General features: G+C 65.6%; 60 protein-coding genes (1 of these 60 running past the window's edge). 12 read left to right on the top strand and 48 right to left on the bottom strand.

Annotated features, from left to right (window positions below):
• The 12 genes from K8V11_RS05595 to mftA all read right to left on the bottom strand — a co-directional run.
• Window positions 1-605 carry the 5' portion of a LiaF domain-containing protein gene (locus tag K8V11_RS05595; protein ID WP_303911523.1) on the bottom strand. Its footprint begins 19 nt before the window's first position, so the window shows 605 of its 624 coding nt (coding positions 1-605); the start codon lies at window positions 603-605; the stop codon falls past the left edge of the window.
• A 47-nt stretch (window positions 606-652) separates the two neighbouring features.
• Window positions 653-1774, bottom strand: a complete 1122-nt coding sequence (locus K8V11_RS05590) for a Zn-dependent alcohol dehydrogenase (RefSeq protein WP_303911521.1) — start codon at window positions 1772-1774, stop codon at window positions 653-655.
• Between the two features lie 251 nt (window positions 1775-2025).
• The gene (gene trxA / locus K8V11_RS05585; RefSeq protein ID WP_303911519.1) at window positions 2026-2409 is read right to left on the bottom strand and encodes a thioredoxin; all 384 of its coding nucleotides are present in this window, start codon (window positions 2407-2409) and stop codon (window positions 2026-2028) included.
• 303 nt (window positions 2410-2712) lie between these two features.
• Window positions 2713-3651, bottom strand: coding sequence for an alpha/beta fold hydrolase (locus K8V11_RS05580; protein WP_303911517.1), 939 nt, complete (start codon window positions 3649-3651; stop codon window positions 2713-2715).
• Between the two features lie 67 nt (window positions 3652-3718).
• Window positions 3719-5074, bottom strand: a complete 1356-nt coding sequence (locus K8V11_RS05575; RefSeq protein ID WP_303911515.1) for a GMC oxidoreductase — start codon at window positions 5072-5074, stop codon at window positions 3719-3721.
• Window positions 5074-6591, bottom strand: coding sequence for a mycofactocin biosynthesis glycosyltransferase MftF (gene mftF / locus K8V11_RS05570; RefSeq protein ID WP_303911513.1), 1518 nt, complete (start codon window positions 6589-6591; stop codon window positions 5074-5076). The genes K8V11_RS05575 and mftF overlap by 1 nt, the downstream gene beginning before the upstream one ends.
• A gap of 63 nt (window positions 6592-6654) precedes the next feature.
• The gene (mftE, locus tag K8V11_RS05565; RefSeq protein WP_303911511.1) at window positions 6655-7368 is read right to left on the bottom strand and encodes a mycofactocin biosynthesis peptidyl-dipeptidase MftE; all 714 of its coding nucleotides are present in this window, start codon (window positions 7366-7368) and stop codon (window positions 6655-6657) included.
• Window positions 7369-7370: 2 nt separating this feature from the next.
• A complete protein-coding gene (locus tag K8V11_RS05560; RefSeq protein WP_303911510.1) occupies window positions 7371-8186 on the bottom strand; it encodes a mycofactocin-coupled SDR family oxidoreductase in 816 nt (271 codons plus the stop codon).
• Window positions 8187-8244: 58 nt separating this feature from the next.
• Window positions 8245-9468 carry a pre-mycofactocin synthase MftD gene (mftD, locus tag K8V11_RS05555; RefSeq protein WP_303911509.1) on the bottom strand — a complete coding sequence of 408 codons (1224 nt, stop codon included), beginning with the start codon at window positions 9466-9468 and terminating at the stop codon, window positions 8245-8247.
• Between the two features lie 48 nt (window positions 9469-9516).
• Window positions 9517-10743 carry a mycofactocin radical SAM maturase gene (gene mftC, locus K8V11_RS05550; RefSeq protein WP_303911507.1) on the bottom strand — a complete coding sequence of 409 codons (1227 nt, stop codon included), beginning with the start codon at window positions 10741-10743 and terminating at the stop codon, window positions 9517-9519.
• Between the two features lie 58 nt (window positions 10744-10801).
• A complete protein-coding gene (gene mftB, locus K8V11_RS05545; protein WP_303911506.1) occupies window positions 10802-11131 on the bottom strand; it encodes a mycofactocin biosynthesis chaperone MftB in 330 nt (109 codons plus the stop codon).
• A gap of 2 nt (window positions 11132-11133) precedes the next feature.
• Window positions 11134-11244 (bottom strand): mycofactocin precursor MftA, encoded by a 111-nt coding sequence (gene mftA / locus K8V11_RS05540; RefSeq protein ID WP_303911504.1) that lies wholly within the window; start codon window positions 11242-11244, stop codon window positions 11134-11136.
• Between the two features lie 196 nt (window positions 11245-11440).
• On the opposite strand from mftA, the gene mftR reads away from it, so the two are divergent.
• Complete coding sequence (gene mftR / locus K8V11_RS05535) at window positions 11441-12079, top strand: mycofactocin system transcriptional regulator (protein ID WP_303911503.1); 639 nt, start codon at window positions 11441-11443, stop codon at window positions 12077-12079.
• Between the two features lie 60 nt (window positions 12080-12139).
• On the top strand, window positions 12140-12700 hold the full coding sequence (locus K8V11_RS05530; protein ID WP_303911500.1) for a dihydrofolate reductase family protein: 561 nt from the start codon (window positions 12140-12142) through the stop codon (window positions 12698-12700).
• Here the strand turns inward: K8V11_RS05530 and K8V11_RS05525 are convergent.
• The 12 genes from K8V11_RS05525 to K8V11_RS05470 all read right to left on the bottom strand — a co-directional run bounded on the left by K8V11_RS05525 (window position 12682) and on the right by K8V11_RS05470 (window position 22874).
• The gene (locus K8V11_RS05525; protein ID WP_303911498.1) at window positions 12682-14073 is read right to left on the bottom strand and encodes a serine hydrolase; all 1392 of its coding nucleotides are present in this window, start codon (window positions 14071-14073) and stop codon (window positions 12682-12684) included. The genes K8V11_RS05530 and K8V11_RS05525 overlap by 19 nt on opposite strands.
• A gap of 74 nt (window positions 14074-14147) precedes the next feature.
• Entirely contained in the window at window positions 14148-14591 is a 444-nt protein-coding gene (locus K8V11_RS05520; RefSeq protein WP_303911496.1) for a VOC family protein, read from the bottom strand.
• A gap of 14 nt (window positions 14592-14605) precedes the next feature.
• Window positions 14606-14989, bottom strand: coding sequence for a DUF1992 domain-containing protein (locus K8V11_RS05515; RefSeq protein WP_303911494.1), 384 nt, complete (start codon window positions 14987-14989; stop codon window positions 14606-14608).
• A gap of 100 nt (window positions 14990-15089) precedes the next feature.
• On the bottom strand, window positions 15090-15515 hold the full coding sequence (locus K8V11_RS05510; protein WP_303911492.1) for a GNAT family N-acetyltransferase: 426 nt from the start codon (window positions 15513-15515) through the stop codon (window positions 15090-15092).
• 11 nt (window positions 15516-15526) lie between these two features.
• A complete protein-coding gene (locus K8V11_RS05505) occupies window positions 15527-16378 on the bottom strand; it encodes an ABC transporter permease (RefSeq protein WP_303911490.1) in 852 nt (283 codons plus the stop codon).
• The gene (locus K8V11_RS05500; protein WP_303911488.1) at window positions 16375-17385 is read right to left on the bottom strand and encodes an ATP-binding cassette domain-containing protein; all 1011 of its coding nucleotides are present in this window, start codon (window positions 17383-17385) and stop codon (window positions 16375-16377) included. The genes K8V11_RS05505 and K8V11_RS05500 overlap by 4 nt, the downstream gene beginning before the upstream one ends.
• A gap of 67 nt (window positions 17386-17452) precedes the next feature.
• Window positions 17453-17860, bottom strand: coding sequence for a 4-carboxymuconolactone decarboxylase (gene pcaC / locus K8V11_RS05495; protein WP_303911486.1), 408 nt, complete (start codon window positions 17858-17860; stop codon window positions 17453-17455).
• 69 nt (window positions 17861-17929) lie between these two features.
• Complete coding sequence (locus K8V11_RS05490; RefSeq protein WP_303911484.1) at window positions 17930-19021, bottom strand: lyase family protein; 1092 nt, start codon at window positions 19019-19021, stop codon at window positions 17930-17932.
• Window position 19022: 1 nt separating this feature from the next.
• Entirely contained in the window at window positions 19023-19619 is a 597-nt protein-coding gene (gene pcaG, locus K8V11_RS05485; RefSeq protein ID WP_303911482.1) for a protocatechuate 3,4-dioxygenase subunit alpha, read from the bottom strand.
• Between the two features lie 12 nt (window positions 19620-19631).
• On the bottom strand, window positions 19632-20426 hold the full coding sequence (gene pcaH / locus K8V11_RS05480) for a protocatechuate 3,4-dioxygenase subunit beta (protein ID WP_303911480.1): 795 nt from the start codon (window positions 20424-20426) through the stop codon (window positions 19632-19634).
• Entirely contained in the window at window positions 20423-21610 is a 1188-nt protein-coding gene (locus K8V11_RS05475) for a 4-hydroxybenzoate 3-monooxygenase (RefSeq protein ID WP_303911476.1), read from the bottom strand. The genes pcaH and K8V11_RS05475 overlap by 4 nt, the downstream gene beginning before the upstream one ends.
• Window positions 21603-22874 carry an aromatic acid/H+ symport family MFS transporter gene (locus K8V11_RS05470; protein ID WP_303911474.1) on the bottom strand — a complete coding sequence of 424 codons (1272 nt, stop codon included), beginning with the start codon at window positions 22872-22874 and terminating at the stop codon, window positions 21603-21605. The genes K8V11_RS05475 and K8V11_RS05470 overlap by 8 nt, the downstream gene beginning before the upstream one ends.
• A 190-nt stretch (window positions 22875-23064) precedes the next feature.
• On the opposite strand from K8V11_RS05470, the gene K8V11_RS05465 reads away from it, so the two are divergent.
• Entirely contained in the window at window positions 23065-23985 is a 921-nt protein-coding gene (locus tag K8V11_RS05465; protein WP_303911472.1) for a LysR family transcriptional regulator, read from the top strand.
• On the opposite strand, the gene cobF is transcribed toward K8V11_RS05465, so the two are convergent.
• A complete protein-coding gene (gene cobF, locus K8V11_RS05460) occupies window positions 23982-24740 on the bottom strand; it encodes a precorrin-6A synthase (deacetylating) (protein ID WP_303911470.1) in 759 nt (252 codons plus the stop codon). The genes K8V11_RS05465 and cobF overlap by 4 nt on opposite strands.
• A 118-nt stretch (window positions 24741-24858) precedes the next feature.
• On the opposite strand from cobF, the gene K8V11_RS05455 reads away from it, so the two are divergent.
• Complete coding sequence (locus K8V11_RS05455) at window positions 24859-25689, top strand: CoA ester lyase (protein ID WP_067475963.1); 831 nt, start codon at window positions 24859-24861, stop codon at window positions 25687-25689.
• Between the two features lie 99 nt (window positions 25690-25788).
• The gene (locus K8V11_RS05450) at window positions 25789-26184 is read left to right on the top strand and encodes a hypothetical protein (RefSeq protein WP_303911466.1); all 396 of its coding nucleotides are present in this window, start codon (window positions 25789-25791) and stop codon (window positions 26182-26184) included.
• A gap of 3 nt (window positions 26185-26187) precedes the next feature.
• Here the strand turns inward: K8V11_RS05450 and K8V11_RS05445 are convergent, their stop codons facing one another.
• From K8V11_RS05445 to eccCb, 4 genes are all read right to left on the bottom strand, one after another.
• On the bottom strand, window positions 26188-26472 hold the full coding sequence (locus tag K8V11_RS05445) for a WXG100 family type VII secretion target (protein ID WP_303911464.1): 285 nt from the start codon (window positions 26470-26472) through the stop codon (window positions 26188-26190).
• A gap of 20 nt (window positions 26473-26492) precedes the next feature.
• On the bottom strand, window positions 26493-26840 hold the full coding sequence (locus K8V11_RS05440; protein WP_303911462.1) for a WXG100 family type VII secretion target: 348 nt from the start codon (window positions 26838-26840) through the stop codon (window positions 26493-26495).
• 109 nt (window positions 26841-26949) lie between these two features.
• Entirely contained in the window at window positions 26950-27723 is a 774-nt protein-coding gene (locus K8V11_RS05435; RefSeq protein WP_303911460.1) for a hypothetical protein, read from the bottom strand.
• A 103-nt stretch (window positions 27724-27826) separates the two neighbouring features.
• Window positions 27827-31867 carry a type VII secretion protein EccCb gene (eccCb, locus tag K8V11_RS05430; RefSeq protein WP_303911458.1) on the bottom strand — a complete coding sequence of 1347 codons (4041 nt, stop codon included), beginning with the start codon at window positions 31865-31867 and terminating at the stop codon, window positions 27827-27829.
• Between the two features lie 211 nt (window positions 31868-32078).
• Here eccCb and eccD point away from each other — a divergent pair, with 211 nt between their 5' ends.
• Complete coding sequence (gene eccD, locus K8V11_RS05425) at window positions 32079-33611, top strand: type VII secretion integral membrane protein EccD (protein WP_303911456.1); 1533 nt, start codon at window positions 32079-32081, stop codon at window positions 33609-33611.
• A gap of 190 nt (window positions 33612-33801) precedes the next feature.
• A complete protein-coding gene (gene mycP / locus K8V11_RS05420) occupies window positions 33802-35001 on the top strand; it encodes a type VII secretion-associated serine protease mycosin (RefSeq protein WP_303911454.1) in 1200 nt (399 codons plus the stop codon).
• Here the strand turns inward: mycP and eccB are convergent.
• A complete protein-coding gene (gene eccB / locus K8V11_RS05415) occupies window positions 34957-36375 on the bottom strand; it encodes a type VII secretion protein EccB (RefSeq protein WP_303911451.1) in 1419 nt (472 codons plus the stop codon). The genes mycP and eccB overlap by 45 nt on opposite strands.
• A gap of 117 nt (window positions 36376-36492) precedes the next feature.
• On the opposite strand from eccB, the gene K8V11_RS05410 reads away from it, so the two are divergent.
• On the top strand, window positions 36493-37911 hold the full coding sequence (locus K8V11_RS05410) for a hypothetical protein (RefSeq protein WP_303911449.1): 1419 nt from the start codon (window positions 36493-36495) through the stop codon (window positions 37909-37911).
• Between the two features lie 12 nt (window positions 37912-37923).
• Here K8V11_RS05410 and K8V11_RS05405 read toward each other — a convergent pair whose 3' ends face one another.
• The 3 genes from K8V11_RS05405 to K8V11_RS05395 all read right to left on the bottom strand — a co-directional run bounded on the left by K8V11_RS05405 (window position 37924) and on the right by K8V11_RS05395 (window position 40793).
• On the bottom strand, window positions 37924-39009 hold the full coding sequence (locus K8V11_RS05405; protein ID WP_303911447.1) for a DUF695 domain-containing protein: 1086 nt from the start codon (window positions 39007-39009) through the stop codon (window positions 37924-37926).
• 225 nt (window positions 39010-39234) lie between these two features.
• Complete coding sequence (gene truA / locus K8V11_RS05400; protein WP_303911443.1) at window positions 39235-40143, bottom strand: tRNA pseudouridine(38-40) synthase TruA; 909 nt, start codon at window positions 40141-40143, stop codon at window positions 39235-39237.
• 104 nt (window positions 40144-40247) lie between these two features.
• On the bottom strand, window positions 40248-40793 hold the full coding sequence (locus K8V11_RS05395) for a hypothetical protein (protein WP_303911441.1): 546 nt from the start codon (window positions 40791-40793) through the stop codon (window positions 40248-40250).
• 506 nt (window positions 40794-41299) lie between these two features.
• On the opposite strand from K8V11_RS05395, the gene K8V11_RS05390 reads away from it, so the two are divergent.
• From K8V11_RS05390 to K8V11_RS05380, 3 genes are read left to right on the top strand one after another with little or no spacing between them, the layout of a single operon-like run.
• Entirely contained in the window at window positions 41300-42604 is a 1305-nt protein-coding gene (locus K8V11_RS05390; protein ID WP_303911440.1) for a sodium:proton exchanger, read from the top strand.
• Window positions 42585-43241: a metal-dependent transcriptional regulator gene (locus K8V11_RS05385; protein WP_303911438.1), complete on the top strand. Its 657-nt coding sequence runs from the start codon at window positions 42585-42587 to the stop codon at window positions 43239-43241. Before K8V11_RS05390 ends, K8V11_RS05385 begins: the two co-directional genes overlap by 20 nt.
• 32 nt (window positions 43242-43273) lie before the next feature.
• Window positions 43274-44269 carry a serine hydrolase gene (locus K8V11_RS05380; protein ID WP_303911436.1) on the top strand — a complete coding sequence of 332 codons (996 nt, stop codon included), beginning with the start codon at window positions 43274-43276 and terminating at the stop codon, window positions 44267-44269.
• 94 nt (window positions 44270-44363) lie between these two features.
• On the opposite strand, the gene rplQ is transcribed toward K8V11_RS05380, so the two are convergent.
• From rplQ to rpsH, 15 genes are all read right to left on the bottom strand, one after another.
• Window positions 44364-44903, bottom strand: a complete 540-nt coding sequence (rplQ, locus tag K8V11_RS05375) for a 50S ribosomal protein L17 (protein WP_303911434.1) — start codon at window positions 44901-44903, stop codon at window positions 44364-44366.
• An 85-nt stretch (window positions 44904-44988) separates the two neighbouring features.
• Window positions 44989-46023 carry a DNA-directed RNA polymerase subunit alpha gene (locus tag K8V11_RS05370; protein ID WP_303911432.1) on the bottom strand — a complete coding sequence of 345 codons (1035 nt, stop codon included), beginning with the start codon at window positions 46021-46023 and terminating at the stop codon, window positions 44989-44991.
• A gap of 112 nt (window positions 46024-46135) precedes the next feature.
• Window positions 46136-46741, bottom strand: coding sequence for a 30S ribosomal protein S4 (gene rpsD, locus K8V11_RS05365; protein WP_303911430.1), 606 nt, complete (start codon window positions 46739-46741; stop codon window positions 46136-46138).
• 23 nt (window positions 46742-46764) lie between these two features.
• Window positions 46765-47172: a 30S ribosomal protein S11 gene (gene rpsK, locus K8V11_RS05360; protein WP_067475913.1), complete on the bottom strand. Its 408-nt coding sequence runs from the start codon at window positions 47170-47172 to the stop codon at window positions 46765-46767.
• Window positions 47172-47540 (bottom strand): 30S ribosomal protein S13, encoded by a 369-nt coding sequence (gene rpsM / locus K8V11_RS05355; RefSeq protein WP_303911426.1) that lies wholly within the window; start codon window positions 47538-47540, stop codon window positions 47172-47174. The genes rpsK and rpsM overlap by 1 nt, the downstream gene beginning before the upstream one ends.
• 172 nt (window positions 47541-47712) lie before the next feature.
• Complete coding sequence (gene infA / locus K8V11_RS05350) at window positions 47713-47934, bottom strand: translation initiation factor IF-1 (RefSeq protein ID WP_003886926.1); 222 nt, start codon at window positions 47932-47934, stop codon at window positions 47713-47715.
• A 239-nt stretch (window positions 47935-48173) separates the two neighbouring features.
• Window positions 48174-48968 (bottom strand): type I methionyl aminopeptidase, encoded by a 795-nt coding sequence (gene map / locus K8V11_RS05345; RefSeq protein ID WP_303911424.1) that lies wholly within the window; start codon window positions 48966-48968, stop codon window positions 48174-48176.
• Between the two features lie 35 nt (window positions 48969-49003).
• Window positions 49004-49549 (bottom strand): adenylate kinase, encoded by a 546-nt coding sequence (locus K8V11_RS05340; protein ID WP_303911422.1) that lies wholly within the window; start codon window positions 49547-49549, stop codon window positions 49004-49006.
• A gap of 51 nt (window positions 49550-49600) precedes the next feature.
• Window positions 49601-50920 (bottom strand): preprotein translocase subunit SecY, encoded by a 1320-nt coding sequence (gene secY, locus K8V11_RS05335; RefSeq protein ID WP_303911420.1) that lies wholly within the window; start codon window positions 50918-50920, stop codon window positions 49601-49603.
• Window positions 50921-51211: 291 nt separating this feature from the next.
• Window positions 51212-51658 (bottom strand): 50S ribosomal protein L15, encoded by a 447-nt coding sequence (gene rplO, locus K8V11_RS05330; protein ID WP_303911418.1) that lies wholly within the window; start codon window positions 51656-51658, stop codon window positions 51212-51214.
• Window positions 51659-51660: 2 nt separating this feature from the next.
• Entirely contained in the window at window positions 51661-51843 is a 183-nt protein-coding gene (rpmD, locus tag K8V11_RS05325) for a 50S ribosomal protein L30 (RefSeq protein ID WP_067475896.1), read from the bottom strand.
• 3 nt (window positions 51844-51846) lie between these two features.
• On the bottom strand, window positions 51847-52497 hold the full coding sequence (gene rpsE, locus K8V11_RS05320; RefSeq protein ID WP_303911416.1) for a 30S ribosomal protein S5: 651 nt from the start codon (window positions 52495-52497) through the stop codon (window positions 51847-51849).
• A 43-nt stretch (window positions 52498-52540) separates the two neighbouring features.
• Entirely contained in the window at window positions 52541-52942 is a 402-nt protein-coding gene (gene rplR / locus K8V11_RS05315; protein ID WP_303911414.1) for a 50S ribosomal protein L18, read from the bottom strand.
• Window positions 52943-52945: 3 nt separating this feature from the next.
• The gene (gene rplF / locus K8V11_RS05310; protein WP_303911412.1) at window positions 52946-53482 is read right to left on the bottom strand and encodes a 50S ribosomal protein L6; all 537 of its coding nucleotides are present in this window, start codon (window positions 53480-53482) and stop codon (window positions 52946-52948) included.
• 13 nt (window positions 53483-53495) lie between these two features.
• The gene (gene rpsH, locus K8V11_RS05305) at window positions 53496-53894 is read right to left on the bottom strand and encodes a 30S ribosomal protein S8 (RefSeq protein WP_067475884.1); all 399 of its coding nucleotides are present in this window, start codon (window positions 53892-53894) and stop codon (window positions 53496-53498) included.
• 440 nt (window positions 53895-54334) lie between these two features.
• Here rpsH and K8V11_RS05300 point away from each other — a divergent pair.
• On the top strand, window positions 54335-55340 hold a 1006-nt coding region (locus K8V11_RS05300), incomplete at its 3' end, for an amidohydrolase (protein ID WP_303911410.1).

The following is a 55340-nucleotide window of genomic DNA, read 5'->3' as shown; positions in this document are numbered from 1 at the left end:
TTGGGCACCCGCTGCCCTGGTTCGAGCACACGGATCTTGACGTCGCCGATGAAGGTGTCCGCCTGGATGCGGATGATCGGACCGTACGGCGCGGCGTACCGCCCCTCCTCTGTCTTGAGCGCACCCATGATTCGGCTACCGCTGAGCTCCACCCGCACCCCTGGCGGAATGAGGATGCGGGTGTCGCCCATAACGGAATGCGTTTTGAGGTCGGTGACTTCGGAGTCGATAATCGCCTCGCGCAGATCGAGGTAGATGTCGCCCATGAGCGTGAAAACCTCTGCCCCGTCGGTGAGGTCCCAGCGCCCCTTGCGCTCGACATCGTCCATCCAGCCCTTGACCGGGCCGACATTGCGGATGGTCACCGCCGAGCTTTCCCGGCGGATGACCGCCTGCGAGTCCGCCTCTTCCGCCATGATCGGCCGGCCCTTCTCGGGCAACGCGCCGGCCTCGGCGAGGATCGCGTTGAGCTGCTCGGCGGTCTCCGACTCCCAGATCCTGCCGGACATGTCGGAGAACTCCCCGAGCGTCAACCGGCCGAGACCGACCTGCCTCTCCAGGGCCTTCGCGGCACGTTCTCGGTCGTTGTCGTACAGGTCTCCCATGGGGTGCAGATTAACAGCTCTCGGCCGGTCGGTCCGCTGCTCGCCGCCTAGTCGTCGTGGATGATGAGGCCACGCAGCAAGCCGGAGCCCGGCGTCTCCATCATCTCGTAGCCCTCGTTGACCTGGTCGAGCGTGAAACGGTGGGACACGAGCTCATCGAGCATGATGTGCTTCTGGTCCCAGAGCTTGAGCAGGTCCGGGATCGCGTAGTTCGCGCTGGCCGAACCGAAGAGCGAACCCTTGATGACCTTCTCGAACTGGCACAGGAACAGCCCCGGGATGTGCACCGAGTAGTTGTCCATCGCGCCCATCGACACGAGAACCAGCACGCCGCGCTTACCGAGCAGGTTGAAGGCGGCCTCGGTGACGGCGGCGTCGGCGACACCGATGGTTATGATCGCCTTGTCCGCCTGCTCGCCCCAGCTCAGCTCGTTGACCACTGGTCCTGCCTCGGCCGGGTCGGAGAAGAAGTGCGTCGCGCCGAACTTCATCGCGACGTCCTCCTTCGTCTTATCGGTGTCGATGGCGATGACAAAGCGCGCGCCGGCGAGTTTCGCGGCCTGCAGCGCATTGGCGCCGAGCCCGCCGATGCCGAACACGACGACGATATCGCCGGCCTTGACTCCGGCGGTGTTGATCGTTGAGGAGTACCCGGTGGTCACACCGCAGCCGACGAGAGCCGCGGTCTCGAACGGAATCCATTCCTGCACCGGCACAACGGACGCCTCCTTGACGACCGAACGCTCAGCGAACGTGCCGAGGTTGGTCATCCCGCCGGCCTCGCGCCCGCCCGGCAGCTTGAACGGCAGGCGGCCATCGGCCATGTATCCGGTGGTGCCATTCCAGCCCTCGTTGCACAGGTTCGACATGCCGCGCGAGCACGCGCCACACGTACCGCAGCCGGGAATGAAGGAACCGACGACGTGGTCGCCAGGCTTGACTCGGGTGACGCCGGGCCCCACTTCCTCCACGATGCCCGAGCCCTCATGCCCGACAACCAGCGGAAGCATGGCAGGCATATCCCCGGAAGAGATGTGGAGGTCGGAATGGCACAGGCCGGCGACCTTCCACTTGACGAGCACCTCGAAATCCTTGGGGCCGTCGAGTTCGGCCTCCACGAGTTCGAACGGGTTACCGACTTCCATCGCTACGGCGACCTTGGTTTTCACGTTCTTTCGGCCCTCTCACTTGTCTTGCGTGTCGTGCGTCGGGATCGCGCGCTCCGCCCCTACTCGAAGCGCGGCGAGCCCGACGAGATCTAGAACACGTTCTACGTGTCTGCCAAGTATTGTGGCACACGACACAGGCCGTGCGTGAACGTGTTCTAGTTTTTCTCGCGGACGCACGAAAAAGCCCCCGCGGGGAATGTGTTCCCTGCGGGGGCTTGACGGGGCTCTGGAAAGTCCGCGCCGAAAGGCGACTAGGAGTCGCCCTGTGCAGCCTTCGCGGTCTCTTCCTCGATGGCCTTGCGTACCTGATCCATGTCGAGCTCCTTGATCTTGCCGATGAGCTCTTCGAGGCGGGCGGCGGATTCGACGCCGGAGTTACGGTAGACGGCCACGCCCTCGCGGAAAGCCATGAGGGTGGGGATCGCCTGGATCTGCAGCTGCGCTGCGAGATCCTGCTCGGCCTCAGTATCGATCTTCGCGAACACGACGTCCTCGTGGTTCTCGGAGGTCTTCTCGTACGTCGGTGCGAACGAACGGCACGGTCCGCACCAGGAAGCCCAGAAATCGACGAGGACGATGTCGTTCTCGGTGACCGTCTTCTCGAATTCGCTGCTGGTGACGTCCACGGTTGCCATTTATATAGCTCCTTTTACGGTTTGTGTCCGCCGTCTTTAGTCCACCGCAACCGATGCCGGCAGTGGTTCTACCGGGGGTTGCCGCCTGGGGCGGCGTTCTCTTTGTTGGCTTTAGCTGACTCAATGAGTGCAACCAGCTTGGCACGAGATTCATTCCAAAATCGAACTTTGCGCACCCGAAGGGTCCGTACCTGGGGCGACGCCGATTCCACCGCCGCGAACTCCACCCCAAAGATGGGGCACCGAGCACCCTTGTCCCAGGCACCCAAGCGGCCTGTTTTCCCAGGTAATTAACCTGTGACCTTAATTTTCGGCGCGTCCGGCATGCCCGGCGCGCTCGACGGCGATCTCGTCGAGAAACCAGCCGAGGTTGCCGAGAAACACCGCGTTGTCGTCGCCGACGAGCATGTGCCCGGCCTCGGCGACCGAACGCGTGAAGACGTGCGGGATCTGTTCGCGCAGGGCATCCCCGGCGTCCTCGGCGATCACGTCCGAATTGGACCCGCGCAGCAGCATCGTCGGCACCTCCACTCGGCTCGCGTATTGTCCGAGCACCTCGGCACCGAGCGCGGCGTTGTCCCCGCTTGCGTTGTCCGCGAAGCGCGGATCCCAGTGCCAGTACCAGCGCCCGTCGTCTTTCTGTCGGAGGTTCTTGCGCAGCCCGTCGACGTTCTTCGGACGCGGCCGGTTCGGTTGATACGCGGCGACCATGTCGGCCACCTGCTCGAGGGAATCGAAGCCCTCGATCCCGGAACGCATGAAGGCGCCGACTCGCTCGACCCCCTCGCGTTCGAGCTTGGGTGCCACGTCGACCAGCACGAGGGCACCTCCGACGTCATCCCCGCGCCCTAAAGCGATGAGCGAGGTGATCCCGCCGAGCGAGGCGCCGACGAGCACCGGGCGCGCGCCGTCGAAGAGCTGGCCGACGGCGAGGACGAGGTCATCTGCCATGGCGAAGATGTCGTAGTCGCCGTCGGGCGCCCAATCGCTGTCGCCGTGGCCGCGCGCGTCGAGGGTGATCACCTCGTAGCCGTCGTTCGACAGTACCGCCGCGGCGCGGTTCCACGAGTTCCTCGTCTGCGCTCCCCCGTGCAGCATGAGCACCGGCGGTTTCGGGTTGCCGGCCTTGTCGCGCCGTTCGGCATTCTCCGGCGGGTTCCAGCGGTCCCCGGCGATCTTTCCCACGGCCCCGCGCACCGTGAAGCTTTCCACCTGGGATTCTGATCCGGACGCAGTCGACATGGACGTCATTGTGCACCACGCTCGCGGCGCCGGGCGGCCTTTTGCCGATGTGTTCCGGCGCGCCGAACTACCGGGCGAGGCCGTCGCGCATGTCGGATGCGATCGACTCCGACACCGCCTCGGCGACAGCGAACACGCTCGCGTACGGGCCCGCGCCGAGCCCCGGGGGCAGGATCGACGCGTCCGCAACGCGCAGCCCGCCGAGGCCCTCGATGCGCCCGCCGGCATCGGTCACCGTTCCCATGGCGGCCGTGCCGTAGAGGTGCTGGGAGTACCCGGTATGACGTCGGACCTCCTCTCCCGCGGGCCTGCCGCGGCCCCCTGCCAACGTGGACAGAGCACCCGAGACGAGTTCCGCTCCCGCGTCCAGCGCCTGCCGGTCCGAGGCATCCGGGCGGGCCTCGAGGCGCACGGCGGCGTCGACGGTACTTGCCGAGCGGGGGTCGAGCAGTGCGATCCCGATCTGCGGCGCCATCTTAGGCAGGCCGGGGATCGCTTTGTGAAAGGCCGTCTCGTAGGGGCGGATCTCCAGGCGCCGGCCGCCGATCGCCAGCGGGATCCGTGCCCCCAGGATCCCCTGCGGCGACGCCGACAGCATCGCGTGTAGCGGTGCGGGGACGTCAAGGAGCACCTCGGGGTGCTCGCGCGCGTCGGCGCCGACGGAGCGCAGGGCCGCGTTGTGCGCCGGGTCCATCATGGTTGCCGCATTGTCGGCCGCGCCGAGGAGTAGATGCGCGGTATCGATCGCGCCGGCCGCGAGCACGACGGCCGGGGAGCCGAGCCGTTCCCCGTCATCCAGCACCACACCCCCGACAGAAGTAGAGGAGTGAGGCCCGTCGGGTGTAGCGGGCGAGAGAATCAACTCCCGCACGCGTGCGTCGCAGCGCAGCCGAGCTCCCGCGGGTTCAGGGGCGTACGCGGTCCACGGGTCGCGGCGCTCGCCGCCGGTCTCGATCGTCAGCCGGCCGGGTTGCAGCGGGATGCCGAGGGTGTTCGCGAGTTCCTCGGCCAGCGGGGATGCGGATACTTCCGCAGGTGCCATTACCGCTTCGGCGCGGGCGAGCCCGTCGTCGTAGCGCCGGGGATCGAATCCGGTCCAGGTTTCAATGACCTCTCGGGGCGCCGGGGTCCATGCCGCGCCGTTGATCGCACCCGAGCCGCCTGGCCCCCTGCCACGCCATAGTCCGAGTGTCTCGCCGCTCGGCACGCGTGCGTCGATCGGGCGCGCCCGCGGGTCCTCGGCGTGCAGCGGCAGCGTCAGCGCAGGCAAGCGCCGGAGGTCGCGCGTGTCCGGGCCGGCTTCGAGGACGAGAACGTCCGCGCCGGCCTCGGCCAGTCGCCGAGCCACCACGGCACCGGCGGGTCCGGCTCCGACGACGATGACGTCGGGCGACGGCGCATAGGTCGTCGGCCGGCGAGACATTATCGCCGTATCTCGGGGATCAACGCCCGCGGGCTGCGCTCGGAGAGCACCGATTTCCACACGCCCAACCCGTAGGCGAGATCGTCCGCGCGGTGAAGAGCGAGATGCGATAGCGGATCATTGACCGGCCGTTTCATCGCCGGCCGTTGGCGCCACCAGTGCCGCACGCCCTCGGCGACCGCGGCGACGGCGACGACCTTCGCGGCGCGACGTCCTGCCCGCGTCCGCGACGTGGCCCCGAGCGCGGCGATCGCCGCCGGGGCGTAGGGGCGCAGCGCGGCCGAGGCGAGCTGCCACACCGAGCTTGTCTGGCTCTTGGCGATCACGCGCGCCGTGAGCCGGGGGTCGGACCCGAGTGAGGAGTGCACCGAGACCGCGGACCACGCCGTCATAGCGGCGGCCAACGCGAGCGACCACGGCCGGAACCACCACAGCCCGGCTGCCGCGATAAGCGCGCGGGAGCTGAAGATCGCCGGCACGATCTCGGTCTCGTGGTCCCTGGCGAGGCGGGCCGCGCCTTCGCCGTAGAACATGCGACGCCGAAGCATCTCCCCGAGCCCGAGGCGGTGTGCGTGGGAGACGTACGCGGCGGGTTCGTAGCGGATCTCCCCGCCCGCATCGAGGAGCCGCCAGCACAGGTCGACATCCTCGGCCACGTGCATGTCGGGGTCGAAGACCGGGCCGTCGCCGAGGCGCGCACGCAACCGCGGCACGTGCAGCAGCAACGCCGCGCTCGGCACGTACGGGACCGAGGTGCGCGGTGCGACGCGCGCCGGTCGTGCACCCATATCGAGTGCGGAACGGGCGGTCTCGAATCCGCGCACTCCCCTCGTACCGGGTTCCGCGGCGACGATTCGCGGCGCGACGGCGCACACGGAGTCGCGCTGGAAATGCAGTCGCAGGAACGCGAGCCACTCCGACCCGTCCACGACCGTGTCGGCGTCGAGCAACGCGATCTCGGTGGCGCCGCGACGTTCGGCGGCATCGATCCCCGCGTTGCGGGCCGCGGCCGGTCCCTTCGCGGACTCGTGGCGCAGGATCTCCACCTCGTCTGCGGCCAGCCCCAGATCCGCCGGGCGCAGCGGCCGAGAGCTGCCGTCGTCGACGACGATCATCCGCGCGCCGCGGTCACGAATCTCTGTAAGGGAGGCCGCTAGCGCCCCGACCCCGTCGGCGTCGTCCTTCACGGGGACGACGAGCGCCAGATGGGACAGATCGGAGGTCTCGTCGAGCCGGTTCGGCCCGTTGAATGCGACCGGCGTCGGGTGCGCGAGCCCGCGCGCATAGAACGCCTCGGCGAGCTGCTCGGAGATCGCGAGAATCCCGATCCCCAGCGGTGGGCGCACGAACGCCGATCCCGCGAGCCGCAGCATCGTCATCGGTTCCCCGCCGACGAATCGGTAGCTGCCGTCGGGCAGCCAGGCCACCTCCGTACGCACGTCAAGCATCGGTGCGACGTTGGCGCGCGAGACGCTATCCCTTGTCTTCATGCCACCGCCCGTTGCGCCGTCCTTCACGTCCTCCACCCTAGTGACTTCCCGCCCGCGGGCTAACGGGGGAACCCTTCCGGTCCCTGCCGCTCAGCCCTCGACCAGCAGCCCACGCGAATCGGGCCGCCAGCCGCGAGCTGCTTCGGCGATGCGTCGAGCGTTCTCCTCGAGCATCGCGCGCCCTCGCTCGGCGCTCGCACCCGTCGGATCGCCGAGGACGCCGTTCGCCGATACGGCCTGCACTCCCCCGCGTCGCAGTTCGGGGAGGATTTCCGCGAGCGGTGCGACGCGGCCTGGCCTCGCCTGGTCCATACGCACGTCGTCCGGCGCGATCGCGAGCATCATCGAGGTCTCCCCGAGTCCGGCGTGCGTGTCTGCCGAGTCGGTTGCGGTGTCGCAGGCAGCCCACGCGACGTCGCGCCCCTCCGCGCGCAGCTGCGCCACGGCCGCCGCGAGCGCGCCGACGTTTCCGCCGTGCGCGTTGACAACGAGCAGCCGCGGCGCCCACTCGCACACGGACCGGCCGATCTCGATGAGCACGCTCCGAAGCACCTCGTTGCCGATGGAGACCAGCCCGGCGAACCCCGCGTGCTCGCCGGAGGCGCCGATCGCCTGGGTAGGTAGCAGCTCCGCCGTCATACCTGCATGTTCCATGTGTATGACGGCGGAGAAAACGATCTCCCGGGCGATCCGGGCATCGGTGTCAGTGGGAAGGTGCGGCCCGTGTTGTTCGGTCGCGCCGAGTGGCAGCACGGCCAGCGCGACGGAAGTAGAGCGGCGTGCCTCGTGCGCGGGTTCGGGCACGGCTAGACCTTGGTGGCGCCCATGTCGACGGTGAACGTCGTGCCGGTGATCGTCCGGGCCTGTTCCGAGGACAGGAACAACACAGAATCGGCGATGTCGTCGGTCTTGGCCATGCCCATCCCCAGGATCGGTTCGAAATGCGGGAGGAATTCCGGCATGTCGTTGAACACCTCGTGGGCGCCCTCGTCCTTGCCGCCCATGGGCGTGAGGACTCCGTACGGGTGGACGGTGTTCACGCGGATGCCGTGGCGCCCGAGTTCCTTCGCGGCCGTCTGCGCGAGCCCGACAACACCGTGCTTGGACGCCGAATACGCCGCCTGCATGGGCATCGATTTGAGCCCAGCGACGCTGCTGAGCAGCGTGATCGATCCGCCGTTACCGGCCTCAAGCATGTGCGGAATCGACGCCTTGAGCGTCTTCCAGTAGCCGGTGAGGTTGATGTCGACGGTGTCGTTCCACTGCTCCTCGTCCATCTCCCACAGCTTGCCCCAGTTACAGATGCCGGCGTTAGCGACGACGATATCGAGGCGCCCGCCGAAGTGCGCGACACCGTCGGTGACGAGCTGCTGTTGGAACGCGAGGTCGCGGACGTCGCCGACGCGCGCGAAGAGCTCCCCTCCCGCCTCGGCGACGAGCTTCTCGGTTTCGGCCATGTCCTCGGACGTGGACGCCGGGTACCGGATCCACTCCGAGGCCTTATCGGCGATATCGCAGCCGATGATCTTGGCTCCCTCGGCCGCGAAGCGCGTGGCGTACTTGCGCCCCTGCCCGCGCGCGATTCCGGTGATGTACACGACCTTGCCGTCGAACTGTCCCATTGGCGGTCCCCTCTTTAATATTCTTCGGATGCGAGCGCGGTGATCCCGCTCAATGCGATTATTCGCCCAGGCGGCGAGAAAAATCCTCGGGAATGATCAAATCGTTCCGGGAGAGCTCGGAAATGGAACTCTTGCCGGTGCCGATGAGCGCCGAGTCGAGGCCCATGCGCAACAAGTCGAGGACGTTTTCCACGCCCGTCTGCCCGTTGGCGCCGAGCCCCCACAGGTACGCGCGGCCGATCATCACCGCACGGGCGCCGAGCGCGAGAGCCTTGGCGACGTCGCCGCCGCGCCGCACACCGCCGTCGAGCAGCACCTCGACATCTCCGCCGACCGCGTCGACGATCGGCCCGAGGCAGCGGATCGACGCCGGCGTGCCGTCGAGGTTGTTACCGCCGTGGTTGGACACCGAGATCGCGGTGACCCCGGCGTCGACGGCGCGTTTGGCATCGTCGATGCGGGTGATTCCCTTGAGCATGACCGGGCCGTCGAAGTTCTCCACGATCCACGCGATGTCCTCCCACGTGGGAGGAGGGGTGCCCTGCCACTCGCCGTAGGCGCCGAAGAACGTTGGGCCCACCTCGCCCGGGGCGACGAGGTTCGGCGTCGTCAGATCCGGCATTGCCTTGTTCTCGATCACCGATTTGGCCCATTCGGTCACCCAGCGAGGGCGCACCGCCAGCTCGGGTGCGAGCTTGACCATCGCCTTCGCGTCGAGCTTCTCGGGGATCTCGGGGCTGCCCCAGTCGCGACCGATCGAAAAGGACCAGTCGGTCGTGATGATGACGCCCTTGGCGCCGGCGGCCTTCGCACGTTCGAGGCGCGCGAGCACCTGCTCTTTTCCGCCGAGCCAATACACCTGAAAGAAGGTCTGCGGGTTAACCGCGGCGACCTCCTCGATCGATTTCGAGGCGAACGACGACAGCCCCATCGCGGTGCCGCGCGCCGCGGCGGCGCGGGCGACGTCGACCTCGCCGTCCGGAGTCACCGCCTGCACGCCCGTCGGAGAGATCATCACGGGGAAGCTGATGGGTTGCCCCATGACGGAGGTCTCCATCGTCCGCTCGGCCTTCGCGCCGACCACGTGCGGCTTGAAACCGAGCTCGCCGAACGCAACCGTGTTGTCGTCGCGCGTCAGCCCGCGCTCGGAACCTGCGATGAGCGCCATGTACACGCTCTTCGGCAGCTTTTTCTTCGCGCGCCGCTGCGCTTCGGCAACGGACTCGAACCAGGGGTTCTTGCGCCACGGGTTGAGCTCTGCGAGTTCGGAAAGAGAGGCCACGGGAGTTAATCCTTCAGGGTCGGGCGTGCAGGTCGGTGGGTTGGAGAATTAGATCGGCGACTCGTCGCACAAGTGCGTGGGCTTGCGCGGCGGCGTCGTGAGGAGCGTGAGCGGCACGGGCCCCGACGGCTGCTTGCGCGCCGCGAGTCCCTTGGTGCGGGAGTGGTCCTGTGACGGCGAAGGTACGTTCCGCTCCGCCTCCAGAAGCCCCTCGCCGAAGCCTTGAACGCATTCGGGGTCGGGCCCATCCATCGGCAGGCCGGTGAAGAACTTCGCGGCCATGCAACCGCCGCGGCACGAGTCGAAGTAGTTGCAGGAGGCGCAGGCCCCGGCGGACTGCGGTTCGCGGAGGCTGCGGAACAGATCGCTTTCCTGCCACACGGACTCGAAGCCGCCGTCGTCGACGATGTTGCCGGCGAGGAATTCCTCGTGGATCGCGAACGGGCAGGCGTACACGTCGCCGATGGGGTCGATGAGGCAGACCACGCGGCCGGCGCCGCACAGGTTGAGGCCCGGGAGCGAACCCTGCCCGTCGCCAAATGCGGACAGGTGGAAGAACGAGTCTCCGGTCAGCACGTTCTCGCCATGCTCGACGAGCCAGTTGTACAGCTCGCGCTGCTGCTCGGGCAGCGGGTGCAGGTCGTCCCACACGTCGGCGCCGCGGCCCGACGGGCGTAGGCGGGTGATGCGCAGCGTCGCGTTGTACTTATCGGCGAGCGCCTTGAACTCGTCGAGCTGTCCGACGTTCTCGCGCGTGACGACGACGGAGATCTTCGCATCGCGGAAGCCCGCGTTGTTGAGGTTCTCCAGCGCGCGGCAGGCCATGTCGAAGGAGCCGGGGCCGCGCACGGCGTCGTTGACCTCGGCGGTCGCGCCGTCGATGCTGATCTGCACGTCGACGTAGTCGCTGGCGGCGAGCCTCTCGGCCACTGCCTCGTCGATGCGGACGCCGTTGGTGGAGAACTTGACTCCGACCTGGTTCGCGGTGGCGTAGTCCACGAGCTCCCAGAAGTCCGAACGGACGGTGGGCTCGCCACCGCCGATGTTCACGTAGAAGACCTGCATCTTGTGCAGCTCGTCGATGATCGCCTTGCACTGCTCGGTGGAGAGCTCGCGCGGGTCCCGCTTACCGGACGAGGAGAGGCAGTGTACGCAGGCGAGGTTGCAGGCGTACGTCAGCTCCCAGGTGAGGCAGATGGGGGCGTCGAGTCCCTTTTCGAACTGGTCGACGAGACGTCCGACTTTGGGCGGTGGGGCTACGGACGGGGCGGTCATGGGCAGGACCTCCTGTGGGAGAGCGCGGCGCGGGGGCGACCGGGCGCTGTGGGGCGACTTACTGGGGAACGATCATCTGCGACTCGGCGAGCTGGCCGAGCGCATGCATGTAGAGACGGGCGACGTGCGGGTCGTCGATATCCACGCCGGCGTCCCTGATGGCTGCGGCCGCGGTGTCGTGATCGGCCATTGTCTTGACGATCTCGACGATCGCCGGGTGCTTGAGAAAAGAAAGCTTGCGCGTGTGGAAGTGGTACAGGAGCGCGCCGAAGGGTTCGGGACGCAGTGCCACGTGCGGGTGCAGGCGCCAGCCGGCATCCAGCGCGAAACCCGCGCCGGCTTCTGCCTGCGAATCTTGGTGGATACCGGCCGGTGCTGCTGCGGGCATGATCAGTACACCCCGCACATACCGTCGATCGAGACCTCTTCGATGAGCGCCTCGTCGAGCATGACCTCGTCGTTGCGAGTGCTGTCCATGACGAACCTCCTTAGTGCTGTCAACCAACTCGTCGTGCACACAGGCGGGCTGTGTTGCCCTCCTCACACCAAAGCCGTCCTTGGTGTGTTCCACATCATATTGGCACCCAGTGCCATTTGCAATGGCTTGCGGAGTTTTTGTCCGCAAACATCACGGTAAGGTGGCATCATAGGGCCGTCGAACTGCACTAATGGACACAAAAAGAGAAGGGGGAAGACGATGGCTTCGCACTCCCCCGACACGCCCCGAGACCACGCGCGCGCAGCGAACGGCAACATCGATCACGCCCCCGGGCGCCGGCCTTCGACCAGCCGGGAGCGCATTTTTACGTCCGCCATGGAGCTGTTCGCCGCCCGCGGGTTCGCCTCGACGAATGTTGAGGACATCGCCGTGGCGGCGGGAATCTCTCGGCGCACGCTGTTCCGCTATTACCCGAACAAGGCCGCGATTCCCTGGGGTGAGTTTTCCGATCAGATCGCCGTCATGCGCGAGCATTTTCTTCTTATTGACGACGCGCTTCCCCTTCGCGAGGCCCTCGCCGACGCGCTCGTGTTCTTCAATACCTTCCCCGCCTCGGAGACCCGCGTGCACCGGGCGCGGATGCGACTACTGCTCGACGAGCCCGAGCTCCAGGCGCACTCGGTGCTCATGTACTCGGACTGGCGCGCCGCAATCGCCGAGTTCGTCGCGGACCGGCGAGGAGAGAACACCACCGACCTCATCCCACTGGCCGTGGCGCACGCCGCCCAGGGCATCGCGATGTCCTCGTACCAAGCCTGGCTTTCGCTTCCGGAGGAGAAGGGTTCGCAGGAGGCACTACACGGCTACCTGCAGAAAGCGTGTGAAATCCTCGACTGAGCCGAAGTTTTCTCGCGAAAACAGAACACATAACGGACGTACCACTGGAACTATTGACCCATGAGCAAAGTCACATTTTCAGTTGCGTGTTCGCTGGACGGCTACCAGACCGATTCGGACGGGGATTACTCGTGGGCGGAGCCTTCGGATGAAGTGATCTCGGCTATCAACGAGGACCTGCGGGATGTCAGCACGTATCTGTACGGCCGCCGCATGTACCAGGAGATGGCCGTGTGGGAAACCGACCCCGCGCTCTCCGCCCAGTCGCCGGAGTTGGAGCGATTCGCCGAGGCATGGAAGGCCGCCGACAAGGTCGTGTTCTCGCGTTCGTTGGAGTCGGTGTGGACCGAGCGGACCCGGCTCGAACGTGAGCTCACCACAGAGACTCTCCGCGCCGCCAAATACGGCGCGCAGGGAAATCTCACCATCGAGGGGCCCATTCTCGCCCGCTCCGCCCTCGAACGCGGGATGGTCGACGAGGTCGAGCTGCTCCTCTGCCCCATCATCGTCGGCGGCGGGAGCCCGGTTTTCCCCGCCGGGGTGTTCTCGAAGCTCGAGCTCACGCGAGAGCGTCGTTTCGACAACGGAATGGTGCAGGTGCGCTACGACGTTCGGCGGTAGCGCCGGGTGAGGGCTGTCGCCGAGCACACCCCCGCGAGCAGCGCCGCGAATCCACCGAAGGCGCCGAGCAGGATCGCCACGTCGGGCGCCCACCGTGCGATGAGAGCGACCGGATACCCGAGGTAGGCGGGCACCGCGATTACCGCGGCCGCGGCCAGCCCCACGGCCGACGCCTCGAGCAAAGCGCCCGTCTCCGACCTCGTGGCGCGGGTGCGCCAGGCGAATGCCGCCCGCACCCAGAGCAGGAGAACGGCGATCCCTCCTGCGACCATGGCCAGCACATAACCCCACGGTCGCCCAGGCGAAGCGGCCGCGCTGCCCGATTCGTCGAGCGCTGCGGCCACCGTGCGCTCGGCTTCCGCCGACATGCGTCCGGCTTCCATTTCCCCGTACCTGTTCGCCACGATCACCACCGCTTTCCGGTCGTCGGGAGCCAGCGCGACGTGGGCGAAGTAGCCGGGCACCGCTCCCGAATGGCGATAGTTCGCCCCGCGTCCAGTCGCGCCCTCGCCCGAGTCGACGTACCACCCCGAGGCGTACCTGGTGCCGTCACGCGCGAGGGTGTCCGGCAGCCTTTCACCCGGCCCACCGGCAACGCGAAGTCGCGCCTGCTCGGCTGCATACCGCGCGAGCGCATCCACGGAGCCTGCGAGATACCCATAGCCGAGACCGGCGTGGTCCTGCTCGACGTTCCGTGGCCTATTGAGCCCGAAAACCGGCACGTGCCCCGGCGGAACCGCGTCCGAGAACTCGTGCTGGGAGGTTATGACGCCGGACGCACTGCGCTCCAGCAGCGAGCTCAGGTCGCCCTGCCGCTCGAGAATAGCCTGGAGCAGGAGGTAGTTGAGACTTGAGTAGTTAAACCCGCCGCGTTCGTCGATGTCGACATCGAGCAGTGGAGAGTCCGGACCTTCGAGGACTTCGAGCGCACCGGCGCTCCGGTCGATATCGGTGGCGGAGAGCGAGTGCGGCAGCCCACTCGTGTGGTTGAGGAGGTCACCGACGGTAACGTTTCGCCCCAGCGGCGACGCCCGTGTAAGGAAGGGCAGCGCGTCGACGACGGGGAGGTCGGTATTCACGCCGGCGTCGTGGACCGCGGCGGCCGTCACCGATTTCGACACCGACCCCCAGACGAACGGGGTGTCGGTGTCGATCGGGTTTCCGTTGCCGTCTCGGCCGAATGTGCTCGAGTCGAGGACGTGGCCATCGAGGTCGACCACCGCCACGGCAACCCCGGGCGCGTCGGTGTGGGCGGCGAATGTCTCTGCAGGCGTGGCAGGGTCCGGCTTGGTTGCAGCTGCGACGGGCGCGGCGACAAGCGCGCCGACCGCGGCCGCCACCGCTACGAATACCCAGGGCCATGTCGTTTTCACGACGCTCACATTATGAGCAGGTCGTCCCGGGCACATCGGGGATGACCACTAAGTCGACCCCGATTCGCGGGAGATTAGACGCCCATCTGCGCGAGGGCCTCGGGGTCCATCCACATCAGTTCCCAACCGTGCCCGTCGAGGTCGTCGAAGGCGGCGCCGTACATCGGGCCCTGGGCTTCGGGTTGGCGGGTGATCTTGCCGCCGGCCTCGCGGACGCGATCCACGAACGTGTCGACGTCCTCCTGGGAGGTGAGCTGGATGCAGTTGAGAACCTCGCGGGGCCCGCCCGGAGTATAGCTTTCGCGGTCGTTGAACTGGGAGAATTTGCTGTTCTCCAACAGCATGACGACGATGTTGTCGCTGACCTCCATCGAGGCGGACGTTTCGTCGCGGAAGATCTCGTTTTCGTGCCACCCGAGAGCGCGGTAGAAGGTGATCGCCTTCTTCACGTCCTCGACGACGAGGTTGATGAACACCATGGGATGGGAAAGTCGCTCGGGCTGGGCTGCGGTGGACATGAGGTCCTGCTTCCTTACGGGTGGCGGCCGTCCCGCCACGTGGTGACCAGAGTATCCGGATCGATCCTGCGCACGGGAATGTTCGGCCCTTTGCCCACGCCGCGACGAACTTCCTCGGCGACGTCGCGGTTGTAATCCGCGGCGAGCTCACGCACCTCGGCCTCGGTGCGGCATGCACGCGCCTTCTCGGGGAGTAGCTCGCGTTCGCGTCGCAGGCGCAGCGCCGGCGGGAGGAGCTCGTGCCCGTGGAGCCCCTCCCGTTCAATGAGTTGGTTGATCCACCAGTCCTCTCCCCCGCCGCGCTTGGGTAGAGGCTTTCCGGCACCCGGCAGATCTTCGAACTCGCCGCGCTCGATCGACTGACGAATTTGCCGCTCTACAAATGTCTCGAAAGTCACGCCCGGCGGTTTGCGCCTTGGCAGTCCCTTGTCCTGTGGGGGCGGCGAATCAGTCGGCTCGTGGTCTGGTTCCTCCGACGTCATACGTGAATCCCTTGCGTTAGCGGCGAATCCGGCCATTCCAGAGGCCCATACCCGCGGAGCGTTCCGGCGCCTCGATGAAGCCGTGCTTTGCGTACAGGGCGCGGCCGGGCGGATCGGCCATGAGGGTGACAAAGCGCCCGGGCGGGGACTCGGCCTCGATGGTGTCGAGAAGCCAGGACATGATCTGGTCGCCGAGGCCGCGACGTTGGTGCGCGGGGAGCACGGCCATGTCGACGATGTGGAAGTACCAGCCTCCGTCGCCGATGATGCGGCCCATCCCGACAATCTCCCCGGTGTCGGTGTCGACGATGTGGCAGCCGCGCCACGTTCCGGGGAGACCGGCTTCGGCCTGCTCGCGTGTCTTCGGGGTGAGACCCGAGTCGGCTCGCAGGCGCAGATACGCCTCGACATCAGGTGTGCCGCTGCGAATTTCGTAACTCATGGAGCCGAATTTTAGCCGCTGGTTCGGCGGTTGAACGCGCGCAGCGACAACGGGGCGAGAACCGCGGTGAGGACGACGACCCAGATGAGCGTCGCGATAACGGGATGCTGCAGTGGAAGCGCCGCATCCGCACCGGCGGCCGGGGCATTGCCCCAGAGTTCGCGCATGCCCTGCACCACGGCGGAAATGGGGTTCCACTCGGCGATCGTGCGTAGCCACGTCGGCATGGATTCCGGCGGGGCGAACGTGTTGGCGAGGAACGTGACGGGGAAGACGGTGACGAACATGACGCCGTTGACGGCCTCGACGCTCTTGAGCGCCGAGCCGACGAGGATACCGATCCAGATCATCGCGAAGCCGAAGCCGAGGAGAAGAAGGTATCCGCCGAGAGCCTCCGCGATGTTTCCGTGGATTTTCCAACCGATGAACAGGCCGGTGATCGACATGACGATGATGCCGATCATCGAGTGGATGATCGACGACACCGACCGACCGACCAGGACCGACGCGCGGGAGATCGGCAGCGAACGGAACCTGTCGACGATGCCCTTCTCCAGGTCCTGCGACAGCCCGGCGGCGACGATGAACGCGGCGAAGGTCATCGTCTGCGCCATGATGCCGGGCAGGAGCCATTCGCGGTACGAGCCGCCGGGGGCACTGATTGCTCCGCCGAAGACGTACGCAAACAGGACGACGAACATGATCGGCTGGATCGTGACGTCGGTGAGGTTTTCCGGCTGACGCTTGATGTGGGTGAGGTTGCGGCGCACCATCGTCGAGACCTGGCGGCCGAATCCGGGGCCGAGAGGGCGCGCCGGCTCCTCTTGTTCGGTGATCACACCGGAGATATTCGCTGAGCTCATTTCGCCTCCTCGGCGATCTTGTCGGCGTCCTCGCCCAGGTTGCTGGTGTCTTCGGCGCGGTGCCCGGTGAGGCCGAGAAACACGTCGTCGAGGCTTGGGCGTTGCAGCCCGATGTCGTCGAGTTCGATCCCGGCGTCTGCAAACGCATTCGCGATGGCGGCTAGGGCGCCGACGCCCTCGCTGGGCGCCGTCATCCGGCGTGCATCGCGGTCGACGTGTACTTCGGCCACCCGCGAGCGCAGGATCTCCTCGGCCTGATCGACCTCCTCGGCGCGGGACACGGTGACCACGAGAGATGCCGCGCCCGAGCGGTCCTTGAGCTGCAGCGGCGTGCCCTCCGCGATGACCTTGCCCCGGTCGATGACCACGATATTGTCGGCCAACTGGTCGGCCTCGTCCAGGTACTGGGTGGTGAGGACGAGCGTGGCTCCCTCTCGGACCAGAGTGCGCAGCACCTCCCAAAGTTCGAGCCTGGCATGCGGGTCCAGTCCGGTGGTCGGCTCGTCGAGGAACAGCACCGGTGGCGCTGCGACGAGACTCGCCGCCAGGTCGAGGCGGCGGCGCATGCCGCCCGAGTAGCTCTTCGCGACCTTGTTCGCGGCATCGCTGAGCGAGAACTTCTCGAGCAGCTCGTCCGCTCGTTCCTTGACCCGCTTACCGGGTAGCCCGTATAGGTCTCCGATCATGCGGAGGTTTTCGCGGCCGGTGAGCAGTTCGTCCACGGTCGCCGACTGGGCGGTCAGTCCCATCGACTGCCGGACCTGCTTCGGTTGTGTCACCACGTCGTACCCGGCGACTGTCGCGGTGCCGGAGGTAGGCGTGAGCAGGGTTGTCATCATTTGCACGCAGGTGGTCTTGCCCGCGCCGTTGGGGCCGAGCACACCGAGCACGGACCCTTTGGGGACCTGGAAGGACACTCCGTCAACTGCAGTGAAGTCGCCGAATTTTTTGACTAGGTCTTTCGCCTCTACGGCGATGGCCCGATCGGGGCCGGTTTTCTCAGTCACCCGATCACAGTGCCATACGGTTCCGACAATTTCCTATGGGGGAAGTCCCCCAGATTTGCCGAGCTAATTAACTTTCGAGCACGTTAGCGGCGATCTTGAACGCGGAATTGGCGGCGGGGACGCTGCAGTAGATCGCCGACTGCAACACGATCTCCTTGATCTCGTCGTGGGTAAGCCCATTGCGCACCGCGGCGCGCACGTGCATTTCGAACTCCTCCCAGTACCCTCCCGCGATCATCGCGGTGAGTGTCACCGCGCTGCGCATACGCCGGTCGAGCCCCGGCCGGTTCCAGATCTCTCCCCACGCGTAGCGGCTGATGAGGTCTTGGAAATCGGCGGTGAACTCGGTCGTGTTCGCTTCCGCACGATCGACGTGGGCGTCGGAGAGCACCTCGCGACGCACGCGCATTCCTTCCGCGCGGGCTTGTTCGTTGGTGCGGTCGGCGCGGCCGACGGTGCTTTCGAATTCGGTCATAACGCGGTTCTTTCGGTGTCTACGGATGGTCGGGTGCTCCGCCACGCTCGGCGGTGGCGGGGTGCGACGTCATCGACGGGTGTTGTCCTTGCCGTCCATGAGCTGAGCGATGCGCGCCTGATCGGGAGGCGTGAGCCCCGCGGAGTGGGCGGCGGCGCGATCGGCGTCGACGACGAGGCCGGCGCACAACTCCGCGCCGATGCTCGCGGCGGTCCGCAGATGACGCAGCAGCGTGCGCCACGCCTCCCATTCCGCGTGCCACGCGCCGGCGGGGCGCTCGTCCTCGGCGAGTCCGGCGGCGACGGAGAGGGTGGAGGTGAGCCCCGGCGCCGCGATCGCACTACGCCGCAGCAGGATCGAGCGGACAGGGTTCTGCTTGTGGGGCATCGCGCTCGAGGTGCCTCCCGTGGGTTCGGCGAGTTCGGCGATCTCGGTACGCGAGGCGGTGAACACATCGCCGCCGATCTTGCCGAGCGCCGCGATAGCCTCGCCGGCGGCCGCACCGATGCGCAGCACCGGCCAGCGCGAGGTGTGCCACGGCAACCCCGGCACCGCGAGCCCTAGCGCTGCGCCCCACCGAGCGACGTCCCCGGCACTCTGGGTGCGGGCCGTACCCGCCGCTCCCCCGAACGCCAGCGGCAGTTCGGCGCGGCCGAGCGCATCATCGGCGCGCCGCAAACCGGCGGCCCACTGAGCGAAGCGCAGCCCGAGCGTCGTGCCTTCGGCGGCCTGCCCGAGGGTGTGGGCCGCGGCGGGGGCGTGCGCGAATTCCGCCGCCAGCCCGTCGAGCGCGGTGGCTGCGTCGGCGAGGTCCGCCTGCGCGGTGGCGAACGCATCGCGGGTGAGCAGAACCAACGCAGTGTCGATGACATCCTGGCTGGTGAGCCCCGTGTGCAGCGCGCGGGCATCGGCGTCGTCGAGAGTGCGGCGCCACTGCGCGAGCAACGGGATCAGCGCGTTTCCACCGGTCTCCAGCCCGCCGGCGACCTCGGACGGGTCGATCTTCGCGGCCGCGTCGCGCAGCCGGTCCAGGCGCGCCGAATCCGCGCCCGTCGCGGTGGCCCAGGCAAGCTCGACGTCAACCATTGCCTTGGCGAGGTGGTCGTCGTCGAGCCCGTCCGCGCGGGCGAATCCGGGTGACAGGAATCCGTGGTCTGCCATGTCAGTTCTGCGCCTCGAGGACCTCGTCGGGGCTCGCCGTGGCGGGCGAGAATTCCAGGAACACAGTCTCATCGGTGCCTTGGAGGTGGATATCAAAACGGTAGCGCTCGCGCCCGCCGGCGTCGGATTCGCGGATGACGGCGAGCGTGCTTCTCCGCTCGGCCGGCACGTCCGCGAGATCCTTCTCGACCCCCGCGGGGTCGAGGTAGGCGCGCGTGAACACGCGATCGAGCAGCCCTCGCGCGAGTACGCACAGCGAGAAGAACGGCACCTGCTGGCCTTCCATCGCGCCCGGGGTGCGGGTGAAGAAGCGGTAGCGGCCTTCGGCGTCGGTGGCGCAGCGGCCGTAGCCGGTGAAGGTGATGCCGTCGCGCTGGAGCGCCCCGGCCGGGCTGGGCGCCTCGCCGTTCTCGTCTGCCTGCCACAGCTCGATCAGGGCGTCCGGAACCGGGGCACCGGCGCCGTCATACACGGTCCCGTGCAGGACGACGGTATCCGCGGCTCCCGGGACGGCGAGCTCGTTACCGCGCTCGTAGGGAAGTGCGTAGTGGAAGAACGGTCCAACCGTCTGAGCTGGGGTGGGAAGAAGTTTTGGCATGTGATGTCCTTTCTACGCCTCGGTCCAGGTGCGGCGCGCGCCGGTGAGCACGATGTCCCAGCGATACCCGGTCGACCATTCGGGTGTGGTGAGGTCGTGGTCGTATGTGGCGATGAGGCGCTCGCGGGCCTTCGGGTCGACGATCGACTGGTAGATCGGGTCGAGCGAGAACAGCGGGTCGCCGGGGAAGTACATCTGGGTGACCATGCGCTGGGTGAAATCGGTGCCGAACAGCGAGAAGTGCACGTGCGCCGGGCGCCAGGCGTTCGAGTGGTTCTTCCACGGGTATGGGCCGGGCTTGATCGTGTGGAAGCGGTAATTGCCGTTGTCGTCGGTGAGGCAGCGGCCGGCGCCGGTAAAGTTCGGGTCCAGCGGCGCCGGGTGCTGGTCGCGCTTGTGCACGTAGCGGCCTGCCGAGTTGGCCTGCCAGATCTCAACGAGTTGGTTGCGCACCGGCCGGCCCTCGCCGTCGACGACGCGGCCGGCTATCGTGATGCGCTCGCCGAGCGGCTCGCCTGCATGCTGGATTGTCAGGTCCGCTTCGAGGGGGCTGACGTCGCGGTGTCCGAATGCCGGGGACGTAAGCTCGATCGCCTCCGGGTCGACCTTCGCGAAGGCGCGGGTCGGGTGGCGCAGGAGGGAACTGCGATACGGCGGGTAGTCCAGACGCGAGGACAGCTCGTGGCCGGTGCTCTCTCTGCGATCGAGGTAGTCGGCCTCGATGTCGGCGATCTGCCGGGAGATCTCGGCCTGGGTGTCTGCCGCGTCGTCGGGGCCGGGCTGTGTGGTGTGCGCGGGTGCGCTCATGGGAGTGTCCTTTCGTTCGGCCAGCCGGTGTAGCTTTCGGCGAGCCAGGCTTTTCCGTGTTCGGATTCGACGACCGTCCGCAGTTCGGCGACCGAGCGGCGCTGGTCGAATTCCGAGGCCTCGGGGTTGGCGTGGAGCATCGAGGTCATCCAGTAAGAGAAGTTCTGCGCCTTCCATACGCGGCGCAGGCACCGCTCGCTGTAGTCGGCCAGCGCGGATTCGGAGCGGGTCGAGTGCCACTCGGTGAGCGATTCGGCGAGGATGCGCACGTCCTGCAGCGCGAGGTTGAGGCCCTTGGCGCCCGTCGGTGGCACGGTGTGCGCGGCGTCGCCGGCGAGGAGGAGGTTGCCCCATCGCATCGGCTCGGAGACGAAGCTGCGGAAGCCGAGCACCGTCTTATCGATGATCGGTCCCTCGTTGAGCTCGAAGCCGCCGAAGTTGACGCGCTTTCTGAAAGTCGCCCAGATGTCCTCGTCCGTCCAGTCGCTCGGGTCGGTGCCCGGCTCGCACTGGAAGTAGAGGCGCTGCAGTTCCGGGGTTCGCTGGCTGATGAGCGCGAACCCGGAATCACTACGGGCGTAGATGAGTTCGTCGTGGCTCGGCGGCGTCTCGGCCATGATGCCGAACCACGCGAAGGGGTACTCGCGGTAGAACGCGCGCCGCTCCCCTTCGGGTATCGACCGGCGGCACGTGCTGCGCGAGCCGTCCGTGCCGACGAGCAACTCGCACTTGATCTCTATGCGCTCTCCGCTGTGCGGATCGACATAGGAGATCACCGGTGTGCCGGTGAGGTCGTCGACCTCGACAGGGCCGAGTCCGAAGCGGACGTCCCGACCGTCTTCGCCGGCCTCGTCGGCGAGATCGATGAACACGTCGGTCTGCGGGTAAAGGTAGGTCGAGGCGCCGACGAGCCCCTGGAAATCGACGTGATGAGAGTCGCCGTTGATGCGGATGTCGATGCCATCGTGGCGTGCGCCGTCATGAAGCACCCTGTCGCTGACTCCGTCGACAAGCATGTCCGCAGAGCCCTGCTCGAGGATGCCGGCGCGGTGGGTGTTCTCGATCTCCGCGCGTGAGCGTGCCTCGACCACGATGTGCTCGATGCCCTCGCGGTGCAGGAGGTGGGAGAGCATCAGGCCCGAGGGTCCGCCGCCGACAATGCCGATGGTCGTGCGTTCACGCATCGATGGTCCTCCTGCCATTTTCCGCCTCGACTTCGGCGCGCACCTTGCGCTCGTTCGGCACGATCCACACGGCAATGAGTCCGAGGAGCCCTATTGCGGCGAAGAAGTAGAAGCCCCACGGATAGGCGATGCCGGCGGTGACGAGCGCGCCGGTGACCAGCGGGCCGACGATCGCGCCGAAGCGTCCGACCGAGGCGGCCATGCCCATCGCGGTCGGGCGGGCCGAGTCCGGGTACGTCGTGTTGATGTAGGCGTAGATGAGGACCTGCGAGCTGAACACGAAGACGCCGGTAATGAAGATCATCGCGTTGAGCAGCCACGCGTTGGGCACCTGCAACGAAAGTAGAGCCAGGAAGATCGTGCCCATGGCGAACCACAGCTTGGCGGTGCGTCGGATACCCGCCCGGTCCGCGACCTGACCGGCGAGGACGAGGCCGGTGACCGCACCGACATTGAGCACGAACAGCATGACGATGGAATCGGACACGTCGTAACCGGCGACGCGCATGAGCTGCGGAAGCCACGTGTTGAGGCCGTAGACGAGCAGCAACCCCATGAAACTGCCGACCCACACCGCGATGGTGATCGCACGCCACCGCCCGCTGAAGATCGACTCCTTGCGCTGCTGCGGCGCCGTCTCTGCTTCCACGAGCGTTGCCCGGGCCGGCTTCGGGGCCATGTCGTCCTCGAGCCCGAACCACATGAGCGGAACGGCGACGAGGCCGAGCAGTCCGCCGATGAGGAACGGAATGTGCCAGTTCGGGGAGAAGCTCAGCGCGACGAGCGAGGCCGCGACGGCGCCGACGTGGTATCCGGTCATCGTGTATGTGTTCGCGCGCGAGCGCTTCTCGGCGGGCATGTGCTCGGAGATGATGACCAGCGCCGAGGGTAGGCACGCGCCGAGGCCGATGCCGGCGATGAAGCGGTAGATCCCGAACAGCTCGACGGAAGGCGCGAACGCGGTGAGGAGCGTGAAGAGCGAGAACAGCGCCGTCGCCGCGACCAACAGTTTGCGCCGGCCGATCCGCGCGGCGATGACGCCGACGAGCGAAGCGCCCAGGGCCACGCCTACCAGCGACATCGTCGACACGGTCGTCACCGAGCTGCTGGTGAATCCGAGGACCTCGCCGTCGAGGAGGTCGGGGATGATGGCGCCGAGCGCGACAAGATCGAACCCGTCGAGGAATACGGCGAACCAACAGATCAGCGCCGGCCATGCGGAGCGCGGGGCGAGCGACGTGCTCGCGTTAGATGCATGTGGCATGAGCGTTACTCCTCGGGCTGAAGGTCGAAACGTTGGGCGCCCGGCGACTCACCACGTGGCCACCGAACCGTGCTCGAGCAGCACATCCACGCACTACTGAGACCCACACCACAGGACGATAGTGGTCGTCATCACATGCGTCTAATCAATATTTTTCACCCTATCCATAGACGCTATCTATAGTGATGTCATGGCGTCGACCGATCTCAACCTGGTGCGGACCTTTGTCGCTGTGTATGACTCCGGTTCGGTGACCGCTGCGGCCGATATCCTCGGCATCACCCAGCCGACTGTCACGCACTCACTCAACCGTCTACGGCGCACGATGAATGACGAGCTCTTCGTCCGCTCCCCTGGCGGTGTCGCGCCGACGATGGCCGCGAGGCGCGCGTACCCGAATTTCGTCGAGGCCCTCAACCGCATCGACGCTGCCTTCCGGCTTTCGGCGCCGTTCATCCCGGCAGCCGAGCCCGCGACTTTCCGCATCGCTCTGTCCGATGCGGGCGAGGTCTCCACGCTTCCGCACCTCGCGAACGCGCTGCGCCGTTCCGGTCCGCAACTGTCGCTCGAGGTGCTGCCGCTCGATATCGACCAGGTCGAGGATCAGCTCATCCGCGGCGAGATCGACGCGTTTATCTCCAGTGCCGTCTACACCTCGCGCAACGTGCAAAGGGAGGTGATGTTCACCGAGCGCTACGTTGTGGTTCTCGCGGAGGATCATCCGCGCATTGGCGCCGAGATCTCCGCCGCCGCGCTCGACGGCGAGCGGCACGTCGCCGTCCGCGGCGTCACCGGCCACAGCAGCCCGTTCGATCGCCAGCAGGCGCGCAAGGTGCGCCTCGACGCCGTCGTTCCCCGCTTCACCGCTCTGCCCTACCTGCTCGCGAACTCGGACGCCGTGGCGATCGTGCCGCTGTTCATCGCCGAGTCCTTCGCCGCCTCGCACCCGCTACGTTGGGTTGACTCCCCGTGGCCGATGGAGGAGGTCGAGGTCGCGCTCTACGCGCGCCAGCCGCATTCGCGCTCTCCGTCTCAGCAGTGGCTTTTCGACGTGGCCACGCTCACGCTGCAGTCGGCATATCCGTCCCCGGACGGCGGGCACCAGACCTAGGGCGCTCGCAGCAGATAGGTGTCCATGATCCACCCGTGTTCGGCCCGCGCTCGCTCGCGCGCCTCGGCGATCTCCGCGCCGACGTCCCCGACCCGGCCGTGAATGAGGATCTCCCGGGTATCCCCGAGGTAGGCGCCCCAAAAGATCTCGGTATCCCCGCTCGCCACGTCCCGGAACGCGCAACCGCCGTCGAGCATGACGAAGCAATTCCGCAGCAGTTCCGGCGCCGTTTCGGACAGTTTGCGCCCCGTCGTGATGTGGATCGGCTCGCCCACCCGGTTCGCCGGGATCGCAAACGCGGCGCACAGCGCCATCGGCGCGGCGATTCCCGGGATCGAGCGAAGCTCGAATTCCTCGCCCGCCTCGCGGACCTGCTCGAGCATCCGAAGCGTCGAGTCGTACAGCGAGGGGTCTCCCCACACTAGGAAGCCGGCGACCCCGCCGTCATCCAGTTTTTCGCGGATGACGTCGGAGATCTTGTTCGCCCGGCGCGCATGCCATTCGGCGACCGCGGCACGGTAGTCGCGTCTGGCGAGCTCCGGATCGCGCGGGGTGTCTTCGATGGTCACGACCTCCGGAAGCTTCTCACCGCCATGGGTAGTGAGCATGTTCGAGCGGAGTGCGCGCATGTCTTCGGTGTCGGTCCCTTTGTCGAGAAGGAGCACGATATCGAGCGAGCGTATGGCGTCAATGGCCTGCGCGGTGAGATGTGCGGGGTTTCCGGTGCCGATACCGATGGCGACGATGGTGCGCATCGCCCCAGCGTATCTACCCCGCGCAGGTGCCAAATGCGCAGGGCCGGGGATCGGCGCGGTATCGTATACACGGTTTAGATTTCCTCAAGATGATTGCTGGAAGGTTTCCGGTAGGCCTATGTCCCCGATTCACACCATTTCGCCCGCGATAGCACGCTCCTGGCTGCTGCTGCCCGCCAATAAGCCCGCGCATTTCGATGCCGCGGTAGCTTCCGAAATGGATGTTGTTCTCCTCGACGTAGAGGACGGGGTACCGGCGGCCGAGAAGGTCACAGCACGCGAGCACGTGCGTGACTGGCTCAAGGACGGCGGCAAGGCCTGGATCCGGATCAACGACGTTCGTTCTCCCGAGTGGGAGAAGGATCTCGAGATGCTCGGCAACCTCCCGAACCTGCAGGGCGTCATGCTCGCGAAGACCGAGAACTCCGAGCATGTATCGCTCACGGCGGCCCGTCTGCGTGAGGGCACGCCGATCGTCGCGCTCGTCGAGTCTGCCGATGGCCTGGCCGCGGCGACTCACATCGCCAAGACCAAGCCGGTCGTTCGTCTCGCCTTCGGTATCGGTGATTACCGCCGCGATACCGGAATCGGCTCCTCCCCTCTCGCGCTCGCTTACACGCGTTCGCAGTTCGTCGTGTCCTCGCGCGTGGCGCGTGTCGCCCCGCCGATTGACGGCCCGACGATTTCCAACGAGGTCGCCGTGCTTCGCGAAGCCGCCGAGCACGCGGTCGAGATGGGCATGACCGGCAAGCTGTGTCTCCGCGTCGACCAGGCCCCGTACATCAACGAGGTGCTCTCCCCTTCCGCTGCGGATGTGTCCTGGGCGGAGTCCGTCATCGAAGAGCTTGGCCAGGGTGGCGAGCGCGCGAAGGACGGTTCGGACCTCCCGCGACTCGCAAGAGCGCAGAAGATCTCCCGTCTCGCGCACGCATTCGCCGCGACCGACTAATTCGTCGAATCCGTCGTGACCTCGACTCCCTCGGCCCCGCACAATCTGCGCGTGAGGTCCGGCCGCCGCTGGCTTCCCTGGAAGAGCAGGACGAGGTCATTGACTTCGCGCGCATGGGATTGGGTACCTGACTGGGGCACGACCGTAGGTGATGGCCCGATATCGTCGATCATCTCCGCGGCACTGTTTATCGTGACGTTCCCATTCATGATTCCGGCGCTCTTGGTCACCCCGTTTTTCCTTCTGGAATCACTGCTGCAGTGGCTCGTGTTCCCATTTGTAGCGGTGCTGCGCATGGTCGGACTGTTACCCGTGGTCGTTTGGGTGAAGGTAGGTAGTCAGACCCCGTACGAAGAACGCGTCAGAGGTTGGCGCCGTGCGAAGGCACGGAGCGCCGAGCTCGGTGACCTCGCGCGCGCCAACCCGTCGGTGACGACTATGTCTGCTGCGGCGATGCCCGGTGTCGACGATCCGTACCAATACGGTCCGCGCTAGTTCTTACCAACCGGCCGCGAGCTTGCGATCCATGTTGCTCATACCGTCGTTGGCCTGCCCCGTGGCAACGGCGACCGCCCCGAGCATTGACGTGAGTTCCGCTGCTGCAGTGTCCCACTGTTGTTGGAGCGCGTGATAAGCGATCGCGGATTCGCCCTCCCACGTGGCAACCAGGGGCTGGAGGTAGGCACGGAGCTGGTCGAGCGTGCCGTTGAGATTGCCGACGGACGTGTTGATCTGCGCTACCCCTGCGGCGATGTTCCCGTGGTTGTAACTTATCGTTCCCATGAAGTGTCCTTTCGATTCTGCTAGGAGATGTGGAGCGGGCCGGCTGAGCCGACACGGTTGATTGCGGCCGTGTTGGCCTCTTCCTCTGCGTCGTAGTTCGAGGAATTCACCCGGAGCTGGTCGGCGATTCCGGCAAGGGCGCCGTTCAGCCGTGCCACTGCGCCGTCCCAGTCCGTCATCACTCGCGCGAAGGCGGTCGCGGCGGAGCCCTGCCAGCTGGCGCCCGCGAGCTGGTCGACAACTCCACGGACGTAGGTGAGTTGGCCGCTGATTGCTTCATTGGTGGAGTCGACGTGTCCAGCAGCCGTCTGGAGCACCGGGCTGTCGGCCTTGAGCGCTCCACTTCCTCCGGGGGCTTGTTCGGTCATCGGTAAGTCCTTTCACTTCACACGCATCGCAAGCGCGGTGAGCAAGTTTTGGTATTCATGCCGTTCACCTATAAGGACGTCCCTACTACGTCCGTCGGTTCCCGAGGCTTCACATTGAATCGCCTTTCTGGCGTCTACTGGTCTTCCTCGGAAATGGAAGCGTGACCGCGGTTTCGGCGATCGCTTGCGCTGGAACGGGAAAACTGAGCAGCCGCCGCGCATCGCATTCGGAAACGATCATTCGCGCTCCCTGCCCGCAGACGAGCACCTCGTGCGAACCATCTTGAGCTGGTCGGTGGCCGTCCCGCAGGCCGACTATGCAGTCAACAACACGTGCGGCGAAGCCGTCGATGACGTCGTCGTCGGGGTCTACTCTGAGAACGACACGTGTGGAAATAATTGTCAGTGTTCGCTGTTGACGGTGGATGAGAGTGACAGCGGCGCCCTTGTTGCTGAGCTCCACCGTGTAATTCCACTTCGCGAAAGAGCTACTCAGAGCGTCGGAAAGAAGTAGCGCGGCTCTCACCGGTGTCGCCTCGATCCCCACATACGAGGCCGTGCTCACGGCTCGGGCTATTCGAACGTTTCCCCAGCTCGTCGGGATGATCAGGTGTGCCTGCCGGGCAGCCGCGCCCTCTTGCGATTCCAGCCAGCGTCGTGCTCGGCGTAGCGTAGCGCCCGCTATTTCTTCGAAGTCGATCGCCACTCCGTCGATACGTGTTTTTGCACAATCGATCAGTGCCCATGGCTCGGTGATGACGGCCTCAGGGCTTTCTCGTGCGATATCGTCCACTTCCGGGCTGCACAGGACCCTGTGCGCCGGTCGCTCGACTCCTCGCTGCGACAGCCTCGGGTCGGAAGACAGGATAACGGCGGGGCGCATACCGACGACTCCCTGCAGTGTCGCAGGTATGAGGTGGCCACAAGATATATCGATGGCGGCGGTACGGGCTGCTGGGCACACGGTTGGTCCTACTTCGTTGGGCCTATTTAACGGCAAGTTGCCACATCGTGGCGCCGGCATCTCTGGTGTAGAACTGCGCACGACCTGGCGGGAGCGGCCGCGCGACAAGCTCGCCGACGAGTTTTCCTTCATCCTTGGTTCCATCCATGACGATCCCCGCTGCACCGAGATCCTTCATCCGTTGCATCACCGGATCGAATGCCGAGCGCGCGGCGCCGGACACGCGACGAGTAAGGACGAGCGCGAACCCGATCTCTGCGGCATGAGCAAGCAGTGGAACGAGAGGCGCAAGTGGGTTACCCGACGATCCGGCCACGAGATCGATGTCGTCCACCAGGACGATGATCCGTGGGCTCGGCTCCCGCTCGGAGGCGCTGACCGACAAACGATCCTTGAGGACGGTGGTGAGATGATCGATCATCGGCGCGAGTTCCTCCTCGGTACTCGCGATTCCCGCCAAATACTCCTTCGCCACGGCGTTTTTTAGTTTGCGGCGGTAGTCGATGAGCAGTATCCGAACGTCGCTGGCAGGTGCACTCGCCATGATTGCCGTTGCTACGACGTTGACGAGCATGGTCTTGCCGCTTCCTGCGTTTCCGAATGCAAGTACCAGCGGTGTGGTGATGAGGTCGAGGTATGCGGGCGCGAGGTTTTCTTCCTCGATTCCGACGGGCAGCGGCAACATCGAAGTAGCGGTTGCCCGCGACCGCGCCGCGGCCAAGATTCCGGAAAGATCCGCAAACGGCACCTTGTCTGGAAGCAGGCGAATCTTAGGCGCGCGCTCACCAGGCCTGGCCGACGCCCAAGCGTCGGAGACCTTGTCTAGTTCACCGGCGATATCGACCGCGCGGTCATACGCTTCGTCCCCATCTCTGCTCCGCGCATCGAGTTCGGGCGCCAGGATCTGGATAAGTTGGCCGGTTCCGACCATCCCACGACCTGGGTACTCGGGAGGTATAACCTGTGCGGCTCGGCGCCCGAACATGGAGTCGGCCGGGTCGATTATTCGTAATTCGATTCGCGTTGACAATGAATCACGTACCACCGGGCGTACATCCATCCACCGAGATGCGGCTACGACGACATGAACCCCTACGGCTAGGCCCTGAGTCGCGATCTGACCGATCGTCTCATCAAGGTCGGCGATCTCGGTGCGAGCTGCACTCCATCCGTCGATGAGTATCACGATCTCGGAGAATGCCTCCGTATAATCATCGGCTCGCGTCCGGCACTGACTGATGGACGTGAGCCCGCGGGTGCGAAACGCCTCCTCCCTCTTCGAGATTTCAGCCTCAACGCTCCTTACGATCCGCCGCTGCTTGTCTCTTTCGCCTTTACGCGCGATTCCCACGGTGTGAGGTAGCCGCTCCAACGCCGAGAGCACTCCGCCGCCGAAATCGATTCCATAGATGTGAAGATGAGACGGCCGTGCACGTATCGCTGCCGACATCGCCATGGCAACAAGTGCAAAGGATTTCCCACTGCGCGGGGCTCCGACTACGAGCGACGAACTTCCGGCGCTCGAGAAGTTGACCTGGAAAAGGTTTTGCCTTTGCTGAAATGGCAAGTCCATAACGGCCCAGGGAACAGATGGGAACGCTTCGTTCTCGGCTGTAGCCGCCACGAGTTCGACTCCGCCGAATTGACCGAGGTCGATGCGCGACTCCAACGGCGGAAGCCAAATCTCGTGAGCCTTGACACCGACGCCGGCCAGACCATTGTTGAGCAAATCCCAGTCACTTTCTTTTGGTGGATTCTCCTCCGGTTCATGGGTCTTAGAGGGGTTGAGCGGGATGGGCGCGGCCTGTGTGTACGCGGCGTTGAAGGGCACGATCTGCGGCACCGTCGACACGAATGACAGCGCGCGGGGAGCTGCCGCACAGTTTTGCCCGTTGGGCTGCGATACGAAGAAGGAGTCGAAGCGCTGTGCCTGTCCGGCGTCGGTCTTGAGATAGCCTGCACCGGGTGTGGCCGGCAGGTTGTAGGCGTCCGAATTGCCCAACACAACGCGCGATTCGGCGGCGGAGAAGGTCTTCAGCGCGATGCGGTATGACAGGTGACTCTCCAGCCCGCGCAGGCGCCCCTCCTCCAATCGCTGGGAGGCCAGAAGCAGATGGATATGCAGGCTTCGCCCCAGCCTGCCGAGTTGGACGAACAGGTCGATGAAGTCGGGTCGCGCCGTGAGCAGTTCGGAGAATTCGTCGACTACAAGCACAAGCGCAGGCAATGGCGGTCCGGGAAAGTCAGGATCGGACCGCCGCGCCGCCTCATAGTCGTCCACCTTGGCCACTTGGCACGTACGCAACAGTTCCTGACGTCGGACGAGCTCACCTTCAAGAGCTTCCCGCATGCGGTCGACGAGAAACTGCTCGTCGGCCAGGTTCGTGATCGACGCGGCGACGTGGTGCAGCCGATCCATGCCGGCAAACGTCGCGCCTCCTTTGAAGTCGACGAGAACGAGGTTGAGTTGTTCCGGGCTGTGGGTGGCGACCAGCCCGAGTACCAGCGCTCGGAGGAACTCCGACTTGCCCGAGCCGGTCGCGCCGATGCACAGTCCATGGGGCCCGTGCCCGCCCTGCGCCGATTCCTTGAGGTCGAGGTACACGGGCGCACCAGAGCCGTCGACCCCCACAGCCGCTCGTAGCTTGTCGGAACCAGACCGGTGTGGCCATGGCGCGTCTAGCTTGCCCGAAGAGATTGAACATCCAGCAAGGATCGAGGCGATCGGCCCTTCACCGCCCTCAACAACGAGATCTGCGAACGGGCGCATTGGTGAACCACCACCGCTCCCTCCTCGATGGCTGTGTTCCACGCCGATACCCCGACTCGGCACGTTGCGCCCGGAACTGTCAGAGCGTTCGCGGAGAACCTTTGCGAACAATGCTGAACTCTCCGAGAGCGAAAGCCTGTCGGCCCGAAAAAGCTCTTTTCCTACGACCACCTCGTTGGCGTATACGAGATCCCTCTCACCGACCGGGACCAGATGAAGTGCTAACCCGTCCCGTTCGGCCAGTCGCCGTAGCTGCGTCGACTGGGACGCGCACACCTCAACGAAAGTGACACGTTCCAAAGATGGCGCGGGAGCAAGCCAGGTGGCATCTCCTATGTCAACGCCGTCGCAGATAACCAACAAATGGGCATCCGTCCCCGACGGCGGCGAGCCGACAAGTAACTCCAGACGTTCCAGTGACTCCTCATGGAGCCGTGCCGGTCCGGACGCGTCGAGAAATTCGCGGTCCCAATGGTGTGGCAACCACTTCAGACAGTCCCATTCACCCGCCGCTACCTTGCCGCCCGCGACGACGGCGATCCGAACTCGTCGTTCGGAAAAGCCCACCGCCAGTTGTCCGACCATAGCTCGCAGCATTTCGCGCACACGGGTGGGTTCGCCAAACACGCTCACAACCGGGTAACTGGGAATTTCCACGGCCACCGGAGCATGACGAACGAACGAGTGTGCTCGCACAAGCCGACGAAGCGCTGTCACCGATACCGGTTCCAGATCCTCGACCGGTCCCGATTCGGGGGCGACGAGCGGGCGATCCAATACAACGGTGCCTAGCCCGAGCCGTACAGCAATATGCTCGTCCGTCCCAGTTTCGGCGCTGCGAGCTCGGCCCGATTCGCCTCCCACCAAGGCCGTGAGCTCGTTCGGGTGCGGATGTCTACGAAGTAGTGCCCGACGTTGGTTTTCCGCTGCCTCGATGAGGTCACTTCGGGTCAGATCGAGATAGCGCAGGTAGTCCCTTCGCTTTTCGGACATCTCCAGCTTCCGACTACCGCCCTGCCAATTTCCGACGAGCATCGCGATCGTCGACATCGCCATCATCGCCGGGAACATGAACATCATCGGGCTGCGCCCCGCACCCGAGGTCACCATGACGGCGATGATTCCGCCGGTCGCCAGGAGCATCATCACCGGCATCAGCCGCACGATCATCGACTGCGGGGTCGAACGGGCCAGCTGCGGTGGGGCGTGAAGCACGAACGGCAGGCCGCCTCCCGCCGCAGCCTGCTCAGGCGTTCCGGGAGCCGCGCTCTCGGCCGCTTCAGCGATCGTCATCGTCAGTAAAACTTCCCGCTCGGTCGCCTGCGGCGATGTAGCGCCCCCACAGCCTGGCGGCGTCGATGTTGAATATCGAGGCGAAGCATTGGTCGCGATCGTCGTCTCGTATGCACTTCCGCTGAGGATGCTAAGCCAGCCCGCTACCGAGTGGGGTGCGCTACATCTCGGACACAGTCGGCGTAAAGGCCCGGAACGAAAGAGGAGTCGGATGGTTGCCCCACCCTATGCCGAAACGTCTATGGACGACGCGTCGGAAGGCCACCCCGCAGTGCCCGCCGCCTACGGCGTCGAACCGCGGCAAGCGCGACGCGTCTCCGTGGTGTGCGGGCGGCATTGCGTCGACATCACCCTGCCGGCGCACGAACCCGTGTCGACCCTGCTGGGTGGTGTCGCCGACATCTTCTTCGAGCACGTTCGCGCCGCCCCCTCGGTGATCGAAGGCTCGCTCGTCGACGAACTCTGCGGGCCGGGCCCGCATGGAGCCTGGGAGTTGTCCAGGCTTGGCGGAGAAGCCATTCCTGACGACCGCACCCTCACAGAGGTCGGCGTCGTAGACGGCGAACCACTGGTTCTCGCAGCTCCGCCAGCAGCCACCCCCACGCCTTTGTGGGACGACTCGCTCGCCGCGTTATCCGCCCAAACCACCACGGACGAGTGGCGCCCCGAGGATTCAAAGCATGCGTCGGTCATGCTCTCGGGAGCAATCGCGGCACTTCTCACAGCAGTACTTGTCGTCAGTCTTCTACGTGGCTCGACCGAAGCCACCGCCGCCGTCGCCGTCGTCGCAGCAGTGGTCACTCTCGCTTTTACCGTGATCTTCCGCGTCCACGGCGTCGGCGGTGCGACGACTCTCGGTGGAATCGGTTTTGCGAGCGGCTTTGTTTTTATAGCTGCGGCATCAGTGGTCCCCGGTAACCCTGGCGCAATCCACGTCGTTTCCGGAGCGAGCGCATCACTCCTACTCGGTGCACTAGGCGCATCGACGTCCGCATTCACTCGCATCGATTCCGTACCCGAGCGCACGGGACGGAGCGATTACCCCCACCTCGAACGCGATGCGTTCGTGGGGGTCTCCGTTCTCGCAACCGCCGTACTTGTCGGTGCCATCCTCGTTTGGTGGGCGGAATTCTCACCGACACAGGTCTGCGTCGGATTCAGCATGATCGGCTGGGGCGTCAACCTCTTCTCTCCGTCCCTGGCCGTGGCGTTCTCCGCACTACCGCTGCCGGGCGCAACGATCGATTCGAAGTCCGTAGGCGATCCCCTCGATATGGCCGAGGTTCACCACTTTTCCGCTCGCTCCTCACGCCTCCTCTTCACTTTGACCGCCCTGTCCTCTACTTGTGTAGCCGGCGGTGCGGCGATCGCGGTCCTCGGGCCCGACACGTCCCGGTGGACGATCGCCTGGGCTCTAGTCCTTACGGCATGGCTGTGTCTTAGAGTGCGCACAGTCCCCTCGCGTATATGCGGAAAAGTTTGTATGACGTCTGGCGCCATCACACTCCTGTCCACCGCATCCACGGCGTTCTGGAATGTGGAAACCCTGGTGTGGCTGTCGGTATTCGCCGTGCTGTGCATCGCCGTGTCCGCCATCGTCGTGGCCGTTGGCTGGTGGGTTCCCACCAAGGAGTTCACACCCACGGCCCGTCGCGCCGTGGACATTCTCGACGTGCTTCTGACCTGCTCGGTCATTCCACTCGCTCTGTGTGCCGCCGGCATCGTCCAGGCCGTTCGTGGTTAGCCGCGCCGCTTCAGTCACAGCCGCGGTCGGCGTCCTCGCGCTGGCATCGTTTGGCCCTGTGCATTTTGTATCTCCGGCGACGGCAGACCCCGCCGATCAGCCCGGAACTTCACAATCACACCCGTGTTCGGCGACGTGGCTACATCCAGAATCGGACGTAATCCCGGGGGAACACCTCGATTACCTCGGAGTGCGCCAGGCTTGGCGCTTTGCCACTGGGGAGGGCCAAACGGTCGCGATCATCGATACGGGCGTCGCGCCTCACCCGCGCCTTCCACGCCTGCGCGGAGGAGGAGATCTAGTCGGTGACTTCGACGGACTGCAGGACTGCGACGCGCACGGCACCCTCATTGCCGGATTGCTCGCCGCTTCCGAACATGCTGACGGATTTGCCGGAGTAGCCCCCAACGCGGAGATCGTGTCGATCCGCCATTCCAGCGGAAAATTCTCCTCTCCTGCCGAGTCCCGAGAGGAGCCTGGAGATGACTCGCCCGCTGGGTCCGGAACCGTGAGCTCACTCGCTCGGGCGATTGATGCCGCGGCCAACAGCGGGGCAAACGTCATCAATATTTCCGAGGTGGCCTGTGTACCCAATTCCACGGTGCTCGACGACTCGGCCTTGTCCGCTGCTGTGCACGACGCGGTGCTTGAACGGGACATCGTCATCGTCGCTGCGGCGGGGAATATCGAAGGGACCTGTGCTAACTCGAACCCACCGTCGCCTCCCCCGAACGACGGCTCTGTTGTCGATCCGATGGACTCGATCGTCACGGTCGCATCGCCTGCCTGGTACGACGATCTGGTGCTCACGGTGGGTTCGGTCACCTTGGATGGGCGCCCGTCGGACTTTTCTCTCCCAGGTCCGTGGGTGGATGTCGCCGCTCCCGGAGAGGAGCTCGCCTCGCTATCCGTGGCAGCGACCGGGGAAACCGGTCCGATTCCGGATTTGGCCACCGCCGTCGTCACAGAAACCGACGCGATGCCCATCGAGGGCTCAAGTTTCTCGGCGCCGTTAGTCGCGGGGCTTGCCGCGCTACTCCGCGAGAGGTTTCCCGCTCTCACGGCCCCGCAGATCTACGAGCGGATCACGCGAACCGCCACCGGAGGCGGGCACGGCGAAGATTGGCGCATAGGTGCGGGCATCATCGATCCGGTTGCCGCGCTGACGGCGCCATCAGGATCCTTTCGCCAATCAGCGGCTGATCCCGTCCCCGTGTCCATCGATAATGGCGCTACCGACGACGAGGGCCAGCGCACCGTCGGCGTCACAATGGCAGCCCTCGCGGCGACCGTGCTGTGCGTGGCTCTCGGGAGTGCGCTCGTCAACACGGCGGTGAGTCGACCGTCAACGAATCGGTCCCGCGACGCCTCCGCGCGCATCGACCGCTAGGAGCGCGTTTTCTCGGCGTAATTCCGGCCCTGCCACCAACCTCTGCACCAATGGGCTCGGCACCACAACCGGTCCGGGATCGAGACCGAGTGCTTCTGCAGACTCGGTATCGGGAACGGAATTGCGCACGCCGCCATCGGTGATAAGTGCGAGTCCGGGACTTGCCGTGCCGCCCGCAGCGATCGACACCGGTTTGGCCACGACTCCGCCCGCCGGGAGCGACACCGCGTCGATACGCGTTCCTCCGGCGTCGGCACCAGCCAGATAGGTCGTCGGTCGTCCACTGATGTCAGCGAGCTGCCGGGCGGAGTACATCCCCGACCGGACAGGACCGTCGACGCCGTCAGCAGCCCACCACGAGCACACGATCGCGCCGTCGACGTCGGCGCGCTTGGGCAAGGCCCGGGGCAGGCCGGCCAGGTCGAGCGTCACGACCTTCGGGGCCGTGAGGTTCGCCGGGGCGACGACGCGGTTGTGTGGAGACCGCGCACTCGGCCCCTCCGCGCGAAGCAAATCGGCAACGAGCGCCGGTATCTTCTGCACCCCGTCGGCAACAACTACGTAGTGTTCGGTCTCGGTGGCAGCCTCGACGGTGAACACCTCGCCTACGACGAAACCTGCGGGTCCGTGGGGCGCGGGCGCACCCGTGTTCGGGACTTCGATGCGAGCGAGTGGTGGCCCTTCCGGAAGTAATTCAAGCACCGTGTCGGAAAGCGTGTGCTGCGGCCAGGAACCCAGCCCGAACACATCCATGAGAACGCTATCGCCGAGGTCGATCCGTGTTCTGCGGCCGTCGGCAACAAGCCATCCCTGTCCACCTCGGTTGACGACGATCCCTTCCTGAGGGGACCAGGAATCCGCGGGCTCCTCGGGTGCGGCGACGATCGCCGTCACACTTCCGCCGGTACGCGGAATCTCGCCGTCGCAGGCCGACCAGGTCAGTGCTCGGTCGGAGGCGCCGGGGATAATCGCCGGCCCGCCGGGAATGCCGAGCGCCGGACCGCGCGGCGCTTCGGCGATGGTCTCCTCGGGAACCCGCTCCGGCGTGACCGGAGACCCGAGCACGAGGCGCGCCGAGGCCAGGTCGGGAACGGGATGGAATCTGTCGTCGATTCGCACGAAAAGTGCGCCCGTGTCCTTGGACTGCAGCACGTCTTTGCCATCGAGATTCGGCGCGGGCCGAATAAAAGCCAACAGCGCGGCGCCGGCGAGAAGCACCGCGCAGATCACAGCTCCTGCCACTGCCGCACGCACGTGGACTCCGAGCCTGTCCGAGCGGGAGGTCATATCCCCGCCGACGAGGGCAGTGCGAGCACGGGAAAGGATGAACTTGTGCCCGTCCACCTGCTCGGACGAGGTCGGTTCCAGCGGCATGGCACCTCCAAGTAGCGCCCCCACGGGCGGGGATCACCTCGGTAATCTACTCGGCACATTGCAGTTCTTGGGTGCGCTACTTTCTCCGCACCCTGCAGAAAAAGGAGGTCCGGCGCTGTGCCCCGATATGTCGACTACGCGGCGGTATGCCTCGCAGCCCTCGTCATCATGGCCGCGATGTTCTCGCCCGCCCCTTGGGCGCATGTGTGCCTTGCTGTGTGGACATTAGGGTCCGCGATTTTCCTCCTCGCACGTGCGCGTGCCCGAGGTGGCGCAATCGCGGAGATGGAGATTCTCGGAGGTTCTGCTTCGCCGGCCGGCGGGTCTGGGTCCTCGATCGTCGTCGCGCACCTGGAGGTTCAGTGTTCGCGTGCCCGGCTGTCACAATTCGATGGCCCAGGTCCGGACTTGGCCGCCGTGTCAGGCGAGGTGCCGAGCGGTCTGTTCGACGCGGACGTGCTGCGCTCGGTTTTGGAGTCCAACTTTGTCGGTCATCGCTCTCTTGTGAGGTGGAACCTGTGTTCATTTCCCATGCGGCAGTACCCGGGACACTCCGCCGAGCAGGCCTACACGGAACTTCTTGGTCCTCTACAGATCAACGGTCGGATGTGGCACATTCTCGAACTGCATATCGACACCGCAGAGCTCGCGGCCGCCAACGGTTCCGCATCCCAGGCCGCCGCTACTGTGCGCAAGCGCGTGCAGGGGCTTCTCGCCCACCGCGGAATTTCTACTCGACCAGTTCGCGACCCCGATCAGCCGGGCCTCGCGCGGATGTGGCTCGCCGCACCGGCTGAACAACGCGCGCTTTTGAGCGCCCGGCGCGAGTCCCGTCCCGGCGAGGGCTTCTCGCTCGTCATCGGCTGCGACGCCCTCGCTCAGGCTCAACCTGTCGATTCGATTACGTCGTACGCCCCGCCCGCGCAAGGCGCCGGACCCATCGTCGGCGCGAACGAAAACGATTCGGCGGTGTGCATCGACCTATGCGGCGCGCATCTCCGCTCTGTCGTCCTCGCCGGACGTTTCGAGTCGCTCGAGTTCCTTGTCCTGCGTACGGCAGCCCTAGGTCGACGAGCGATCGCGGTTGCGGACAACCCGGATCGGTGGCACGGACTCGCGGTTGCCGCTGGCGTCGACGTGATCTACTCACAGTTCACCATCGACTCGGCTCTCACTTCTGGAAACCCCTACCCGCTGTCGGAGGCTTTGAGCCGGCACTGCGACATCGTGTACTGGGACACCGAGCTCGCCGTGCCGAGCCATCTCACCGGCCGGGACGGCGGCCTCACGATCTGCCGGGTGCTCTCCGGGGATAGCGAAGACATAGAGCGCAAGTTCGGGCAACGGGAAATTCGCGATGCGGATCTCATCGTGGACGGGCGAGTGTCGGGGTGGTTCACCATTCAAATCCGTGGGGATATTTCCGATAGCCGTCCCCGACGAGTCACAGTTCAGGCCGTGGAGACTGCTGCGGAGATCGCCTGCTTGGCGGACGGGAGATCAGCGCCCAAACCGTTCGCGACGCTTACCGTCTAGGAGCTCCCGCGGTCACGCCCGCAGATGTGCGACGGCGCGCCAGGCCGGATCCATCTCGGCGACAGCGACCGCGTCGCCCTGCGGCCACTTCGCGGCGGCGTCAACCAGTTGCTGTGTCGCGTCGCTGAGCGAGTCGGTGTAGAAGTGCATGCGCCGCACCCCGGGCATCGTCTCCGCGGCCACGCACTCGCCGCGCAGCGCCACGAGATCGATGAGCCCATCCTCGAACTCGCGCAGCTGCGGCAGCGATTCGGGGCCGGGGAACCCGCCCTCGGAGTCGTCCGAGAACGGCACGTCGATCTGCACGTGCTGGTCGCATTCCGGGCGGATCAGGGGAACCAGCGGCACCCGTGCCATCGCGACCATCGGCTTGCCGTCGTGGGTGCCCTGAAGGACTCGCCACGCGGGCTCGAGGTCTGCCGAAAGATTGTCGATCGACAGCTCCACGAGCGCCGTGGCCACGCCCTTCAGATCCACCGCATCCTCGGAAACGACCTCGGTTGCAGTGACCTGCGCGATCCAGTTCTCCACCGCGGCCTCGCCGCACGCCGCGTCGAGCAGCACGCGGGCCAGCTCGGTGCGCTCGGGGGCTTCGAGGACGCCCATCAACGGGTGCGAGACCGCCGCGCGGAAGGTGGTTTCCGATGGGAACAGCCGCACCCACGTGTCCTCGATATCGACGTCGAGCCCACGGAACTTGAGCACCGTCGCGTCGAGGGGCCCGAGCAGATCGGCGAAGCGCCAATACGGATCGGCCTTCGGCGCGGCGAGCAGCCAGCGCCGGGCGAGGCAGCGCAGCTCGGGATGACCGTTGGCGGTGACCGTGAGACGGCGCAGCCCTGCGATTGTCGGCGCGATCTCCCACGACAGCCGCGGATCGATATCTGCGAGAAGAGAATTGAGTGCCCGCTCGACCTCGTGCCGCCTGTTGCGGTCGATGGCCTTGCTCAAACGGCGGCCACCGCCGAGATCCCACCATTTCCAAAACGCGGCGATACCGGCGCTTGGGCGGAGTCCGTCGGACGGGAGAGGGACGCGCTGTCCGACGTCAGATGTAAGCGGCGAAGCGCGCGGAGTATTTCGGTTCGATTGTTCCATGATCGCGCTCACCCCTCACGATTTTCGTATGCATTCGGCCCCGGCTAACGGAGCTTGCCATCCGAATCGGCGCGGTCCCACCGCCGGGGCGACGGGTGCCCCAGGCCGAGTGACCCTGTGGAATCCACCATAGGGATTTCGCCACGATCGCGCCGCGCGCACACCCCTTGTCGGCCCCGCCTGATCATCTATCTGCGCAGGTAATCACGAATGTTATCTGTGTTCCTAAGAATTGCTGCCGCTCGTGTGTCGCGGGTCCCGATCGGGCGCGATGGGACCTCGCACCTCGCGGGTCTGGCGGTTGCGCGCGGCGAGGGAATCGGCGTCCGGATAGTCGACGCCGACGAGGGACAGACCGCACGCCGGAGCGACCGGAACCGAGCTCGCACGGGTTCGCTCCGACAGCAAGGCGACGAGCCATTCGTGGGAGCGGCGCCCCTCCCCGACCGACATCACAGCGCCGACAAGTGACCGCACCATCGACCAGCAGAACGCGTCGGCCGTCACCGAGCCGATCCACACGCCTTCGTCGTCGATGCGCCACGAGAAATGCTCGAGCGAACGCACTGTGGTCGCTCCCTCGCGGTAGCGGCAGAACGCCGCGAAGTCATTGAGCCCGACCAGGCCGGCCGAGGCGTCGTTGACGACGTCGAGGTCCGCCTGGCGGCTCCATGCGGCGGTGTCTCGCACGCGTACGGGTTCCACGCCCCACGGGTGCGTGCTCAACCGATATTCGTAATGACGGCGCAGTGCCGAAAACCTCGCGTCGAACTCCGGCGGCGCCCACGCCGCGGATTTCACCCGCACGTCTGGCGGGAGCAGCCGCGCGAGTCGGCGCACGAGGTTCGCCGGATCGCCGTCGATGCTGCGCTGCTCGAGGCTTGTGGCAGCGAGGTCGAAGTGGGCGACCTGGGCGCGCGCGTGAACGCCGGCGTCGGTGCGCCCGGCGACGGTGAGCTTCACCGGCTCGCGTAGGACGAGCCCGAGCTGCTCCTCGATGACCCCGCACACGGTGCGCTGGCCCGGCTGTCGCGCCCAGCCCGAGAAGTCGGTGCCGTCGTAGGCGATGTCCAGGCGGATCCGGCCATCAGGCTCGGCCGCGGTGGCCGTCCGAGAATCGTCGCTAGTAGTCATGACATGGGAAAACTTACACGACCGCCGTCATGGGCGAACATGCTGCGTGGCGTGGGTGCGCAGCGCCGGGCGCCGACTCCACGGCCGTCGCCCACGCGGATCGGCTAGCCGAAGTATTCGGCCGCGCAGCGCTCCGTCCAGCCGGTGGTGCCGTCGGTGAACCAGGTCTTGCCTCGCTGGTCGATGTCGTACTCGTCGGCGGTGGCGCAGCGTTCGATCTCCTTGTCGAGCACCTGCGGCTCGCAGCCGCGGTTTCCCGGCAGGCAGCCCGTAGATCCGATCACCGGTTCGTTTTCGCGCGGTGGGGTGATCCGTTCGGGCGCCGGGGTGCCCTCCCAGATGAACGGAAGCGGCAGAACGGGCAGGTCCGCGGCGGCCAAACCCATAGGCACCGGCACAACCGTCGGATCCATGTTCTCGTAGTCGGGCATGTTCGGTAGCTGAGGGAGGGCCGGGAGCTCCGGCAGGTCGGCGACGCGGAAGTCCGTGGACCCGACCTTGGGGTCGGACGAACCCATGGCGGGGGCTGCTGAGCCGGTTCCCTGCCCGAGCGATCCGCTGTCGAGCGGTTGGGCCGAGGCGGGCACTGTGGCCAGCCCGAGGGCTAGCAGTCCGGCGGCGCAGGTGGCGGCAATCTTTTCTCGACGCATGAGGGGCCTTTCCGTTCGGCGTCGACCGGTGGGACGACGCGTTGATCGAGTCGTGCTCCCCGCAGGGCGCCCATCTCCAGTCACTCTGCGCGCTCCGCGTAAAGCCGATTCTAAGTCTTTATTCAAGGCGAGAGCTTCGACAATGCCAGATCGTGACCTTTCGTTAGGCTTCGGTAACTTTTTGTTCGAGCGACGAACACCCAGTTCACGGCGCCGCTGATCTACTTTTGTGAAGGCTCAAACATCGCGACGTCCGTAGACACACCAGCTGAGCGGTGTGCAGGATTGCCGTTAAGGAAGGGGAGTAGCTCCCACCGCGGCGGCCCGAAACCGGCCACCGTCGCACAAGTCGGCGCGTCGACATACTGGAGGATCCGATGTCCTCCCGGCGCCCGGACCTCGCTGCCAACGCGGCGAGGCGAGCGAGACCTTCTGTCCCATCCCGCCTGGGGTCGACGCGCCGCGCGGCGCCGCTGGTTCCGGTGGAGCAAGGCAGGGAGGTCCCCATGTCCGCTTCTCTTGTGCGCGCAGTAGGTATCTGCGTCGCGGTAGCCGCCCCGGCGATCGTTCTCCGCGTCTCCGGCGCCGCGGTTCCCGCGCCGGTGTCGCTCCTCGCGTTCGGCGCGGCCGTCGTCGCCGCGTCGTTCGTGCTCGCGTGGGCCGCCGATGCCGCCCGTAAGGACATCTCCGGCCAGCTCGCGGTGGCGCTTCTCGCGCTCGTCGCGGTGCTTCCCGAGTACGCCGTCGACCTGTTCTACGCTTTCCGTTCCGGCTCCGACGCCGCGTACCTACCTTTTGCCGCCGCGAATATGAACGGCTCTAATCGCCTGCTCCTCGGTCTCGGCTGGCCGCTCGTCGTGCTGCTCGCACTGTGGGTGGCCAGGCGGCGGAGAGAGCCCGGACAGCGCGGCTTTCGCTTCCTCTCGCTTCCGTCCGCCACCCGGCGGGACATCGCTGTCCTTGCGGTCCTCACGGTTATCGCGCTCCTCATCCCCCTTACCGGTTCTATCCCGCTGTGGCTGGGTGTCGTCCTCATCGCGGCGTTCCTCGTCTACCTCTGGTCGACGACTCGTTCCGACGACGATTCGGAGGAGCCATTCGTCTCGGTGGCCGCGCACATCGTCGCGCTCCCCCGCCTCGCGCGTCGGGCGACCGTGGCGGCCATGTTCGTCGGTTCCGCCGCCCTCATCCTCGCGTCGGCCGAGCCCTTCGCCGAATCGCTCATCGCCTCGGGCAGGAGCATCGGCGTCGACCCGTATTTTCTCGTGCAGTGGCTGGCACCGCTCGCCTCGGAGTCCCCCGAGTTCATCGTCGCCGCGTTGTTCGCGCTTCGCGGGCAGGGAGCGATCGCCATTGCCACGCTCATCGCCTCGAAGATCAACCAGTGGAGTCTGCTCATCGGTTCGCTGCCTATCGCGCATCTGCTCGGCGGTGGCGAGTGGCAGCTCGCGCTCGATGCGCGGCAGATCGAGGAGTTCACACTCACCGCGTCGCAGACGATGCTCGGCGTCGCGATCCTGCTGTCGCTGCGGTTCCACCGCACGTCGGCGATCGCCCTGGCCGCGCTGTTCGCGCTGCAGTTCGTCATCACCGGCACCCACGGCAGGTACGTGCTCGCCGCGGCCCACACCGTGATCGCGCTCGGCGTGTTCATCGTCCACCGCAGGCACATTCTGCCGACCCTCACGGCATTGTGGCGTCCGACGTCATACAGCGGTGACGACTCCGATCCACGCTCGCCTCGCAGCCGCGAGGACGAACCCCCGAACGAAACATGGAACAATCACACCTATGCCGCACAACATCTCTAGCGTCACCGAGGACTACCTCACGGCCGTGTTCAAGGCGGAGGAATGGAACGACGCGGCGACCACGAGCGATCTCGCGGCAGCGCTGTCCGTCACCGCCTCGACGGTCTCGTCCACCCTCAAGCGGCTCGCTCACGAGGGTTACCTCGACTACCAGCCTTACGGGCAGATCACGTTGACGCCGGCGGGGCGAAAGATTGCGGTCGGCGTGCTGCGCCGGCGACGGATCATCGAAACCTACCTGTTCGACAAGCTCGGCCTGAGCCAGGACGTGGTGCACGGCGAAGCCGACGTTCTGGAGCACGCGGTCTCGCCGCTCGTGCTCGACGCGATGTACGACGCGGTAGGCCGGCCCACCCACGACCCGCACGGCGACCCCATCCCCACCGAGGCCGGCGAGATCCCCGGCGAGCAGGGCACCGCGGTCACCGAGCTGTCCAACGGCGCGGCGGGGACGGTCACCCGCGTCCGCGACGGTAACCCGGCGGTCGTGCGGTACCTCTCGAGCCTCGGCGTGGTCGTAGGTGCGAAGGTCGACGTGGTTACCCAACTTCCCGAGGTCGGCACGGTATCTATCGAGGTTGACGGCGTCGGACGCGATATCCCCGTCGCCGTCGCCTCCGCTATTCGCATCGCCTAGCGGTCGCGTCGACCGCGTATCCTTGGGCGGTAATGGGAAAGTTCACACCACTGGATACGACCTCTCCCGTCCATGGGGACGCGGAGCTCGCCGAGAAATTCCTTTCCACGCTGGGCAAACGCCGCGTGTACGCGCTTGCGATTGTGTCGGTCGCGGAAGGGGCCACACGCCTGGCGACGGTCGGCGCGGAGCACGACGCTAGGTTCGAGCTCGGCTCGGTGAGCAAAGCGATCAATGGGCACATCCTCGCGTCGATGATCGCCGACGGCACCGTGAACGCCGCCCAGACACTCGGCTCGCTGCTTCCGCTCGGGGAATGCCCGGCCTCCGACGTCGCTCTGGAGGAGCTGGCCACCCACACTTCCGGGCTCCCGGCCCATGGGGGTTCGCGGCTCGGGGTGTGGCGCAAGGGCCTGAGGGCCGCGCGCGGGCGCGAGGCGGATACGGAGACAGTCGAGGAACTCTTCGGGCAGCTTCGCCGCGCGTCGCCTCAGAAGCAGAGGTACCACTATTCGAACCTCGGGGGAGCCGCGCTGGGACACGCCCTCGCCGCCGCCGACGGCATCTCCTATCCGGATCTCGTGCGGGCGCGGTTCGCCTCTCCCCTCGCCCTGCCCACGGCGTTGGTACGGACGCCGGATCAGCCCCTGTCCGAACGTGATGTGCGCGGGGTGACGTTTTCCGGAAGGGAGGCCACTCCGCGGACCGCTCGGGGATATGCGCCGGCGGGCGGGATCAGCGCCTCCGCCGATGATATAGCTCTGTTCCTGCAGGCCCTCGTCGCCGAGACGGCGCCAGGGATGGACGCGCCGTCCGAGTGGCTCGAGGTCGACGACGGGCTGTCTTTGGGCGCCGGGTGGCACATCAGCCGCGGAGAGGGCCGTTCGTTGACGTGGCACAACGGTGAGACCGGCGGTTTCAGTTCGTGGATCGGTATCGATCGCTCCGCAGATCGCGCGCTGATGATCAGCTGCGCCGGTCACATCGACCTCGACGGCACCGCGGCCGCGATGCTGCTCGCGACGTAACAGCTCCCGAGTCTTCCCCCGGAAATGAGAAAGCGGGCGCCTCGCCCTCCCGTGGGAGGTGGCGAGGCGCCCGCTATTCAGGTGCCGTACGAGCTTACTTGGACTCGTCCTCGGCGGACGTGGCGTCGGCGGTGGTGGTCTCCTCTGTGGGAGCCTCCTCCTCGGCCTCTACCGTCTCGGCTTCTTCGGCGTTGGCTGCCTCAGCGGCCTTGGCCTCTTCGGCTGCCTTCTTCGAGGCCGCCGCACGCGTAGCGCGCGAGCCCTCGTTGGCAACGGTTTCCTCGGTCACCAGGGCGATGAGCGCCATCGGCGCGTTGTCACCCTTGCGGTTCTCGAGCTTGACGATGCGGGTGTAGCCGCCATCGCGGTTGGCCACGCGGGGGCCGATCTCGTCGAACAGCTTGTGCAGAACGTCCTTGTCGCGCACGATCTTCGCGGCGTTGCGACGGTCCGCGAGGGTACCGCGCTTTGCCTTCGTGATCAGCTTCTCCGCGACCGGGCGAAGCAGCTTCGCCTTGGTCTCGGTGGTGCGGATCTTGTCGTGCTCGAACAGCTGCGTAGCCAGGTTCGAGATAATCAGCTTCTGGTGCGAAGCCGACCCGCCGAGGCGGGCGCCCTTCTTCGGCTTGGGCATTTCGTCTACTCCTTAGGGGAACCCCGGATCGACACGGGCTTTAAAGTCCCGGCCCCGGGGTGAGCGGGGTGCTATTTGCAGTGAGTTACAGCTGCTCAGTCTCTGCGTAGTCTTCGCCGCCCTCGTCCGTCCAGGTGCCGGTCTCCGGGTCGTAGCCCTGCACCGAGGCGGGGTCGAATCCGGGAGGAGCGTCCTTGAGGGACAGGCCGAGCTCGGCGAGCTTGATCTTGACTTCGTCAATCGACTTCTGACCAAAGTTGCGAATGTCGAGCAGGTCCGACTCGCTGCGAGCAACAAGCTCGCCGACGGTGTGGACACCCTCGCGCTTGAGGCAGTTGAACGAGCGCACCGAAAGGTCCAGCTCGTCGATGGCCATGCTGTAGGAAGCGATGTGGTCGGCCTCTGCCGGGCTCGGCCCGATCTCGATGCCTTCCGCTTCCTCGTTGAGCTCCTGGGCCAAGCCGAAGAGTTCAACCAGGGTCTTGCCCGCCGATGCAATTGCATCGCGCGCGGTCATGGAGTTCTTGGTCTCCACGTCCAGGACGAGACGGTCGAAGTCGGTGCGCTGGTTAACACGCGTTGCCTCGACCTTGTAGCTGACCTTGAGCACCGGCGAGTAGATGGAGTCGACCGGGATGCGGCCGATTTCCTGGTCTGCTCCGGCATTCATGCCGGCCGGGACGTAGCCACGGCCACGCTCGACCACGAGCTCGATCTCCAGGTGACCCTTTTCGTTCAGAGTCGCGATGTGCATGTCGGGGTTGTGAACCTCGACGCCCGTCGGCGGGACGATGTCGGCGGCGGTGATGACGCCGGGGCCCTGCTTCTTGACGTACATGGTGACCGGCTCGTCCTCGGTGGACGAGACGACCAGGCCCTTGAGGTTCAAGATGATGTCGGTGACATCTTCCTTCACGCCCGGCACGGTGGTGAATTCGTGCAGAACACCCTCGATACGGATGCTGGTCACTGCGGCGCCCGGGATGGACGACAGCAGCGTGCGACGCAGCGAGTTACCGATGGTGTAACCGAAGCCCGGCTCGAGCGGCTCAATGGTGAACTTCGAGCGGTTTTCGGCAACGACCTCTTCGGAAAGAGTGGGTCGCTGGGAGATGAGCATGTGCTACCTCTTTCGGTAAACGGCGTCCGCTATTTGACGCCGGTAGGACTGTCGACGACGCCCCAAAGGCGGCGCACATCGGCGCCACCTTCGGGAATCAACAAGGGGCTTACTACTTCGAGTAGAGCTCGACGATGAGCTGCTCGGTGAGCGGCACATCGATCTGGGCGCGCTCGGGCAGCTGGTGCACGAGAACACGGAGCGTGGTCGGGACGACCTGGAGCCAGGCCGGGACCGGACGCTCGCCGACGGAGTCGGCAGCAATCTCGAACGGCAGCATGCTGCGGGACTTCTCCCGGACATCGATGATGTCGTACTGCGAAACGCGGAAGCTGGGGATGGTCACCTTCTGGTTGTTGACCAGGAAGTGGCCGTGGGCGACCAGCTGGCGAGCCTGACGACGCGTGCGGGCCAGGCCGGCGCGGTACACGACGTTGTCTAGGCGGGTCTCGAGGATCTGAAGCAGAATCTCGCCGGTCTTGCCCGGGCGACGGTTTGCCTCTTCGTAGTATCCGCGGAACTGCTTTTCCATGATGCCGTAGGTGAAGCGAGCCTTCTGCTTCTCCTGCAGCTGGAGCAGGTACTCGGACTCCTTGACCCGGGCGCGGCCATGGTGACCCGGCGGGTACGGGCGACGCTCGAACGCCTGATCCTCACCGATGAGGTCGACGCGCAGACGACGCGACTTACGAGTAGCGGGGCCGGTATAACGTGCCATGTGTTCTTACCTCTCCTTCCCGCTTAGACGCGACGCCGCTTGGGCGGACGGGTTCCGTTGTGTGGCTGCGGGGTGACGTCTGAAATCGATCCGACCTCGAGGCCGGCGGCCTGGAGCGAACGAATCGCGGTCTCGCGGCCCGAACCCGGGCCCTTGACGAAAACGTCAACCTTTTTCATCCCGTGCTCCTGCGCCTTGCGGGCAGCGTTCTCAGCGGCAAGCTGAGCGGCGAACGGGGTGGACTTACGCGATCCCTTGAAGCCGACGTGGCCCGAGGAGGCCCACGAGATCACGGCACCGGTGGGGTCGGTAATCGAGACGATGGTGTTGTTGAACGTGCTCTTGATGTGGGCCTGGCCCTGAACGACGTTCTTCTTTTCCCTGCGGCGGCCCGTCTTCTTCGGGCCCGCAGCGCGTGACTTAGGAGGCATTACTTCTTCTTTCCGGCGACGGTCTTCTTCGGTCCCTTACGACCACGGGCATTGGTCTTGGTGCGCTGACCACGGACGGGGAGTCCGCGGCGGTGGCGCAGGCCCTGGTAACTGCCGATCTCGATCTTGCGGCGAATATCGCCCTGGATCTCGCGGCGGAGGTCACCCTCGACCTTGTAGTTGCCCTCGATGTAGTCGCGAAGCGTCGTGATGTGCTCGTCGGTGAGATCCTTGGTGCGCAGGTCCGGGCTGATGCCGGTTTCCGCGAGGATCGCCTGGGCGCGAGTACGGCCGATGCCGAAAATGTAGGTAAGCGCAATCTCCATCCGCTTGTCGCGGGGGAGGTCAACGCCGGCAAGGCGTGCCATATGGTGCGTTCCTTCTCTGTACTGCGGTAGGTTTCATCCCGGCCCGTCCCGATTGAGATATGGACTTCTCTCGAAGTGCACATCCCTCAGGCCCCGGCCTCCGCATCCGGGGGTGTACCGCACCTACACGAGGCGGGAGCGGCTGGTGCTGGGATTATTGACGTGTGCGGTGCTACTTGTACCGGTAGACGATGCGCCCGCGTGACAGGTCGTAGGGGCTGAGCTCCACGACGACGCGGTCTTCGGGCAGGATGCGAATGTAGTGCTGTCGCATCTTGCCGCTGATGTGCGCGAGGACCTTATGGCCGTTCTCCAGCTCGATGCGGAACATTGCGTTCGGCAACGGCTCGATTACGCGACCCTCGACTTCGATGGCTCCGTCTTTCTTCGCCATTTCCTCCACTTTTCCCCGACCGATACCGGCCGTGGTTGTAGGTTGACAGAAGCTGCGACCCACGTTCTACCTGCACGTATTCGCGCAGGACAGCACCGCTTTCAGGACGCAACCGGTGCGGTATACCAAATGTTTGGCATACCGACGATCCAGCTTAACCTATATACGCAGGCCGAACCAATTCGGCGAAATGTGGAGGCTCTCCGGAAGGGCCACGCCGGGACGAGTGGTCAGACCGATCAAGCCGGTCGCGGGGTGAGGATCCGAGGACCGGAATCCGTGGCCGCGACGGTGTGCTCCCAATGCGAGGCGCGAGACCCATCCACCGTGCGAACCGTCCAGTCGTCGGCGTCGGTCTTGGTGTCCACTGTCCCGCTGGTGAGCATCGGCTCGATCGCCAGCACCGAGCCGGCAACAATCTGCGGGCCACGCCCTCCCCTGCCTTCGTTGGGAAGGTACGGATCCTCATGCATCGAGCGGCCGATCCCGTGTCCGCCAAAACCGTCCACGATGTAGAGGTCGATACCGAAGTCGTCTTCTGCCTTGCGGGTCGCAATTTCGAGCGCGGCGGACACGTCGGTGAGGCGGTTTCCCGGGGTCATGGCTCGCAATCCCTCGGCAAGGACCTGGGCGGTGGCGTCGTTAAGCGCGGTATCGGTAGCAGAGAGCTCCCCGATGCCGAACGTCCACGCGGAGTCGCCATGCCAACCGTCGAGGATGGCGCCGCAGTCGATTGACACCAAATCACCTTCGGAAAGGATGACGGCGGACGACGGTATCCCGTGGACGACGACGTCATTGACCGAAGTACACACCGAACCCGGGAAGCCCTCGTAACCCTTGAAGGACGGGATCGCATCGGCTCCTCGAATGATGTCCTCTGCGATCTCGTCGAGATCCAACGTGGACATCCCGGGTTTCGCCGCGGAACGGACGGCTACGAGTGCCTCGCCGACTATGCGTCCGGCGGCTTCCATGGCATCGAGCTCGCCCGCCGAGCGGGCGGTGATGGCCTTGTTCTTACGACCGAACATGTGGTGCGTCGATCCTTCGCTTGGAGCGCCGGGCGCTACTTGCCGAGCGCCTTCATTGCACGCTCGGAAATCTCGTTGACCTCGCCGACGGCGTCGATCTTGACGACCTTGTCGGAGTAGTAGTCAAGGAGCGGTGCGGTCTCCGAACGGTAGACGTCCATGCGGTGGCGGATGACCTCTTCGGTGTCGTCCGCGCGACCGCGGGCGAGCATGCGCTCGACGACGGTGTCGTCGTCGATGGCGAACTCAAGCACCGCGTCGATGTTGAGGTCCTTCTTGGCGAGAAGCTCCTTGAGCGCGTCGGCCTGTTCGACACTTCGCGGGTAACCGTCGAGGAGGAAGCCCTCGGCGGCGTCGCCCTCGGCGATCCGCTCGGCGACCATATCGTTGGTCACCGAGGAAGGGACAAGGTTGCCGGCGTCGATGTAGCTCTTGGCGGTCTGGCCCAGCTCGGTGTTCTCCGAGATGTTCGCGCGGAAGAGATCACCGGTCGAGATGTGCGGCACCCCGAGCTTCTCCGACAGAAGGGCTGCCTGCGTTCCCTTACCTGCTCCGGGGGGACCTACCAGAACGATGCGCATAGAGCTTCCTTTCTTAGCGGGTAGTTCCCACTGGGCTACCCGGGGAACGAGTTACCGGAGAATACCGTCGTAATTGCGCTGCATGAGCTGCGCTTCGATCTGCTTCACGGTGTCCAAACCGACGGACACCATAATCAGGACCGCTGTACCGCCGAACGGCATATTCTGCACGTCGCCGCCCTGACCCATGTCCAGGAAGAGGTTCGGCAACACGGCGATGATGCCAAGATACAGCGAACCGAACAACAGGATTCGATTGAGCACGTAGCCGAGGTATTGTGCCGTCGGCCGACCGGGGCGGAAGCCCGGAATGAAGCCGCCGTACTTCTTCATGTTCTCGGCCTGCTCCATCGGGTCGAACTGGATCGACACGTAGAAGTAGGCAAAGAAGATGATCAGCGCAAAGTAGACGACGATGTAGCCGACGCTACTGGGGTCGTTGACGTGCGACATCACGACTTCCTGCCACCAACCCGAGCCGGGATTGTTTGGGTCCTGAACCAGCTGGGTCACCAGGGTCGGGATGTACATCAGCGAGGACGCGAAGATCACGGGGATAACGCCGGCCTGGTTTACCTTGAGCGGCAGGTAGGTCGTGGTTCCGCCGTACTGGCGGCGCCCGACCATGCGCTTGGCGTACTGGACAGGGATGCGACGTTGGCCCTGCTCGATGAACACGACCGCGACGATGATGAGGAGGACGGCACCCATCACGGCGGCGAACTTGATCGACGAGGCGTTCTGGTAGATATTGACGCCCTCGGCGGGAACACGCGCGGCGATGCCCGCGAAGATGAGGAGCGACATGCCGTTGCCGACGCCACGATCGGTGATGAGCTCACCGAACCACATGACCATGGCCGCACCGGCGGTCATCACGACGATGATCGTGATCATGGTGAAGATGCTGTCGTCGACGAGCACCGACTGGCCGTTGCCGAGCAGCTGGCCTCGCTGGGCCAAAGCGACGATACCCGCGGACTGGAGGACGGCGAGTCCGATCGTGAGGTAGCGGGTGTGCTGGGTCATCTTGGCCTGACCCGACTGCCCTTCCTTCTTGAGCTGCTCGTAGTACGGGATGACCACAGTCAGCAGCTGCACGATAATCGACGCCGTAATGTACGGCATAATGCCGATCGCGAAGACCGAGAGCTGGAGCAGCGCGCCGCCGGAGAACAGGTTGACGAGCGAGTAGAGCTGCCCCTGCTCGCTGTTGAGCGCGGTGTCCAGTGCGGAATGCAGCTCTGGGTAGTCGACACCCGGGGACGGGATCTGTGCGCCTACCCGGTACAGGACAATGAGTCCCAGGGTGAAGAGGAGCTTCTTCCTCAGGTCTACGTCTTTGAACGCAGACACCAGTGCTGAAAGCACATGTCCTCCTGATAACCGCAGCCTTTTGGCGGCCGCTTCCTAACGTCTATCCACCTGGTACATCCGAACCGGGAAAGCGGTTGTTCCCCCCGGGCACCAGGTGCTCATTCTGCACACCCACTGACGCGATCGCCGCGGATCCACACAATGAACCCTATGCACTCTATCAACTCGCCGGCTTCTGACGCCTAACGGCGAGGCACGCCCGGGAAATCCCGGCCGAGAAATGAGTCGAGGCGGAGGACTGACAACACTTTTACCGTGTCGAAAGTCCTCCGCCTCGGACCCTAATTACTCGCCGACAACGGTGGCGGTGCCACCGGCGGCTTCGATCTTGCTCTTGGCGGAGCCGGAGAACTTGTGCGCGGACACCGTGACGGCGACCGACAGCTCTCCCTCTCCGAGAACCTTCACGAGTTCGTTCTTCCGAACCGCGCCCTTGGCGACGAGCTCGGCGATGCCGACCTGTCCACCCTCGGGGAACAACCGAGCAATATCGCCGACGTTGACGATCTGGTACTCGGTGCGATTGCGGTTCTTGAAGCCGCGAAGCTTCGGAAGACGCATGTGAATCGGCATTTGGCCGCCCTCGAACGCCGCGGGGACGTTCTTGCGCGCCTTCGTGCCCTTGGTACCGCGACCGGCGGTCTTGCCCTTCGAACCCTCGCCGCGTCCGACGCGGGTCTTGTCCGTGTGGGCGCCATCCGACGGGCGGAGGTGATGCAGCTTGATGGTCATGCTCACTCCGTCTCTTCAACCACAACGAGGTGGCTCACGACGTTGATCAGACCCCGGTTCTGCGCATTGTCCTCGCGGACAACCGACTTACGGATGCCCTTGAGACCCAGAGTGCGCAGGGAGTCCTTCTGATTCTGCTTGGTTCCGACGGTTCCGCGGACCTGCGTGATCTTCAGTGTTGCCATGGTTTAGGCCCCCTGTCCTGCGCGCGCACGCAGCATGCCTGCCGGTGCGACGTCCTCGATGGGGAGACCGCGGCGCGCCGCGACCTCTTCGGGACGGTGCAGACCCTTGAGCGCGGCAACGGTGGCGTGAACCACGTTGATCGCGTTCGGAGAGCCCAGCGACTTCGACAGGATGTCACCGATACCGGCGGCCTCGAGCACGGCACGAGCCGCACCACCGGCGATAACACCGGTACCCGGCGATGCCGGACGCAGGAGCACGACGCCGGCGGCGTCCTCGCCCTGGATCGGGTGCGGGATGGTGGAACCGATCATCGGGACGCGGAAGAAGTTCTTGCGAGCCTCTTCGACACCCTTCTGGATGGCCGCGGGAACTTCCTTGGCCTTGCCGTAGCCGACGCCGACCATGCCCTGGCCGTCGCCCACGATCACGAGAGCGGTGAAGCTGAAGCGACGACCACCCTTGACGACCTTGGACACACGGTTGATGGAGACGACCTTCTCGATGTAGTTCGAGCGCTCGTCGTCGGCGCGACCACCCTGGCGACGATCGTCACGGCCGCGGCCGCGGCCGCCCCGTCCTCCGTCGCGGTTGTTGTTCTTGTTGTCGTCGGCGGGCCCGTTGCCGCCGTCACGACGCTGACGTCCCGGCATCAGACAGTCCTTCCGTTAGCGGTCATTGCGTTGAAATTCGTCATTAGAATCCCAGCCCACCTTCGCGGGCGGCTTCGGCGAGCGCCGCGATACGGCCGTGGTACTTGTTACCACCACGGTCGAACACGACGGCTTCGATGCCTGCGGCCTTGGCGCGCTCGGCCAGGAGTTGGCCGACCTTCGCGCTGCGTGCCTTCTTGTCACCGTCGACGGCCTGGACATCGGCCTCGAGGGTCGATGCGGCGGCGAGGGTGTGGCCACGCGAGTCGTCGATGATCTGGGCGTGGATGTGGCGCGAGGAGCGCTTGACGACCAGACGGGGACGAACGGCGGTGCCTTCGACCTTCTTGCGCAGACGGTTGTGGCGGCGCGCACGCGAGACGCGGCGTGCCGTCGACACATCGGTGCCGAGCGGAGTGCGCTTGTTCTCAGTGGAATTTGCCATGATTTACTTACCCGTCTTTCCGACCTTGCGGCGAACCTGCTCGCCGGCGTAGCGGATGCCCTTGCCCTTGTACGGGTCGTGCTTGCGCAGGCGCTTGATGTTCGCGCAAACCTGGCCGACAAGCTGCTTGTCGATCCCGGATACCGAGAACTTGGTGGCGCTCTCGACGGCGAACGTGATGCCCTGCGGGGCTGCGACCGGCACGCTGTGCGAGTAGCCGAGGTTGAACTCGAGGTCCTGCCCCTTGGCCAGCACGCGGTAACCGACGCCGAAGATCTCCATGTCCTGCTTGTAGCCCTCGGTGACACCGACGACCATGTTGTTCACGAGTGAACGGGTCAGGCCGTGGAGGGAACGCGACTCGCGCTCCTCGTCGGGGCGGGTGCAGACAACCTGGTTGTCTTCGACATTGACGTTGATCAGGCCCGGGAGTTCGCGGGAGAGCTCGCCCTTCGGACCCTTCACGGTGATGTGGCTGCCGTCGACCTTCACGTCCACACCGGACGGGAGGGTGATGGGAGCCTTACCGATACGTGACATTGAAAGGCCTCCTCTACCAGACGTAGGCGAGGACTTCCCCGCCCACACCCTTGTTCGTGGCCTGACGGTCCGTCAGCAGACCCTGGGACGTGGAGATGATCGCCACGCCAAGTCCACCGAGCACCTTCGGCAGGTTGTCGGATTTCGCGTACACGCGCAGACCCGGCTTCGAGATACGGCGGATGCCGGAAATCGAACGCTGACGGGTGGGGCCGTACTTGAGCTCGATGCTGAGCTCCTTACCAACGCGAGCATCGGTGACCTCGTACTCGGCGATGTAGCCCTCCTGCTTGAGGATCGCCGCGATGTTCGCCTTCAGCTTGGAAGACGGCATCTTCACGGTGTCGTGATGCGCGGAGTTCGCGTTACGGACGCGCGTAAGCATGTCCGCGATAGGGTCTGTCATCGACATGCGATGGACCTATTCCTTTCTCGCAACGGTTCCCATGCAACACCCGGGGCGCTCGGCGACACCGCCGTCATAAACCGAAAAAGCTTTTGCGGTATGACGTCGGAGGCACGTTGTTCACCTGGTGGTGGGCCTATAGCGAAGAGGTTCCATTATTACCGTGGGCTCCGTGAGGATTCACGGGCCCTGTCCCCCGGATCGCGGCACCAGAACCTGCCCGAAGGGGCTGGTCGGAGGCGTTCCGGGTACAGAATCGAGGGGTGGGATGGCCTCACGGGATCACTCCCGGCAGGACCCTGTCCGCCGCGACTCTTATCGGGTGACGCGGGCACGCCAAGGCGCACTGCATCCCCGATGGGACCTAACTACGCTAGCAACCAGGACCCTCAGCACCAAATCGAACAACCAGGGCAAACACCAGGGCAAACTAGGGAAGGATCGGGATGAGCACGCAGACGGAAACCGAATCGGACAACGGCGGCAACTCGGCGGCGGAAATTCTCGCCGACCTCGGCGCTTCGCAGGGCGAACGGGAGGAACTTTATAAGTGGTTCCACCAACACCCCGAGCTCAGCCTCTCCGAGCGCGAGACCTCCCAGCGCATCGTCGACACGCTGTCCGGGTACGGCCTTTCGCCGAAGCGCGTCGGGGACACCGGTGTCGTCGCGGTCATCGCCAATGGCGAGGGGCCGGTCGTCGCGATGCGCGCGGACATCGACGCGCTACCCGTGCGCGAGGCGTCCGGCAAGGATTACGCCTCCACCGCGACCACGGAGGACGAGAGCGGCGAAACGGTTCCCGTCGCGCACGCGTGCGGGCACGACGTGCACATCGTCTCGCTGCTCGGCGCCTGCCAGGCGATGGCCGCGCACACCGACAGATGGTCCGGAACCTTCGTCGCGGTGTTCCAACCGGCGGAGGAGACCGCGGAGGGCGCCGATGCGCTCGTCGAGGCGGGAATCGCCGAGGAGATCCCGACTCCCGACGTCTATTTTGGCCAGCACGTGCTGTCCTCATTGCCGGGCGGGCACGTGGGCACGCAGGTCGGCCCGTCGTTTTCGACCTCCGAACGGATCCGGGTCACGGTCCACGGGCACGGCACGCACGGCGCGATGGCGTATCTCGGCGTCGACCCGGTGGTCCTCGCCTCGTCGATCGTCATGCGCCTGCAGACGATCGTCTCCCGCGAGATCAACTCGGCGGAGCAGGCCTCGGTAACGGTAGGTGCGCTTCGGGCGGGCTCGCGCGCGAACATCATCGCCGATTCTGCCGAGCTGCTCATCGATACGCGCGCGTATTCCACGGACGTTCAGCAGCAGATCCGCGAGGCGATCGAGCGAATCGTGCGCGCCGAGTGCGACGCGTCGAAGTCGCCAAAGGAGCCGGAGTTCGAGTACTACGAGCACTACCCCATCACCGATAATGACGCCGACGTCACCGGTCGCGTCC

Origin of the sequence: Dietzia timorensis (assembly GCF_020742175.1) — a bacterium.
Taxonomy (GTDB): domain Bacteria; phylum Actinomycetota; class Actinomycetes; order Mycobacteriales; family Mycobacteriaceae; genus Dietzia; species Dietzia timorensis_A.
Note: the sequence above shows the minus strand (reverse complement) of the source record. Positions and strands in the feature narration are given on the sequence as shown.

Coding starts and splice junctions, on each gene's coding strand:
- K8V11_RS05490 (WP_303911484.1), bottom strand. CDS start 19,021: ATGGCAGACCACGGATTCCTGTCACCCGGATTCGCCCGCGCGGACGGG.
- K8V11_RS05520 (WP_303911496.1), bottom strand. CDS start 14,591: ATGTCCACCGCAGCCCAGCCCGAGCGACTTTCCCATCCCATGGTGTTC.
- K8V11_RS05505 (WP_303911490.1), bottom strand. CDS start 16,378: ATGAGCTCAGCGAATATCTCCGGTGTGATCACCGAACAAGAGGAGCCG.
- truA (WP_303911443.1), bottom strand. CDS start 40,143: ATGACTACTAGCGACGATTCTCGGACGGCCACCGCGGCCGAGCCTGAT.
- rplF (WP_303911412.1), bottom strand. CDS start 53,482: ATGTCACGTATCGGTAAGGCTCCCATCACCCTCCCGTCCGGTGTGGAC.
- mftC (WP_303911507.1), bottom strand. CDS start 10,743: ATGACCGCCCCGTCCGTAGCCCCACCGCCCAAAGTCGGACGTCTCGTC.
- infA (WP_003886926.1), bottom strand. CDS start 47,934: ATGGCGAAGAAAGACGGAGCCATCGAAGTCGAGGGTCGCGTAATCGAG.
- rpmD (WP_067475896.1), bottom strand. CDS start 51,843: ATGGCAACACTGAAGATCACGCAGGTCCGCGGAACCGTCGGAACCAAG.
- K8V11_RS05370 (WP_303911432.1), bottom strand. CDS start 46,023: ATGCTCATCTCCCAGCGACCCACTCTTTCCGAAGAGGTCGTTGCCGAA.
- K8V11_RS05580 (WP_303911517.1), bottom strand. CDS start 3,651: ATGTCGACTGCGTCCGGATCAGAATCCCAGGTGGAAAGCTTCACGGTG.
- K8V11_RS05390 (WP_303911440.1), top strand. CDS start 41,300: ATGTCCGCTTCTCTTGTGCGCGCAGTAGGTATCTGCGTCGCGGTAGCC.
- K8V11_RS05510 (WP_303911492.1), bottom strand. CDS start 15,515: ATGAGTTACGAAATTCGCAGCGGCACACCTGATGTCGAGGCGTATCTG.
- K8V11_RS05405 (WP_303911447.1), bottom strand. CDS start 39,009: ATGGAACAATCGAACCGAAATACTCCGCGCGCTTCGCCGCTTACATCT.
- K8V11_RS05530 (WP_303911500.1), top strand. CDS start 12,140: ATGAGCAAAGTCACATTTTCAGTTGCGTGTTCGCTGGACGGCTACCAG.
- K8V11_RS05465 (WP_303911472.1), top strand. CDS start 23,065: ATGGCGTCGACCGATCTCAACCTGGTGCGGACCTTTGTCGCTGTGTAT.
- map (WP_303911424.1), bottom strand. CDS start 48,968: ATGTTCGGTCGTAAGAACAAGGCCATCACCGCCCGCTCGGCGGGCGAG.
- K8V11_RS05435 (WP_303911460.1), bottom strand. CDS start 27,723: ATGCGCCCCGCCGTTATCCTGTCTTCCGACCCGAGGCTGTCGCAGCGA.
- K8V11_RS05470 (WP_303911474.1), bottom strand. CDS start 22,874: ATGCCACATGCATCTAACGCGAGCACGTCGCTCGCCCCGCGCTCCGCA.
- trxA (WP_303911519.1), bottom strand. CDS start 2,409: ATGGCAACCGTGGACGTCACCAGCAGCGAATTCGAGAAGACGGTCACC.
- rplQ (WP_303911434.1), bottom strand. CDS start 44,903: ATGCCCAAGCCGAAGAAGGGCGCCCGCCTCGGCGGGTCGGCTTCGCAC.
- K8V11_RS05560 (WP_303911510.1), bottom strand. CDS start 8,186: ATGGGACAGTTCGACGGCAAGGTCGTGTACATCACCGGAATCGCGCGC.
- mftR (WP_303911503.1), top strand. CDS start 11,441: ATGGCTTCGCACTCCCCCGACACGCCCCGAGACCACGCGCGCGCAGCG.
- K8V11_RS05385 (WP_303911438.1), top strand. CDS start 42,585: ATGCCGCACAACATCTCTAGCGTCACCGAGGACTACCTCACGGCCGTG.
- pcaC (WP_303911486.1), bottom strand. CDS start 17,860: ATGACCGAATTCGAAAGCACCGTCGGCCGCGCCGACCGCACCAACGAA.
- rpsE (WP_303911416.1), bottom strand. CDS start 52,497: ATGCCGGGACGTCAGCGTCGTGACGGCGGCAACGGGCCCGCCGACGAC.
- K8V11_RS05575 (WP_303911515.1), bottom strand. CDS start 5,074: ATGTCTCGCCGGCCGACGACCTATGCGCCGTCGCCCGACGTCATCGTC.
- K8V11_RS05475 (WP_303911476.1), bottom strand. CDS start 21,610: ATGCGTGAACGCACGACCATCGGCATTGTCGGCGGCGGACCCTCGGGC.
- rpsK (WP_067475913.1), bottom strand. CDS start 47,172: ATGCCTCCTAAGTCACGCGCTGCGGGCCCGAAGAAGACGGGCCGCCGC.
- mftB (WP_303911506.1), bottom strand. CDS start 11,131: ATGCCCGCAGCAGCACCGGCCGGTATCCACCAAGATTCGCAGGCAGAA.
- rpsH (WP_067475884.1), bottom strand. CDS start 53,894: ATGTCGATGACAGACCCTATCGCGGACATGCTTACGCGCGTCCGTAAC.
- cobF (WP_303911470.1), bottom strand. CDS start 24,740: ATGCGCACCATCGTCGCCATCGGTATCGGCACCGGAAACCCCGCACAT.
- eccD (WP_303911456.1), top strand. CDS start 32,079: ATGGTTGCCCCACCCTATGCCGAAACGTCTATGGACGACGCGTCGGAA.
- eccB (WP_303911451.1), bottom strand. CDS start 36,375: ATGCCGCTGGAACCGACCTCGTCCGAGCAGGTGGACGGGCACAAGTTC.
- K8V11_RS05395 (WP_303911441.1), bottom strand. CDS start 40,793: ATGCGTCGAGAAAAGATTGCCGCCACCTGCGCCGCCGGACTGCTAGCC.
- rplO (WP_303911418.1), bottom strand. CDS start 51,658: ATGACCATCAAGCTGCATCACCTCCGCCCGTCGGATGGCGCCCACACG.
- pcaH (WP_303911480.1), bottom strand. CDS start 20,426: ATGAGCGCACCCGCGCACACCACACAGCCCGGCCCCGACGACGCGGCA.
- rplR (WP_303911414.1), bottom strand. CDS start 52,942: ATGGCAAATTCCACTGAGAACAAGCGCACTCCGCTCGGCACCGATGTG.
- K8V11_RS05340 (WP_303911422.1), bottom strand. CDS start 49,549: ATGCGCATCGTTCTGGTAGGTCCCCCCGGAGCAGGTAAGGGAACGCAG.
- eccCb (WP_303911458.1), bottom strand. CDS start 31,867: ATGACGATCGCTGAAGCGGCCGAGAGCGCGGCTCCCGGAACGCCTGAG.
- K8V11_RS05455 (WP_067475963.1), top strand. CDS start 24,859: ATGTCCCCGATTCACACCATTTCGCCCGCGATAGCACGCTCCTGGCTG.
- rpsM (WP_303911426.1), bottom strand. CDS start 47,540: ATGGCACGCCTTGCCGGCGTTGACCTCCCCCGCGACAAGCGGATGGAG.
- rpsD (WP_303911430.1), bottom strand. CDS start 46,741: ATGGCACGTTATACCGGCCCCGCTACTCGTAAGTCGCGTCGTCTGCGC.
- K8V11_RS05445 (WP_303911464.1), bottom strand. CDS start 26,472: ATGGGAACGATAAGTTACAACCACGGGAACATCGCCGCAGGGGTAGCG.
- K8V11_RS05440 (WP_303911462.1), bottom strand. CDS start 26,840: ATGACCGAACAAGCCCCCGGAGGAAGTGGAGCGCTCAAGGCCGACAGC.
- pcaG (WP_303911482.1), bottom strand. CDS start 19,619: ATGCCAAAACTTCTTCCCACCCCAGCTCAGACGGTTGGACCGTTCTTC.
- K8V11_RS05380 (WP_303911436.1), top strand. CDS start 43,274: ATGGGAAAGTTCACACCACTGGATACGACCTCTCCCGTCCATGGGGAC.